The organism is Eikenella glucosivorans, from assembly GCF_016025525.2.
Classification (GTDB): domain Bacteria; phylum Pseudomonadota; class Gammaproteobacteria; order Burkholderiales; family Neisseriaceae; genus Eikenella; species Eikenella glucosivorans.
On the sequence record NZ_JACSGR010000007.1, the window covers coordinates 112679 to 170113 of the forward strand.

The 57435-nt window shown below is 57.8% G+C and carries 51 protein-coding genes and 5 tRNA genes (2 of these 56 only partly in view); 20 read left to right on the forward strand and 36 right to left on the reverse strand.

The genetic code is table 11. The features are described 5' to 3' along the window. The 15 genes from rpoC to rsmD all read right to left on the reverse strand — a co-directional run. Window positions 1–3488, reverse strand: the 5' portion of a protein-coding gene (gene rpoC, locus H9Q10_RS09805) for a DNA-directed RNA polymerase subunit beta' (RefSeq protein WP_197903803.1). 691 nt of this gene lie to the left of the window's left edge; the window shows 3488 of its 4179 coding nt (coding positions 1–3488); it begins with the start codon at window positions 3486–3488; the stop codon falls past the left edge of the window. A gap of 186 nt (window positions 3489–3674) precedes the next feature. Next, window positions 3675–7856: a DNA-directed RNA polymerase subunit beta gene (gene rpoB / locus H9Q10_RS09810; protein WP_197903804.1), complete on the reverse strand. Its 4182-nt coding sequence runs from the start codon at window positions 7854–7856 to the stop codon at window positions 3675–3677. A gap of 196 nt (window positions 7857–8052) precedes the next feature. Beyond that, window positions 8053–8424, reverse strand: coding sequence for a 50S ribosomal protein L7/L12 (rplL, locus tag H9Q10_RS09815; protein WP_197903805.1), 372 nt, complete (start codon window positions 8422–8424; stop codon window positions 8053–8055). Window positions 8425–8472: 48 nt separating this feature from the next. Then, window positions 8473–8976 carry a 50S ribosomal protein L10 gene (gene rplJ, locus H9Q10_RS09820; protein WP_197903806.1) on the reverse strand — a complete coding sequence of 168 codons (504 nt, stop codon included), beginning with the start codon at window positions 8974–8976 and terminating at the stop codon, window positions 8473–8475. Window positions 8977–9208: 232 nt separating this feature from the next. After that, complete coding sequence (rplA, locus tag H9Q10_RS09825) at window positions 9209–9904, reverse strand: 50S ribosomal protein L1 (protein WP_197903807.1); 696 nt, start codon at window positions 9902–9904, stop codon at window positions 9209–9211. Beyond that, window positions 9904–10335, reverse strand: a complete 432-nt coding sequence (gene rplK, locus H9Q10_RS09830; RefSeq protein WP_197903808.1) for a 50S ribosomal protein L11 — start codon at window positions 10333–10335, stop codon at window positions 9904–9906. The genes rplA and rplK overlap by 1 nt, the downstream gene beginning before the upstream one ends. A gap of 100 nt (window positions 10336–10435) precedes the next feature. After that, entirely contained in the window at window positions 10436–10978 is a 543-nt protein-coding gene (gene nusG / locus H9Q10_RS09835; protein ID WP_197903809.1) for a transcription termination/antitermination protein NusG, read from the reverse strand. Window positions 10979–10992: 14 nt separating this feature from the next. Then, window positions 10993–11448, reverse strand: a complete 456-nt coding sequence (gene secE / locus H9Q10_RS09840) for a preprotein translocase subunit SecE (protein WP_197903810.1) — start codon at window positions 11446–11448, stop codon at window positions 10993–10995. Between the two features lie 75 nt (window positions 11449–11523). Continuing rightward, window positions 11524–11599 (reverse strand) — tRNA-Trp (locus H9Q10_RS09845). A gap of 7 nt (window positions 11600–11606) precedes the next feature. Next, window positions 11607–12791: an elongation factor Tu gene (gene tuf, locus H9Q10_RS09850; RefSeq protein ID WP_197903811.1), complete on the reverse strand. Its 1185-nt coding sequence runs from the start codon at window positions 12789–12791 to the stop codon at window positions 11607–11609. 49 nt (window positions 12792–12840) lie between these two features. After that, a tRNA-Thr gene (locus H9Q10_RS09855) sits at window positions 12841–12915 on the reverse strand. Window positions 12916–12928: 13 nt separating this feature from the next. Beyond that, window positions 12929–13002: transfer RNA gene (locus H9Q10_RS09860), tRNA-Gly, on the reverse strand. Window positions 13003–13025: 23 nt separating this feature from the next. Next, window positions 13026–13109, reverse strand: a tRNA-Tyr gene (locus tag H9Q10_RS09865). Between the two features lie 105 nt (window positions 13110–13214). Further along, entirely contained in the window at window positions 13215–13472 is a 258-nt protein-coding gene (locus H9Q10_RS09870) for a YfhL family 4Fe-4S dicluster ferredoxin (RefSeq protein ID WP_067595242.1), read from the reverse strand. Window positions 13473–13673: 201 nt separating this feature from the next. Further along, window positions 13674–14243: a 16S rRNA (guanine(966)-N(2))-methyltransferase RsmD gene (gene rsmD / locus H9Q10_RS09875; RefSeq protein WP_197903812.1), complete on the reverse strand. Its 570-nt coding sequence runs from the start codon at window positions 14241–14243 to the stop codon at window positions 13674–13676. Window positions 14244–14361: 118 nt separating this feature from the next. Here rsmD and H9Q10_RS09880 point away from each other — a divergent pair, with 118 nt between their 5' ends. Next, window positions 14362–14598: a GlsB/YeaQ/YmgE family stress response membrane protein gene (locus H9Q10_RS09880; protein ID WP_197903813.1), complete on the forward strand. Its 237-nt coding sequence runs from the start codon at window positions 14362–14364 to the stop codon at window positions 14596–14598. Window positions 14599–14863: 265 nt separating this feature from the next. Here H9Q10_RS09880 and topA read toward each other — a convergent pair whose 3' ends face one another. From topA to dprA, 3 genes are all read right to left on the reverse strand, one after another. Next, window positions 14864–17164 carry a type I DNA topoisomerase gene (topA, locus tag H9Q10_RS09885; protein ID WP_197903814.1) on the reverse strand — a complete coding sequence of 767 codons (2301 nt, stop codon included), beginning with the start codon at window positions 17162–17164 and terminating at the stop codon, window positions 14864–14866. Window positions 17165–17343: 179 nt separating this feature from the next. After that, window positions 17344–17817 (reverse strand): Smg family protein, encoded by a 474-nt coding sequence (locus H9Q10_RS09890; RefSeq protein ID WP_338082319.1) that lies wholly within the window; start codon window positions 17815–17817, stop codon window positions 17344–17346. Then, window positions 17814–19121 (reverse strand): DNA-processing protein DprA, encoded by a 1308-nt coding sequence (gene dprA / locus H9Q10_RS09895; protein ID WP_197903815.1) that lies wholly within the window; start codon window positions 19119–19121, stop codon window positions 17814–17816. The genes H9Q10_RS09890 and dprA overlap by 4 nt, the downstream gene beginning before the upstream one ends. A gap of 217 nt (window positions 19122–19338) precedes the next feature. On the opposite strand from dprA, the gene H9Q10_RS09900 reads away from it, so the two are divergent. From H9Q10_RS09900 to H9Q10_RS09915, 4 genes are all read left to right on the forward strand, one after another. Next, complete coding sequence (locus tag H9Q10_RS09900; protein ID WP_197903816.1) at window positions 19339–19776, forward strand: type II toxin-antitoxin system RatA family toxin; 438 nt, start codon at window positions 19339–19341, stop codon at window positions 19774–19776. After that, window positions 19769–20074, forward strand: coding sequence for an RnfH family protein (locus H9Q10_RS09905; protein WP_197903817.1), 306 nt, complete (start codon window positions 19769–19771; stop codon window positions 20072–20074). Before H9Q10_RS09900 ends, H9Q10_RS09905 begins: the two co-directional genes overlap by 8 nt. Window positions 20075–20226: 152 nt before the next feature. Beyond that, entirely contained in the window at window positions 20227–22245 is a 2019-nt protein-coding gene (locus H9Q10_RS09910) for a UvrD-helicase domain-containing protein (RefSeq protein ID WP_197903818.1), read from the forward strand. Between the two features lie 414 nt (window positions 22246–22659). Next, a complete protein-coding gene (locus tag H9Q10_RS09915) occupies window positions 22660–24162 on the forward strand; it encodes a DASS family sodium-coupled anion symporter (protein ID WP_197903819.1) in 1503 nt (500 codons plus the stop codon). Window positions 24163–24642: 480 nt separating this feature from the next. On the opposite strand, the gene metE is transcribed toward H9Q10_RS09915, so the two are convergent. Continuing rightward, window positions 24643–26937, reverse strand: a complete 2295-nt coding sequence (gene metE, locus H9Q10_RS09920) for a 5-methyltetrahydropteroyltriglutamate--homocysteine S-methyltransferase (protein WP_197903820.1) — start codon at window positions 26935–26937, stop codon at window positions 24643–24645. A 487-nt stretch (window positions 26938–27424) separates the two neighbouring features. On the opposite strand from metE, the gene H9Q10_RS09925 reads away from it, so the two are divergent. Next, window positions 27425–27513, forward strand: a tRNA-Ser gene (locus tag H9Q10_RS09925). Window positions 27514–27607: 94 nt separating this feature from the next. Here the strand turns inward: H9Q10_RS09925 and trpE are convergent. After that, window positions 27608–29086 (reverse strand): anthranilate synthase component I, encoded by a 1479-nt coding sequence (gene trpE, locus H9Q10_RS09930; RefSeq protein ID WP_197903821.1) that lies wholly within the window; start codon window positions 29084–29086, stop codon window positions 27608–27610. Between the two features lie 208 nt (window positions 29087–29294). Beyond that, complete coding sequence (gene recA, locus H9Q10_RS09935; RefSeq protein ID WP_197903822.1) at window positions 29295–30341, reverse strand: recombinase RecA; 1047 nt, start codon at window positions 30339–30341, stop codon at window positions 29295–29297. Window positions 30342–30481: 140 nt separating this feature from the next. Here recA and trmB point away from each other — a divergent pair, with 140 nt between their 5' ends. Further along, window positions 30482–31177, forward strand: a complete 696-nt coding sequence (gene trmB / locus H9Q10_RS09940) for a tRNA (guanosine(46)-N7)-methyltransferase TrmB (protein WP_197903823.1) — start codon at window positions 30482–30484, stop codon at window positions 31175–31177. Between the two features lie 101 nt (window positions 31178–31278). Continuing rightward, entirely contained in the window at window positions 31279–31725 is a 447-nt protein-coding gene (locus H9Q10_RS09945; protein ID WP_197903824.1) for an META domain-containing protein, read from the forward strand. 249 nt (window positions 31726–31974) lie between these two features. Here H9Q10_RS09945 and H9Q10_RS09950 read toward each other — a convergent pair whose 3' ends face one another. The 4 genes from H9Q10_RS09950 to H9Q10_RS09965 form a co-directional block, all read right to left on the reverse strand. Next, on the reverse strand, window positions 31975–32745 hold the full coding sequence (locus H9Q10_RS09950; protein WP_197903825.1) for a 1-acyl-sn-glycerol-3-phosphate acyltransferase: 771 nt from the start codon (window positions 32743–32745) through the stop codon (window positions 31975–31977). 52 nt (window positions 32746–32797) lie between these two features. Then, entirely contained in the window at window positions 32798–33619 is an 822-nt protein-coding gene (gene mutM, locus H9Q10_RS09955) for a bifunctional DNA-formamidopyrimidine glycosylase/DNA-(apurinic or apyrimidinic site) lyase (protein WP_197903826.1), read from the reverse strand. A gap of 166 nt (window positions 33620–33785) precedes the next feature. Next, a complete protein-coding gene (locus H9Q10_RS09960; RefSeq protein ID WP_197903827.1) occupies window positions 33786–34460 on the reverse strand; it encodes a hypothetical protein in 675 nt (224 codons plus the stop codon). Window positions 34461–34567: 107 nt separating this feature from the next. After that, a complete protein-coding gene (locus tag H9Q10_RS09965) occupies window positions 34568–34936 on the reverse strand; it encodes a hypothetical protein (protein ID WP_197903828.1) in 369 nt (122 codons plus the stop codon). Here H9Q10_RS09965 and rarD point away from each other — a divergent pair. From rarD to H9Q10_RS10000, 7 genes are all read left to right on the forward strand, one after another. Next, entirely contained in the window at window positions 34929–35822 is an 894-nt protein-coding gene (rarD, locus tag H9Q10_RS09970; RefSeq protein ID WP_238480190.1) for an EamA family transporter RarD, read from the forward strand. The genes H9Q10_RS09965 and rarD overlap by 8 nt on opposite strands. Window positions 35823–36004: 182 nt before the next feature. Then, a complete protein-coding gene (locus H9Q10_RS09975) occupies window positions 36005–36367 on the forward strand; it encodes a hypothetical protein (protein ID WP_197903830.1) in 363 nt (120 codons plus the stop codon). Between the two features lie 81 nt (window positions 36368–36448). Next, window positions 36449–38848 carry a DNA topoisomerase (ATP-hydrolyzing) subunit B gene (gyrB, locus tag H9Q10_RS09980; RefSeq protein ID WP_197903831.1) on the forward strand — a complete coding sequence of 800 codons (2400 nt, stop codon included), beginning with the start codon at window positions 36449–36451 and terminating at the stop codon, window positions 38846–38848. A gap of 377 nt (window positions 38849–39225) precedes the next feature. Beyond that, entirely contained in the window at window positions 39226–40737 is a 1512-nt protein-coding gene (gene katA / locus H9Q10_RS09985) for a catalase KatA (RefSeq protein ID WP_197903832.1), read from the forward strand. Between the two features lie 153 nt (window positions 40738–40890). After that, window positions 40891–41406: a hypothetical protein gene (locus tag H9Q10_RS09990; protein ID WP_197903833.1), complete on the forward strand. Its 516-nt coding sequence runs from the start codon at window positions 40891–40893 to the stop codon at window positions 41404–41406. 206 nt (window positions 41407–41612) lie between these two features. Then, window positions 41613–42275, forward strand: coding sequence for a hypothetical protein (locus tag H9Q10_RS09995; RefSeq protein WP_197903834.1), 663 nt, complete (start codon window positions 41613–41615; stop codon window positions 42273–42275). 93 nt (window positions 42276–42368) lie between these two features. After that, entirely contained in the window at window positions 42369–42980 is a 612-nt protein-coding gene (locus H9Q10_RS10000; RefSeq protein WP_197903835.1) for a hypothetical protein, read from the forward strand. Between the two features lie 153 nt (window positions 42981–43133). Here the strand turns inward: H9Q10_RS10000 and H9Q10_RS10005 are convergent, their stop codons facing one another. From H9Q10_RS10005 to eno, 4 genes are all read right to left on the reverse strand, one after another. Further along, window positions 43134–44012: a YicC/YloC family endoribonuclease gene (locus tag H9Q10_RS10005; protein WP_238480191.1), complete on the reverse strand. Its 879-nt coding sequence runs from the start codon at window positions 44010–44012 to the stop codon at window positions 43134–43136. 138 nt (window positions 44013–44150) lie between these two features. Further along, window positions 44151–45023, reverse strand: coding sequence for a DMT family transporter (locus tag H9Q10_RS10010; RefSeq protein WP_197903836.1), 873 nt, complete (start codon window positions 45021–45023; stop codon window positions 44151–44153). Window positions 45024–45286: 263 nt separating this feature from the next. After that, window positions 45287–45598 (reverse strand): cell division protein FtsB, encoded by a 312-nt coding sequence (ftsB, locus tag H9Q10_RS10015; protein WP_197903837.1) that lies wholly within the window; start codon window positions 45596–45598, stop codon window positions 45287–45289. 14 nt (window positions 45599–45612) lie between these two features. Continuing rightward, window positions 45613–46899 (reverse strand): phosphopyruvate hydratase, encoded by a 1287-nt coding sequence (gene eno / locus H9Q10_RS10020; RefSeq protein WP_197903838.1) that lies wholly within the window; start codon window positions 46897–46899, stop codon window positions 45613–45615. Window positions 46900–47212: 313 nt separating this feature from the next. Between eno and H9Q10_RS10025 the strand changes: the two genes are divergently transcribed. The 4 genes from H9Q10_RS10025 to H9Q10_RS10040 all read left to right on the forward strand — a co-directional run bounded on the left by H9Q10_RS10025 (window position 47213) and on the right by H9Q10_RS10040 (window position 50238). Continuing rightward, window positions 47213–47950, forward strand: coding sequence for a methionine ABC transporter ATP-binding protein (locus H9Q10_RS10025; RefSeq protein ID WP_197903839.1), 738 nt, complete (start codon window positions 47213–47215; stop codon window positions 47948–47950). A gap of 1 nt (window position 47951) precedes the next feature. After that, a complete protein-coding gene (locus H9Q10_RS10030; protein WP_197903840.1) occupies window positions 47952–48632 on the forward strand; it encodes a methionine ABC transporter permease in 681 nt (226 codons plus the stop codon). Between the two features lie 50 nt (window positions 48633–48682). Then, on the forward strand, window positions 48683–49585 hold the full coding sequence (locus H9Q10_RS10035) for a MetQ/NlpA family ABC transporter substrate-binding protein (RefSeq protein ID WP_197903841.1): 903 nt from the start codon (window positions 48683–48685) through the stop codon (window positions 49583–49585). Window positions 49586–49857: 272 nt separating this feature from the next. Next, window positions 49858–50238: a YidB family protein gene (locus H9Q10_RS10040; protein ID WP_197903842.1), complete on the forward strand. Its 381-nt coding sequence runs from the start codon at window positions 49858–49860 to the stop codon at window positions 50236–50238. A gap of 251 nt (window positions 50239–50489) precedes the next feature. On the opposite strand, the gene H9Q10_RS10045 is transcribed toward H9Q10_RS10040, so the two are convergent. Beyond that, complete coding sequence (locus H9Q10_RS10045) at window positions 50490–50846, reverse strand: dihydroneopterin aldolase (protein WP_197903843.1); 357 nt, start codon at window positions 50844–50846, stop codon at window positions 50490–50492. A gap of 57 nt (window positions 50847–50903) precedes the next feature. On the opposite strand from H9Q10_RS10045, the gene plsY reads away from it, so the two are divergent. Then, complete coding sequence (gene plsY, locus H9Q10_RS10050) at window positions 50904–51524, forward strand: glycerol-3-phosphate 1-O-acyltransferase PlsY (protein ID WP_197903844.1); 621 nt, start codon at window positions 50904–50906, stop codon at window positions 51522–51524. 223 nt (window positions 51525–51747) lie between these two features. Here the strand turns inward: plsY and hpnE are convergent, their stop codons facing one another. From hpnE to H9Q10_RS10080, 6 genes are all read right to left on the reverse strand, one after another. After that, a complete protein-coding gene (gene hpnE / locus H9Q10_RS10055; RefSeq protein WP_197903845.1) occupies window positions 51748–53052 on the reverse strand; it encodes a hydroxysqualene dehydroxylase HpnE in 1305 nt (434 codons plus the stop codon). Next, the gene (gene hpnD, locus H9Q10_RS10060) at window positions 53049–53900 is read right to left on the reverse strand and encodes a presqualene diphosphate synthase HpnD (RefSeq protein ID WP_197903846.1); all 852 of its coding nucleotides are present in this window, start codon (window positions 53898–53900) and stop codon (window positions 53049–53051) included. Before hpnD ends, hpnE begins: the two co-directional genes overlap by 4 nt. Then, window positions 53897–54394, reverse strand: coding sequence for a hypothetical protein (locus tag H9Q10_RS10065; RefSeq protein ID WP_197903847.1), 498 nt, complete (start codon window positions 54392–54394; stop codon window positions 53897–53899). The genes hpnD and H9Q10_RS10065 overlap by 4 nt, the downstream gene beginning before the upstream one ends. A 200-nt stretch (window positions 54395–54594) precedes the next feature. Beyond that, window positions 54595–56121 carry an amidophosphoribosyltransferase gene (purF, locus tag H9Q10_RS10070; RefSeq protein WP_197903936.1) on the reverse strand — a complete coding sequence of 509 codons (1527 nt, stop codon included), beginning with the start codon at window positions 56119–56121 and terminating at the stop codon, window positions 54595–54597. A gap of 4 nt (window positions 56122–56125) precedes the next feature. Further along, window positions 56126–56632 carry a CvpA family protein gene (locus H9Q10_RS10075; protein ID WP_197903848.1) on the reverse strand — a complete coding sequence of 169 codons (507 nt, stop codon included), beginning with the start codon at window positions 56630–56632 and terminating at the stop codon, window positions 56126–56128. Beyond that, on the reverse strand, window positions 56632–57435 hold the 3' portion of the coding sequence (locus H9Q10_RS10080; RefSeq protein ID WP_197903849.1) for an SPOR domain-containing protein. Its footprint extends 276 nt past the window's final position; only the last 804 of its 1080 coding nucleotides appear in the window; the start codon falls outside the window, past its right edge; its stop codon occupies window positions 56632–56634. The genes H9Q10_RS10075 and H9Q10_RS10080 overlap by 1 nt, the downstream gene beginning before the upstream one ends.

Genomic DNA, 57435 nt, shown 5'->3' on the forward strand with positions numbered 1-57435 from the left:
GTAACCTCGGCCAGCATGCCGGCGTCTTTGGGCACGCGGGCTTCAAACAGCTCGGCCACGCGCGGCAGACCACCGGTGATGTCGCGGGTTTTGGAAGAAGCCTGCGGGATACGCGCCAGCACGTCGCCCTTGCCCACTTCCTGATCTTCGCGCACAGTAATTACCGCACCCACAGGGAAGGCCATGGACACCGGGGTTTCGCTGCCGGGCACGGTCACTTCTTCGCCGTTTTCATCCAACAGTTTCACGGTCGGACGCAGCAGTTTGCTGCTGCTGGAGCGGCGTTTGCCATCGATCACCACCAAAGTGGAAAGGCCGGTGATTTCGTCGGTTTGGCGGGTAACGGTTACGCCTTCTTCCACGTTTTCAAAGCGCACGCGGCCGGCGTATTCGGTAATCATCGGGCGGGTATGCGGATCCCAGGTGGCTATGGTTTGGCCGGCCTTCACCGCAGAGCCGTCCTGCACCAGCAGGGTGGCGCCATAGGGCACTTTGTGGCGCTCGCGCTCGCGGCCCACTTCGTCGTGGATCACCAATTCGCAGGAGCGGCCGATCACCACCAATTCGCCTTTATTGTTGGCCACATAGCGCATCTGGCTGCTGAAACGGGCGGTACCGTTGGATTTGGCTTCCACTTGGCTGGCAGCGGCGGCACGCGAAGCAGCACCACCGATGTGGAAGGTACGCATGGTCAGCTGGGTACCCGGTTCGCCGATGGATTGCGCGGCAATCACGCCCACGGCTTCGCCGGTGTTCACCAGTTTGCCGCGTGCCAAATCGCGGCCGTAGCACTTGGCACACAGGCCATAGCGGGTTTTGCAGGTAATCGGGGTGCGGACTTTCACTTCGTCCACGCCGGAGCGGTCGATCAAATCCACCAGCTGCTCGTTGAGCAGGGTACCGGCTTCCACCAGGGTGGCGCCACTGGAGGGATCCACCACGTCTTGCGCGGTCACACGTCCCAAAATTCGGTCACGCAGGGCTTCGATCACGTCGCCGCCCTGTACCACGGCCTTCATCACGAAGCCGTCGTGGGTGCCGCAATCGTCTTCCACCACCACCAAATCTTGGGTTACGTCCACCAAGCGGCGGGTCAGATAGCCTGAGTTGGCGGTTTTCAGCGCGGTATCGGCCAAACCTTTGCGCGCACCGTGGGTGGCGATAAAGTATTGCAATACGGTGAGGCCTTCGCGGAAGTTGGAAGTAATCGGCGTTTCGATAATCGAACCGTCCGGCTTGGCCATCAGGCCGCGCATACCGGAAAGCTGCTTGATCTGGGCGGCGGAACCGCGGGCGCCGGAGTCGGCCATCATATAGATGGAGTTGAAGGACTCCTGATCCACTTCCTTGCCTTCGCGGTCGATTACCTTCTGTTTGGAAAGGTTGTCCATCATCGCTTTGGCAATCTTATCGCCGGCACGGCCCCAAATGTCCACTACCTTGTTGTAGCGCTCGCCGTTGGTGACCAAACCTTGGCGGTATTGGTCTTCGATTTCCTTCACTTCTTTCTGTGCTTCAGACAACAGTTTGGCTTTCTCTTTCGGCACTTCCATGTCATCCACACAAATGGAGATGCCGCCTTTGGCCGCGAAGCTGAAGCCGGTGTACATCAGATGGTCGGCAAAAATCACCGTATCGCGCAGGCCGCACAGGCGGAACGAGGCGTTAATCAAGCGGGAGATTTCTTTTTTCTTCAGCGCTTTGTTGATGTATTCAAACGGCAGGCCTTTGGGCAGGATTTCAGAAAGCAGCGCACGGCCAACAGTGGTTTCGTAGCGCTTGGTTACCGGCTCGAACTCGTCTTGGTCGTTTTTCAGCCATTCCTGCAGACGGACGGTAATCTTGGTACCCAGTTCCACCTGTTTGGTGTAATAAGCGCGATGCACTTCTTTCACGTCGGAGAATAGGCTGCCTTCGCCTTTACCGTTGATTTTATCGCGGGTCATGTAGTACAGACCCAACACGATGTCCTGCGAGGGCACGATAATCGGCTCGCCATTAGCAGGCGAGAGCACGTTGTTGGAGGCCAGCATCAGGGTACGGGCTTCCATCTGCGCTTCCAAACTCAAGGGCACATGCACGGCCATTTGGTCGCCGTCGAAGTCGGCGTTGAACGCGGCACACACCAAGGGATGCAGCTGGATGGCCTTGCCTTCGATCAAAATCGGCTCGAAGGCCTGGATGCCCAAACGGTGCAGCGTCGGCGCACGGTTCAGCATAATCGGGTGTTCGCGGATTACTTCTTCCAAAATGTCCCACACTTCCGGCACTTCCTGCTCCACCAGTTTTTTGGCAGCTTTAATGGTGGCGGCCAAACCGCGCACTTCCAGTTTGTGGAAAATAAACGGCTTGAACAACTCCAACGCCATTTTCTTCGGTAAACCACACTGGTGCAGGCGCAAATAGGGGCCGACGGTGATCACGGAGCGGCCGGAGTAGTCCACGCGTTTGCCCAACAGGTTTTGGCGGAAGCGGCCACCTTTACCTTTAATCATGTCGGCCAGGGATTTGAGCGGGCGTTTGTTGGCACCGGTCATGGCTTTGCCGCGGCGGCCGTTGTCCAGCAGGCTGTCCACAGCTTCTTGCAGCATGCGTTTTTCGTTGCGTACGATGATGTCGGGCGCATGCAGCTCCAGCAGGCGTTTCAGGCGGTTATTGCGGTTGATGACGCGGCGGTACAGGTCGTTCAAATCGGAAGTGGCGAAGCGGCCACCATCCAGCGGCACCAACGGGCGCAAATCTGGTGGCAACACGGGCAACACGTCCATAATCATCCATTCCAGCTTCATGCCGCTTCTGTGGAAGGCTTCCAACACTTTCAGGCGTTTGGCCAGTTTTTTGATTTTGGTTTCAGAGTTGGTGCTGTCCAATTCCTGGCGCAAGATTTCGATTTCGGCGGTGATGTCCAGTGAACGCAGCAGCTCGCGGATGCCTTCGGCACCCATTTTAGCGTCGAAGTCTTCGCCGTATTCGTCCAGCTTGGCGTAGTAGTCTTCTTCGGTGAGCAGCTGGCGGCGTTGCAGCGGGGTCATGCCGGGATCGGTCACCACGAAGGCTTCGAAATACAGCACGCGCTCGATATCGCGCAGGGTCATGTCCAGCACCATGCCGAGGCGGGAGGGCAGCGATTTCAAGAACCAGATGTGGGCCACGGGCGCAGCCAGCTCGATGTGGCCCATGCGCTCGCGGCGCACTTTGGACAGGGTCACTTCCACACCGCACTTCTCGCAGGTTACACCCTTAAATTTCAAACGCTTATATTTTCCGCACAAGCATTCGTAGTCTTTCACCGGGCCGAAAATTTTGGCGCAGAAAAGGCCGTCGCGCTCGGGTTTGAAGGTGCGGTAGTTGATGGTTTCCGGCTTTTTCACTTCGCCGTAAGACCAAGAGCGGATGGTGTCCGGCGAGGCGATGCCGATCTTGATGGCATCGAATTCTTCTTCCATGCCTGCGGCTTGCAGGGGGTTAAACAAGTTCGACAAATTCATTTTTGCTCCTAATCAGGATTTTATATTTTGCTCACTCTGTTTCAGGTAGCCTCAGGCTACCTGAAAAATATGGAACGGCGGTTTGGCGGGAATATTTACGGGCTGATTCGGCAGAGGGAATGCCGCCTGTCAAAACAAGCCGCTGCCATTTTCAGGTAGCCTCTGAGGCTACCTGAAAATTTCCGCCTAATAGCGCTCCATATCGATATCCAAGCCCAGCGAACGGATTTCTTTCACCAGCACGTTGAAGGACTCCGGCATGCCGGCTTCGATTTTGTGTTCGCCCTTCACGATGTTTTCATACATTTTGGTGCGGCCGGTCACGTCGTCCGATTTCACGGTCAGCATTTCCTGCAGCGTGTAGGCGGCGCCGTAAGCCTCCAGCGCCCACACCTCCATCTCACCGAAACGCTGGCCGCCGAACTGCGCCTTACCGCCCAGCGGCTGCTGGGTAACGAGCGAATACGGGCCGGTGGAGCGGGCGTGCATTTTTTCGTCCACCAAGTGGTGCAGCTTCAGATAGTGCATCACGCCCACGGTCACCTTGCGGTCGAACGGTTCGCCGGAGCGGCCATCATACAGGGTGATCTGGGTTTTGGTGTCGTTGAAGCCGAGCTTCTGCACTTCGGGGTCGTCGCTGGGGTAGGCCAGCTCGAGCATGTCGTAGATTTCCTGTTCTTTGGCACCGTCGAACACAGGCGAGGCAAAGGTGGCGCCGCTCTTCAAGTTTTCGGCCAATTCGAGGATCTCCGCATCGCTGAGCGACTTGAGGTCTTCCTTCTTGCCGCTGCCGTTGTACAGTTTTTCCAAGAAGGCGCGGATGTCTTTCACCTTGCGCTCTTCGGCCAGCATCTTCTCGATGCGCTGACCGATGCCTTTGGCAGCCCAGCCCAAGTGTACTTCCAGAATCTGGCCGATATTCATACGGCTCGGTACGCCCAGCGGGTTGAGCACGATGTCCACGGTGCGGCCATCTGCCATATAGGGCATGTCTTCCACCGGCAGGATGCGCGATACCACGCCTTTGTTACCGTGGCGGCCGGCCATTTTGTCGCCTGCCTGCAAACGGCGTTTGATAGCAATGAACACTTTGACCATTTTCTGCACGCCAGGAGGCAGTTCGTCGCCCTGAGTCATTTTCTTTTTCTTGATTTCGTACTGTTCATCGGCCTCTTCACGCTTCTGTTGCAGCGAAAGCTTAATCAGCTCCATCTGCTTGGCGATGTCTTCATCGGCCACGCGGATATCAAACCAGTCGTGCTTGGTGGGCAGGGAAGCCAGGTATTCGGCAGTAATTTCCTTGCCTTTGCCCAACTTCAGCGGGCCGCCGTTGGCTTTCTGGCCGACGATCATGCGCTCTACGCGGTCGAAAGCGTCGTTGTCGAAAATACGCAGCTGGTCGCCCAAGTCTTGGCGGTAGCGTTTCAGTTCGCCGTCGATAATCGACTGGGCGCGTTTGTCGCGCTGGATGCCTTCACGGGTGAACACCTGCACGTCGATAACCGTGCCACTCATACCGGTGGGCATACGCAGCGAAGTGTCTTTCACGTCGGAGGCTTTTTCGCCAAAGATGGCACGCAGCAGTTTTTCTTCCGGTGTGAGTTGGGTTTCACCCTTGGGCGTTACCTTGCCCACCAATACGTCGCCGGCTTCCACTTCGGCACCGATGTATACGATGCCACTTTCATCCAGGCGGTTTTGCATACGCTCGGAAAGGTTGGGGATGTCGCGGGTGATTTCTTCCGCGCCCAGCTTGGTATCGCGTGCCACTACGTTCAGCTCTTCGATGTGGATGGAGGTGTAGCGGTCGGCGGCGGCCACTTTTTCGGAAATCAGAATCGAGTCTTCGTAGTTGTAGCCGTTCCAAGGCATGAAGGCAATGGTCATATTCTGACCGAGCGCCAGTTCGCCCAAATCGGTGGAGGCGCCGTCGGCAATCAGGTCGCCGCGCTGCAACACGTCGCCGGCTTTCACGGCCGGACGCTGGTTGATGTTGGTGGACTGGTTAGAGCGTGTGAATTTCACCAAGTTGTAGATATCCACGCCCACTTCGCCGGCCACAGTTTCTTCGTCGTGTACGCGCACCACGATACGGTTGGCATCCACATATTCCACCACGCCGCCGCGGCGGGCCACGATGGCAGTAGCCGAATCTACGGCCACGGAACGTTCGATACCGGTGCCGACCAGCGGTTTTTCGGCACGCAGGCAGGGCACGGCCTGGCGCTGCATGTTGGCACCCATCAAGGCACGGTTGGCGTCGTCGTGCTCCAGGAAGGGAATCAGCGAGGCGGCCACAGATACCACTTGGCCGGTGGCCACGTCCATGTATTGCACGCGGTCTGAGGTGGCCATAATGGTTTCGCCTTTTTCGCGGCAAGTGATTAAATCGCCTTTCAGGTAGCCTTTCTTATCCAATTCGGCATTGGCCTGGGCAATCACATAGCGGCCTTCTTCGATGGCAGACAAGTAGTCGATTTGATCGGTTACTTGGCCGTCCACCACGCGTCGGTACGGCGTTTCCAAGAAACCGTAATCATTGGTGCGTGCATACACCGACAACGAGTTGATCAAACCGATGTTCGGACCTTCCGGCGTTTCGATCGGGCACACGCGGCCATAGTGGGTCGGGTGTACGTCGCGCACCTCGAAGCCGGCGCGTTCGCGGGTCAAGCCGCCCGGGCCGAGCGCGGATACACGGCGCTTATGGGTCACCTCCGACAGCGGGTTAGTCTGATCCATAAATTGCGACAGCTGGCTGGAACCAAAAAATTCTTTGATGGCGGCGGATACCGGCTTAGCATTGATCAAATCAGTTGGCATCAGATTGTCGGCTTCGGCCTGATTCAGGCGTTCTTTAACGGCGCGTTCGACACGAGCCAAACCCGAGCGGAATTGGTTTTCGGTCAACTCGCCCACAGAACGCACACGGCGGTTGCCCAAGTGGTCGATATCGTCCACTTCGCCATGGCCGTTGCGCAGCTCAACCAAAGTGGCAATAGAAGCCACAATATCTTCAGTGCTGAGGATGAATCCGCCTTTTTCGGCTCCGCCGGCTAGCGTTTCGCTCAATAAACGGCCAAACCAAGAATGCTTCTGGTCTTCGCTCAGTTTTTGCTCGTATGTGCGGGTGTTAAACTTCATACGGCCAACACGAGACAAGTCGTAGCTGGCTTCGTTGAAGAACAGTCGGTCAAACAGCATCTCCACCGCTTCTTCAGTCGGCGGCTCGCCGGGACGCATCATGCGGTAGATGGCAATACGGGCAGCAGTTTGATCAGCGGTTTCGTCCACTCGTAAAGTGGAAGAAATATAACCGCCATGACCCAGCTCATTGATATACAGGGTCTGAATTTCCGTTACACCCTGAATTTCCAACTGAGCGAGCAATTCTTCGGTAATTTCGCTATTAGCTTCCGCCAGCACTTCGCCGGTATCGGGAACAATCACATCCTTACCCAGCACCTTGCCGACCAAGGCTTCTGTTTCCACGTGCAACCGTTTCAAGCCGGCTTTCTCAATATCGCGCAATGCTTTAGCTGTAACACGCTTGCCAGCGGCAACCAATACTTTGCCATCCTGATCGCAAATATCGGCTTTAACTGTCTCACCTTTCAAGCGAGACAATACCAAATCAGTCTCTATGCCTTCTTTGGTCAGATAAAATGTTTCTTTATCATAGAAAATGTCGAGAATCTGTTCTGCCGTATAGCCGAGTGCTTTCAACAAAATAGTCACTGGCATTTTACGGCGGCGGTCAATACGGAAATACAATAAATCTTTCGGATCAAACTCCAAATCTAACCAAGAACCACGATACGGAATAATGCGGGCAGAGAATAAAAGTTTACCGGAAGAATGGGTCTTACCTCGATCATGTTCAAAGAATACACCGGGAGAGCGGTGCAATTGAGACACGATAACGCGTTCTGTACCGTTGATGATAAAAGAGCCATACGGCGTCATCAGCGGAATTTCTCCCATATATACTTCATTTTCACGAACCTCTTTCACCACATTGGGCTTGGATGATTCTTTATCCAAAATCACCAGCCGAATGCGGGCGCGCAATGGGGCGGCATAAGTAATGCCACGCAGCTGGCATTCTGCAATATCAAATAACGGCTCACCCAAGGTGTAATGAGTAAACTCCAAACGAGCATAGCCATTGTGGCTTACAATCGGGAAAATAGAATTAAACGCCGCCTGCAAGCCCTCGTCTTGGCGTTTGTCAAAAGCACAATCCTGCTGAAGGAATTTGTGATAAGACTCCAACTGCGTTGCCAGCAGGTAAGGCACTTCCAGTACACTGTCCCTTTTAGCAAAGCTCTTTCTAATACGCTTCTTTTCAGTGAACGAATAACTCATTGCAAAACACTCCAAATAATAAGAGATATGGATTTCATCTTTTAATGCAGGACAACATCTCGCACAGCATTCAAATTTACATATATTTGCGATTATCACAAACCTAATAGCAAATATATGTAAAATATTAGGAATCTATACTTTTTAAGCGAAAGAAGGCTGGCAGATTTCTGCCAGCCTGTTCACATTAGACTGCTTATTTGATTTCGACTTTGGCGCCAGCCTCTTCCAACTGTTTCTTAATTTCTTCAGCTTCAGCCGGCGTAACACCTTCTTTAATGGTTTTCGGAGCACCGTCAACCATATCTTTGGCTTCTTTCAAGCCTAAGCCGGTAATGGTACGAACCACTTTGATCACGCCAACTTTCTGATCGCCGGCGGCAGCCAAAATTACATCCACTTCAGATTTCGCTTCAGCTTCACCAGCAGCACCAGCGGGACCAGCTGCAACAGCAACTGCGGCAGCGGAAACACCAAACTTGGTTTCAAATTCTTTAACCAAGTCATTCAGTTCCATTACTGTCAGGTTACCAATTGCTTCCAAAATGTCTTCTTTAGAAATAGCCATGCTATAAACTCCTAATTAAATAAATAACAAATAACAAATAAATTTCGATTAAGCAGCTGTTTCTTCACCAGCTTTTTTCTCAGCCAAAGCAGCCATGCCGCGGGCCATGCCAGACAAAGGAGCCTGCATGAGGAATAGCAATTTAGACAGCAATTCTTCACGGCTCGGAATAGCGGCTAGGGCACCCACCTGAGCGGCATCCAAAACTTTGCCGTCATATGAGCCTGCCTTAACAATCAGCTTCTCATCTTTCTTAGAGAACTGGTGCAATACTTTTGCCGCCGCAACCGCATCTTCAGATGCGGCATAAATCAACGGGCCGACCATGTGCTCAGCCAGTTCGGCAAAAGAAGTACCTTCCACCGCACGACGTGCCAAAGTGTTTTTTAACACTCTCAAATACACACCTTCTTTACGTGCATTAGCACGCAATTCAGTCATGCTGGCAACACTGATACCGCGGTATTCGGCAAGCACCATGGTCTGAGCATTGCCGATACCGGCAACAATCTCTTCCACCACTGCTTTTTTAGTTTCGATACTAAGACTCAAGGTCTACCTCCTACTGTTTATCAAAGGATATCTATCGATATCCCACCAGTTCGGCAACCTGAAAAGACATTTTGCAAACAACTAGTTGCATATACCTCAGGACTACCGTCTGCGTAGGGTAATTATTAAATCTTAACGATCCCTACGGTCTTGGACTCTACTTATAGCAAGTACAAGCAGTCCGTTTTCAGGTAGCCTCTTAGCACAGCCAAAGGCTACCTGAAAATTTCACTTAACTATTAACGCTACCAACATCCACGCGTACGCCCGGCCCCATAGTGCTGGATAGAGCAATCTTCTTCAAATACTGCCCTTTACTTGCCGCCGGCTTAGCTTTAACCACGGCATCCAACAATGCATCAAAGTTTTCACGCAATGCGGCGGCCTCAAATGAAGCACGTCCAATAGTGGCATGAACCACACCGGCCTTATCAGTACGGTATTGAACCTGACCGGCCTTGGCATTACGCACGGCTTCCGCCACGTTAGGTGTAACCGTGCCCACCTTCGGGTTAGGCATCAAACCACGCGGACCCAAAATAGTACCCAGCTGACCCACAACACGCATGGCATCTGGGGAGGCAATTACAACATCAAAGTCCAAATTGCCTTTTTTTACTTCAGCAGCCAAATCGTCAAAACCAACGATATCAGCCCCAGCTTCTTTAGCTGCTTCAACGTTTGCGCCTTGGGTAAATACAGCAACGCGTACTGTCTTACCAGTACCCTTGGGCAACACTACAGAACCGCGAATGACTTGATCAGACTTACGTGAATCAACACCCAAGTTGATGGCCACATCAACAGACTCATCAAACTTAGCAGTAGCTGTTTTTTTAATCAACTCAATTGCTTCATCAATCGGATAATGCACGTTCGAATCAACAGAAGAACGAAGCTCTTGGAAGCGTTTAGATGATTTAGTCATTACACACCCTCCACATCCAAGCCCATTGAACGGGCAGAACCAGCAATCGTACGGACAGCAGCATCCAAATCAGCTGCAGTCAGGTCCGGCTCCTTAGTCTTAGCAATTTCTTCCAATTGCGCGCGACTAACCTTACCCACTTTATTAGTTAGCGGATTTGAACTACCTTTTTGCAATCCTGCTGCTTTTTTCAGCAGAATACTTGCCGGCGGAGTCTTCATTACAAATGTAAAAGACTTATCCGCAAACGCAGTAATTACCACTGGAATTGGCAATCCCGGCTCCACATTCTGTGTTGCCGCATTAAATGCCTTACAAAACTCCATGATATTCAAACCACGCTGCCCCAAAGCCGGACCAACTGGTGGAGAAGGGTTTGCCTTCCCTGCAGGAATCTGCAGTTTAATATATCCTACAACTTTCTTTGCCACAATTAGCTCCTAAACGGGTAAATACGCAGAACTTTCTGCTCCCCAAAAATCGAACTGCTTATTATAAAGGAATATTTAGCTTCTTGCCAAGCGGTCAGCATTAGATTTTTTCAACTTGGCTAAAATCCAACTCAACAGGAGTCTCTCTTCCAAAAATTTGCACTAAGACTCGCAGCTTATTCCTCTCATAATCCACATCATCCACAAGACCATTGAAATCAGAAAATGGCCCTTCACTCACCCTAACCTGCTGCCCAACCTCAAACTCAACTCTAGGCTTAGGCTTTTTCTCGCCACCAGAAGCATCAGCAACTTGAGACATAATAGCATCAACCTCTCTCTGCGTAATAGGCAAAGGCTTATTAGCCGTACCTCCAATAAACCCATTCACCCGAGGTGTACTTTTAACCAAATGCCATGATTCATCCGTCATTTCCATTTCAATCAGCACGTAACCTGGAAAAAACTTTCGCTCGCTAACTGTTTTCCGCCCATTTTTTACACCTACAACCTCTTCAACGGGTACTAAAATTTGGCCAAAAAAACTCTCCATCCCTTCCCTAGCAATGCGTTCTTTAAGGGTTTTTTGGACATTTTTTTCAAACCCAGAATAAGCTTGGATGACATACCAATTCTTAGCCATTACCTCCCCTCCTATCACTTACCGCTACTTAGCGCAACTAATAGCCACACCAAAAATGTATCTACCAGCCACAAAAATACCGTCATTACAGCTGTAAAAACTAATACAAAAAAAGTATTGCGCCATGCCTCATTTCCAGCTGGCCACACTACTTTTTTTATTTCCGTAATAGAATCTTTAATATACCGAATTAATTTTGGCCCTGTATCACACCATACAAAAATGATCAGCACTGCCAATAATATGGAAGCACCTAATAATATCCAACGAATATATAGTGATTGCTGAGTTAAAAGAGAAAAAGCTGTAGCCCCACCCAAAACCAGCATTGCCGCTAACAACAACTTAATTGTATTTCCCAGTCGGCTTTTCTTTTGAATACTTTGCACCCGATCACGTGACTCATGTCGTGACGATTTCGCAGATAGGGTAACAGCCATCTCTTTTGCTTTTTGCTTACGATCACTCATTTAGCAATCATCCTAAATTCACACTTAAATAAAATACAAAATTAAAGACTAACCGGCGAGCCGGTTAGTCTTTTTTGGCAGGCCAGGAGGGTCTCGAACCCCCAACCCTCGGTTTTGGAGACCGATACTCTACCAATTGAGCTACTGGCCTCTAAACCTTAAGCGATTACAGAAGCAACCACACCGGCACCTACCGTACGGCCACCTTCGCGAATCGCAAAGCGCAAGCCTTCTTCCATCGCAATCGGGGCAATCAGTTCTACGGTAATGGTTACGTTCTCGCCGGGCATCACCATCTCTACGCCGGGTTCCAGTTCTACAGCACCGGTTACGTCTGTGGTGCGGAAGTAGAATTGCGGACGGTAGTTGGCGAAGAACGGGGTGTGACGGCCGCCTTCTTCTTTGCTCAATACGTACACTTCGGCTTTGAACTTGGTGTGCGGGGTGATGCTGCCGGGTTTGGCCAGCACTTGGCCGCGTTCCACTTCTTCGCGCTTGGTACCGCGCAGCAGTACGCCTACGTTGTCGCCTGCCTGGCCTTCGTCGAGCAGTTTGCGGAACATTTCGACGCCGGTGCAGGTGGTTTTCTGGGTGGGTTTCAGGCCGACGATTTCGATTTCGTCGCCAACGTGGATAACGCCACGTTCTACACGGCCGGTTACCACGGTACCGCGGCCGGAGATGGAGAATACGTCTTCAATCGGCAGCAGGAAGGGTTTGTCGATGGCGCGCTCAGGAGTGGGAATGTAGCTGTCGAGAGCGGCGGCCAGTTCGAAGATTTTTTCTTTGTAGCCAGCATCGCCTTCGAGGGCTTTGAGGGCGGAACCTTGTACGATGGGGCAGTCGTCGCCGGGGAAGTCGTAGCTGGAGAGCAGGTCGCGGATTTCCATTTCTACGAGTTCGAGCAGCTCGGCGTCATCTACCATGTCGCATTTGTTCATGAATACGAGGATGTAGGGTACGCCTACCTGACGGGCGAGTAGGATGTGTTCGCGGGTCTGGGGCATGGGGCCGTCGGCGGCGGATACGACGAGGATGGCGCCGTCCATCTGGGCAGCACCGGTAATCATGTTTTTCACGTAGTCGGCGTGGCCGGGGCAGTCTACGTGGGCGTAGTGGCGGTGCTCGGTTTCGTATTCTACGTGGGCGGTGTTGATGGTGATGCCGCGGGCTTTTTCTTCCGGGGCGTTGTCAATCTGGTCGTAGGCTTTGGCCTGTCCGCCAAATTTCTCAGCCAAAATGGTGGTCAGCGCTGCGGTCAGCGTGGTCTTACCATGGTCAACGTGACCAATGGTGCCAACGTTTACGTGCGGCTTGCTACGTTCGAATTTTTCCTTAGCCATGGCAATTTCCTTAGCTTAAATAAAAGTTAACAGAAGGGATAAAATCAGATGGTGCCCATGGGCAGATTTGAACTGCCGACCTCTCCCTTACCAAGGGAGTGCTCTACCCCTGAGCTACATGGGCCTTAAAAGTTTATTGGAGCGGGTGAAGGGAATCGAACCCTCACCGTAAGCTTGGAAGGCTTCTGCTCTACCATTGAGCTACACCCGCACTTATTGCCCCAAACATCAATGTGGTGGTGGGAGAAGGATTCGAACCTTCGAAGCTCTCGCAACAGATTTACAGTCTGCCCCCTTTGACCGCTCGGGAATCCCACCAAAAGAGAGCGCGAATATAGCCTTTTTCACAAATACTCGTCAAGCAATTTTTTAAGCTATTTTCTCAGCTCTTGCCAACGCAATATTTTTACAACAAATTCTGCATCACGCTTTTTTCAGCAAAATGATTTTTTCGTATTTTGCGCGCAACTGCTCTTCGCTTTCCGGGTTTTCCTCGTCGATCAAAATGCAGTCCACCGGGCATACCTGCTGGCATTGCGGCTCATCGTAGTGGCCGACACACTGCGTGCACAGGTTCGGATCGATCTCATAGATTTCCTCCCCCTGCGAAATGGCGTCGTTGGGGCACTCCGGCTCGCATACGTCGCAGTTGATGCATTCGTCAGTAATAAAAAGAGACATTTTTTTCCTCTTCAGTGCTTTTCTATAGCGGATTAGCTTTAAACCAGCACAGGGGCGGCAGGCCGCCCCTGTTTAAAGCTGATCCGCTGTAATTATCCAAAACCGAAGGCGCGGGATTATAGCACAAGCCGGTTTTCAGGTAGCCTGTTCTCGGCTGGAAAATATAAAATTTCTCCTTTGAGAACAGTTATTAAATGCAACTCACCCCAGCCCGCATACCAGCAGCGCATACCGGCTCAAGCCCGAACGGCCTTCTTTCAACACAGCCAAATACTCAGGCAGCGGCGGAAACTCACCCGCCTCTACATATACCCGCGTTCCGGCCTGCAAACGCGGTTGCAAAAGTTCAAACAACCGCACCCATTCCTGCCAAACAAACGGCGGATCGAGGAACACCACATCAAACCCTTCCTGCGCCGCAGCCAAATAATCCAACGCCTCTCCCGTGTGCACGCTCACTTTTTCAGGTAGCCCAAACTCGCGCACCTGTTGTTGCAAAGCGGCTGCAGTCCGCCGGTTGCTTTCCACCAATACCACTTTGGCCGCATGGCGCGAGGCCGCTTCCAGCCCGAGCGCGCCGCTGCCGGCAAACAAATCCAGCACGCTTTTCCCGGCCAAATCCTGCCCCAGCCAGTTAAACAGGCGCTCGCGCACGCTGTCTGCCGTAGGGCGCAGGCCTTCTGCCGAGGCGAATTTGATTTTGCGCCCGCGGTGCTCGCCGCCGATGATGCGGACTTGGTTGCTGTGTTTGCTGTTGTTTTTTGTTTTCATGCTGTTAGACGATCGTTTTATTTTTCAGGTAGCCTCTTTGTGGCAGCCTTTCGCTTGAAAAGCCGCCCGCTTCCCTAATATGGTTACCACCTATCCACACCACAAAGGAAACCCCAACATGATCAGCACCATCATTATCGGCTTCATCATCGGCGTATTGGCCAAATTCCTGTATCCCGGCGCGCAACGGCTGGGCATCATCATGACCACGCTGCTGGGCATCGGCGGCTCGGTGGTGGCCAGCTGGGTCGGGCAGACGATGGGCTGGTATGCCATCGGCCAACCGGCGGGCTGGATTGCTTCCACGCTGGGCGCCATAGCCATTTTAGCTATTGTTTCGGGCTTGCGGAAATAAGGCCGCATGCCGCCGCGAACCAAAAGCAGCCTCAACCGATAGCGGTTTGCAGGCTGCTTTTTTGCGTGCAGTTGCCCTCCTGTCTGGTGAGGCTACCTGAAAATGATACCTTGGCACAGCCCAAGCTAAGTTTCTGCGAAGTTAAAACCGCAAACCCTCTTCAGGTTTTCAGGTAGCCTGCCGACCGAATGCAAATACCTGACGGAAGGCTACCTGAAAATCTTTGGCGGAATTTTCAGGTAGCCTTTTGTTGAACTCAGACGGCTCAAGCCTTCGGTGCGGGCGGCTCGATTTGCTCTTTCCAGCCGCACTCTTTCTGCGGGCAGACTTTTTCCACGCCCCAGCGTTTGGTGGTTTTGATGGTGAGCACCGGCCAGTGGCATTTCGGGCATTCTTCGGCGATGGGCGGGTTCCAGGTGGCGTAGTCGCAATCGGGGTAGGTGTTGCAGCTGTAAAACAGCTTGCCGTAGCGCGACTTGCGCTCTATCAGATGGCCTTTGCCGCATTTGGGGCAGGCCACGCCGGTGTCTTTCGGTTTTTCCAAGGGCTCGATGTGTTTGCACTTGGGATAGTTGGCGCAACCGATGAATTTGCCGAAACGGCCTTTTTTATACACCAGCTGACCGCCGCATTTGGGGCATTCGCGCCCTTCCACAATGGTGGGCTCTTCGGCGGCTTTGGCGGCTTCTTCGGCGGTTTCGTTGAGGTTGCGCGTGTAGTCGCAATCGGGGTAGCCGGAGCAGGCGATGAAGCGGCCGCGTTTGCCGAATTTGATTTGCAGCTTGTGCTGGCCGCATTTGGGGCAGGTTTCATCCAGCTCTTCGGTGGTGATTTTGGCGCGCTCGATGCCGGCTTTTTCTTCAATCTGCTTGTGGAAGCCTTTCCAGAATTTGTCCATCACCGGAATCCACTGCCGCTTGCCGCTGGCGATGTCGTCGAGCTGGTCTTCCAGCTTGGCGGTGAAATCGTAATCCACGTATTGGGTGAAGTGTTCGGTGAGGAATTTGTTGACGATTTCGCCGGTGTCGGTGGGCAGGAAGCGGCGCTGATCCACGGTGACGTATTCACGGTCTTTCAGCGTTTTGATGATGCTGGCGTAGGTGGAGGGGCGGCCGATGCCGAATTCTTCCAGCGCTTTCACCAGTGTGGCTTCATTGAAGCGGGGCGGTGGCTGGGTGAAGTGTTGCTCGCCGTAGAGCTTGTCCACCGGCAGGGTTTCGCCGGATTCCAATTCGGGCAGCTTTTTGTTGTCTTCATCTTCGTCGTCTTCGTCGTGCCCTTCCTGATACACGCTCAAAAAGCCGGCAAACACCAACACTTGGCCGGTGGCGCGGAACACGCCTTCGCCCACGCTGATGTCCACCGTAGTGGCGTCGAACTTGGCTTCGGCCATCTGACAGGCCATGGTGCGCTGCCAAATCATCTGGTAGAGCTTGAATTGGTCGGCGCTCAGGAAAGGCTTCACGCTTTCGGGCGTGCGGTATACCGAAGTGGGGCGGATGGCTTCGTGCGCCTCCTGCGCGTTTTTCGATTTGGTGCGGTACATGCGCGGCGACTTGGGCAGGAAATCGGCGCCGATTTTGTTGTCGATATAGTGGCGGATTTCGGCCAGCGCGTCTTGCGACAGGGTTACGCTGTCGGTACGCATATAGGTAATCAGGCCCACCGAGCCTTGGCCCACGTCCACTCCTTCAAACAGCTGCTGCGCGGTGCGCATGGTGCGGTCGGTGGTGAAGCCGAGCTTCCGCACGGCATCTTGCTGCATGGTGGAGGTGGTGTAGGGCGCGGCGGGCTTGCGGGTGGCCTTTTTCTTGGCCACTTCCAGCACCTGCGCCGGCTTGCCCTGCATGGCGGCCAACACTTCCGCTTGCGCGGCTTCGTTGCCTAAGGAGAATTGCTCCAGCTTATTGCCCTGCCAATGCGTGAGCTTGGCGCCGAATTTCTGGCGGCCTTTGTGGCTGTCAAGATGCACGCTCCAGTATTCCTGTGTTTCAAAGGCACGGATTTCGTTTTCGCGCTCGCAAATCAGGCGCAGGGCGGGGCTTTGCACGCGGCCGGCGCTCAGGCCGCGGCGGATTTTCTTCCACAGCAGCGGAGAAAGGTTGAAGCCCACCAGATAATCCAACGCGCGCCTGGCCTGCTGCGCGTCCACCAAGCCCATATCCAGCTTGCGCGGCTGCTTCAGCGCTTCCTGCACGCCTTTTTTGGTCACTTCGTGGAACACCACGCGCTGAGTGCGCTCTTCCAGGTTTTTGATGCCGCGTTTGGATTTGAGGATTTCGTAGATATGCCAGGAGATGGCTTCGCCTTCGCGGTCCGGGTCGGTGGCCAGGTAGAGGGTGTCGGCTTCTTTGGCGGCGGCCACGATGGCGTCGATGTGTTTCTTGCTCTTGGCCGGCACTTCGTATTTCATGGCGAAATCGTGCTCGGGATCAACCGCGCCGTTTTTCGGCACCAAATCGCGCACGTGGCCGAAGGAAGCCAACACTTCAAAATCGCTGCCCAAATATTTTTTAATCGATTTAATCTTGTTGGGAGACTCAACAATCAGCAGGTTCTTCGACATTATTTCCTCGCAAAATAAGTTGTGGCTGCCGGCTTCCAACGGCGCCGAAGCCAAGTTTTCAGGTAGCCTTATCGTTTGTTTGGTTTGCTTGCGGCAAAGCCGCCGCACTCAGTCAAAGGCTACCTGAAAAAGCCTTGAAGTTTTCAGGTAGCCTTTAGATGGTGGCGGCACGGCGTTTCTCAATTCATCACCGCCTGGCCGCGCAACACGGCATTGGCCAAATCATCGCCGATGAGCATGGGCAGCTCGGATTTGTCTGCCCACAGCACCAACAGCGCCAGCACTTTCACGTGCGCCTCGGTGAGCGGCTCTTCCGACTTGGCCGAGAGGTGCATCAGCGCCAGCAGCACAAACTCGCGCTGCTCGGCGGAAAGCGCGCCGTTCTGCATCAAAAAGTGCAGCAAGCCCAAAGCCTGCGGCGGCACGGCTTCCAATTCCTCGGGCAGATACACGCGCATGGATTGCTCGCCCGCGCCGTGATGGCGCACTGTGCGGCTGCGCTCTTGCAGCACGTTCATAAATAATAGCGTATCACGAATTTCCTCATCCTGGAAACCCACCTCTTCGAGCAGGCTGCCGAGCACGTCGTTGGCGGGGCAGGCGTCGAAATCCTGGAAGTTTTCCAATAAGAAGGCGATTACGTCGATCATCATTTTCTTGTCCTGTTCGGGGAGATGCGCTGGTAGCGGCCGCCGGCCAGTGGCGCCACTTCGCCGTGGATTTCCAGCAGGGTGAGTTCGGCATACACGTCGGCGGCGGGGATGCCGAGGGTTTGCGCCAAAGTGTCGGGGTGGATGGCGTCGTAGCCCATGGCGCGCAGCAGCGGGGCTTCGGTGTGCGGCCCGTTGGCCGGCAACCCGCTGCGTTCGTTCGGGCTACCTGAAAATCCGTTTTGCCCGTTTGGGCTGGGTGGAAACTCGTGTTGCTCGTTTTTGCTTCGCAGAAACTCGCTTCGTTCGTTTTGGCGAAACTCGCTGCGCTCGTTTTTACTTCGTAGAAACTCACTTCGTTCGTTTTCAGGTAGCCTTTGGGCGGCGGGTTTGGCTGCCGTTTTTGGTTTTGCGGGCACGGCTTCTTGCAGCAGCGGGCATTCTTCCAAAATGTCGACCAGCGTTTCGGTGAGCTTGGCGCCCTGCTTGATGAGCGCATGGCAGCCTTTGCTGTGTGGGTTGTCGATAGAGCCGGGTACGGCGAACACGTCGCGCCCCATCTCCACCGCCAGCCGCGCGGTAATCAGCGAGCCGGATTCCAGCGCGGCCTCCACCACCAGCACGGCGGAGGAAAGCGCGGCAATCAGCCGGTTGCGGCGCGGGAAGTTGCCGGCCAGCGGGCGCGTGCCCAAGGGGAATTCCGACAAGATGCAGCCCGCTTCGGCAATGCGGTGCGCCAAGCTTTTGTTGGCCACGGGATACACGCGGTCGATGCCCGTGCCCCACACCGCCACCGTGCCGCCGCTTTTGCGCAGCGCGCCTTCGTGAGCGGCGCTGTCGATGCCGGCGGCCATGCCGGATACGGTAACGATGCCGGCTTCGGCCAGCGCTTCGCCGAATTCGCCGGCAATCCGCATGGCCTGCGGGGTAGCATGTCGGCTGCCCACGATGGCCACGGCCGGCCGGTGCAGCCATTCGGTGCTGCCGCGCGCAAACAGCACGGGCGGCGGGGTGATGCCTTCGCCCAGCTGCACGGGAAAATCTTTGTCGCAAGCGAACAATAACCGGCAGTTTTCCTGCTCCGCCCATTCCAGCGCGGCTTCGGCGGCGGCTTCGGCTTCGTGTTGGCGGCTGCGCCAGGCTTCCTGCGCCGGGCGGGTGGGCAGGACGGCGGCCACTTCCTCTTCGGCGGCCCACACGGCGCTTGCTGAGCCGTAGTGGCGGCAGAGCTCGTAAAACGTTTCCGCGCCGATGTGCGGCATCAGGGCGAGGCGGAGCCAGGCGGAACGTTCTGCGGTGTTTTCCATGGGCGTTTTGCGTGTGTTTGAATGATTTTGGAGAGGTCGGATTGGCGGCTACCGACGGGTATCAAGCATTTTCCAAGCCAAGAATTGGGAAAGACACGCAATCTATTGTAATCAATAAATAATCTTCTGTTTTCCATCTTTGCATACATGCTGTGCGCTGGGGCGGTTTAGCGTTTCGCTATATAATGCGGGCTTTGCATGATTGAGGCTGCGTGCTATGTCGCTCAAAACCGTGAAGAAATCCCTGCTGGTGCCGCATTCGGCCGAGCAGATGTTCGAGCTGGTGGATAAGGCGGAGGATTATCCGCAGTTTCTGCCGTGGTACAGCCGCACCGAAATCATCGAGCGCAGCGGCAACGAACTGAAAGCGCGGCTGTTTATGGACTACATGGGCGTGCGCCAATCCTTCGCCACGCACAACCGCAACACCCCCGGCCGCGAAATCCGCATGACGCTCCTGGAAGGCCCCTTCAAAAGCCTGAACGGAACTTGGCACTTCCTGCCGCTGGGCGACGATGCCTGCAAGGTGGAATTCGAGCTGCATTACGAATTTTCCAGCCGCGTGCTCTCCGCGCTGATTAGCCCCGTGTTCGGCCACATCAGCGGCACGCTGGTGGACGCTTTCGTGAAGGAGGCGGGCCGCCGCTATGCCTGACGATACCCTGCTGAATGTTGAAGCAGCCTACGCCGAGCAGGGCAAACAATGCCTGCTGGCTTTTCAGGTAGCCTTGGGCACCACTGCGCGCCAGGCCGTGCTGCAATCCGCTTTGGCGGCCGAGTTTCCGCATGTCGATTTCGCCGCCGCGCCCCTCGGCATTTTCGGCAAAAAAGTGAAAGACGACACCGAGCTGCGCGAAGGCGACCGCGTGGAAGTGTACCGCCCCCTGCTCATCGACCCGAAAGAAAACCGCCGCCGCAAAGCCGCCGCAAAGCAGAAGAAAGAGGCTACCTGAGAATAGGCAAACCAGATTTTCAGGTAGCCTTTAACCGTATCCCAGCCAACAAAAGGCTACCTGAAAACGAGCGTAGCGAGTTTCTGCACAGTAAAATTTCAAAACATATTTAAATAAGGCTACCTGAAATTTCAGGTAGCCACCTCCCCGCCATGCCCACACCCCAACTCAACCCCCAACAGCTCGAAGCCGTCCGCTACCTCGGCGGCCCCCTCTTCGTGCTCGCCGGCGCCGGCAGCGGCAAAACCCGCGTCATTACCGAAAAAATCGCCCACCTCATCCGCGAAGTCGGCTACGCCCCGCACAACATCGCCGCCATCACCTTCACCAACAAAGCCGCCACCGAGATGCAGGAGCGCATTGCCGGCCTGCTCGGCAGCCGCCAAAGCCGCGGCCTGACCGTGTGCACCTTCCACTCCCTCGGCATGCGCATCCTGCGCAGTGAAGCCCCCCGCATCGGCTACAAAAAAAACTTCTCCGTGTTCGACGCCTCCGACAGCGGCAAAATCCTCGCCGAGCTGCTCGGTAGCAGCGGCCGCGACGCCCTCTTCCGCGCCCAGCATAAAATCTCCCTGTGGAAAAACGACCTCCTCTCCCCCGAGCAGGCTTTTCAGGTAGCCGCCAACGAATGGGAACGCCAAACCGCCCAGCTCTACGCTGGCTATCAGGAAACCCTCCAAAGCTACCAAGCCGTCGATTTCGACGACCTCATCCTCCTCCCCGCCCGCCTGCTGCAAAACGAAGCCGACCTGCGCCACCAATGGCAAATCCGCCTGCTGCACCTTTTAGTAGACGAATGCCAAGACACCAACACCTGCCAATACACCCTCATGAAGCTGCTCACCGGCGCCGAAGGCCGCTTCACCGCCGTGGGCGACGACGACCAAAGCATCTACGCCTGGCGCGGCGCCAACATGGAAAACCTGCGTCTGCTCCAGCAAGACTACCCCCAGCTCAAAATCATCAAGCTCGAGCAAAACTACCGCTCCAGCGCCCGCATCCTGCGCGTGGCCAACCAAGTGATCGCCCACAATCCCAAACTCTTCGCCAAAACCCTGTGGAGCCAATACGGCGAAGGCGAGCCCGTCCGCGTGGTAGCCTGTCAAAACGAACAGCATGAAGCCGAATTCGTGGCCGGCAGCATCATCCGCAAGCGCAACCAAAGCGGCGGCAGCCTCAACTACGCCGATTTCGCCATTCTCTACCGCAGCAACCACCAAGCCCGCGTATTCGAAGAAGCCCTGCGCAGCGCCCACATCCCCTACCGCCTCTCCGGCGGCCAAAGCTTCTTCGAAAAAGCCGAAATCAAAGACATCCTCGCCTACCTGCGCCTCCTGGCCAACCCCGACGACGACCCCGCCTTCCTGCGCGCCGCCACCACCCCCAAACGCGGCATCGGCGACACCACTCTCAGCAGCCTCAACCAATACGCCAATGCCGCCGCCTGCAGCCTCTATGCCGCCGCCTGCACCGCCCAAGCCCTGGCCGGGCTGCCCGCCGCCGGCCGCGAACACCTGCGCCAGTTCACCGCCCTCATGCAGGACTACCAAGCCCGCGCCCCGCACGAAGCCGCCGGCGAGCTCATCCAATCCCTGCTCGCCGACATCGGCTACGAAGCCTACCTGCTCAACCGCGAAGAAGGCCGCAGCGGCGAAATCAAATGGCGCAACGTGCAAGACCTTTGCGCCTGGCTCGCCAAAAAAGGCGAACAAGACGGCAAGAACCTCATCGAACTCTCGCAAACCATCGCCCTCATCACCCTGCTCGAAGGCCGCAGCGACGAAGACGCCGATGCCGTGAAAATGTCCACCCTGCACGCCTCCAAAGGCCTCGAATACCCCCACGTCTTCCTCGCCGGCTGCGAAGAAGGCCTCTTCCCCCACGCCGACAGCGTGGAAGAAGGCAACCTCGACGAAGAGCGCCGCCTCATGTATGTGGGCATCACCCGCGCCCAATACAGCCTCACCCTCACCCACTGCGTCAAACGCAAGCGCCAAGGCGGCTGGCAATTCCCCGAACCCAGCCGCTTCATTGGCGAAATGCCCCAATCCGACCTCAAAATCCTCGGCCGAAAAGGCGGCGAACCCATTGTCAGCCACGAAGAAGGCAAAGCCAACCTGCGCAGCATGCTCGACATGCTCAACGCCAAAATCGACCAGGGCAAAAGCTGAAAAACCGCCTGTCTGCATCGGCGCAAGCATACGGTATGATTTTTATCGGCATAATTTTTTCAGGTAGCCACCAAAGCCTCCAAACCACCCGCCGGCTACCTGAAAAAGAATTGTCCGGCAGCCCGCTGTTTTTCAGGTAGCCTGCCCGCATCATTCCTCAGCAAACCAGCCCGCTATCCGGCCAGTAAACATCCCCATCCTCCCCGCCCACCCGCCCGCCCGCCGTGCCGCTTCCGCCGCGCCAAGCGGCCGCCAAGCTGCCCCCCTTATCATTTAAATCCAACAAATCCTTATTTCCACTTGAAATTCTCCTTAGGTAAAATCCGTATGCGCGCGTAAAAAACTGCTAGAATGCGCAAGCAACATCAATGGATATGCCATGCTTTCATTAACCTAGATTTGAAGGAGTAGCAAATGGAAAACAAACTCGGCTTCAAACCAATACCGATGGCGGTGGCCGTGGTGCTTACGCTGTTGATTTGGTTTGTCATCCCCGTGCCGCAGGGCGTTACCCCCAACGCCTGGCACCTGCTGGCGCTGTTTGTGGGTGTAATCGCCGCCATCATCGGCAAAGCCATGCCCATCGGCGCGCTGTCGATTATCGCCATCATGCTGGTGGCCATCACCAAAGTCACCGTGCCCGAACTGGATCCCGAAGGCAACCCGGTGAAAAACCCGGCCACCGTGGCCATCAAAGACGCCCTGAGCTCCTTCGGCGACCCGCTGATTTGGCTCATCGGTATCGCCATCATGATTTCGCGCGGCATCCTGAAAACCGGGCTGGGCGCGCGCATCGGCTACTACTTCATTTCCGTATTCGGCAAGAAAACGCTGGGCATCGGCTACAGCCTGGCCATTTCCGAGCTGATTCTGGCACCGGTTACGCCCAGCAACACCGCGCGCGGCGGCGGCATCATCCACCCGATTATGAAATCCATCGCCGCCAGCTTCGATTCCGACCCGGAAAAAGGCACGCAAAACCGCATCGGCAAATACCTGGCGCTGGTGAACTACCACAGCAACCCCATCACCTCCGCCATGTTCATCACCGCCACCGCGCCCAACCCGCTGGTGGTGGACCTGATCGCCAAAGCCACCAACTCCGACATCCACTTGAGCTGGGGCACTTGGGCGATTGCCATGCTCGTGCCCGGCTTGGTGGCCATGTTCCTGATGCCATTGGTGCTGTATTTCTTCTTCCCGCCTGAAATCAAGGAAACCCCGAACGCCTCCCAGTTTGCCAAAGACAAGCTGAAAGAACTGGGCCCGATGAACCGCGGCGAAAAAATCATGCTCGCCATTTTTGCCGTGCTGCTCTTGCTGTGGGCAGGCATTCCGGCCATGATTTTCGGCAAAGCCTACGCCGTAAACCCCACCACCACTGCCTTCCTCGGCCTCTCCCTGCTGCTGCTCACCGGCGTGCTCACCTGGCAGGACATCCTGACTGAAAAAGGCGCGTGGGACACCGTTACCTGGTTCTCCGCCCTGGTGATGATGGCCACCTTCCTCAACAAGCTCGGCCTGATCGCCTGGCTTTCCAAACTGTTGGAAACCGGCATCGGCGGCATGGGCATGGGCTGGGTAGGCGCAGTAACCTTGCTGCTGTTGGCCTATACGTATGCGCACTACATCTTCGCCAGCACCACCGCGCACATCACCGCCATGCTCGCCGCCTTCTACGCCGCCGGCCTGGCCCTGGGCGCACCGCCCATGCTGTATGCCCTGCTCCTGGCCTGCTCTTCCAGCATCATGATGACCCTCACCCACTACGCCACCGGTACCTCGCCCGTGATCTTCGGCTCCGGCTACACCACTTTGGGCGAATGGTGGAAAGCCGGCTTCATCATGAGCGTGGTAAACCTTGCCGTGTTTGTGGTGATCGGCGGCATTTGGTGGAAAGTCATGGGCTATTGGTAAACCCAAGGCTTAATGCCATTGCTGTTTAGGCAGATAAAAGGCTACCTGAAAACGCAACGCAGTGAAGTTTCTGCGAAGCTAAAATTTCAGGTAGCCTTTCTGTATCCCGCATCTGGCTTTGCAGCACGAAATCCATCGCTAAGCACCGCTGCGACCTGCCGCCCTCTCCCACAGGAGAAGAACGCCGTTTCAGGTAGCACGAAACCTTGGCACCATGCTTCCTTTCGCAGCAGCGGATTGCCTATCCGCCGTTTGTTTGGTTTAACGAATGGATAGGCATTAACGACTCAAATATTGCCCGCGCTTGAAGGTGCAATCAAGGCTACCTGAAAACCGATTAGCCCAACCCGTTCTCATCAGCACATCACTTTTCAGGTAGCCTCATCTCCCATCCATACTGTTTGCACACGCCGCATAACAAAAAGGCTACCTGAATTTCAGGTAGCCTTTCGCTTGCTTACAGCCAAACTGCTTTAACGCTTAACGGGCAACATGCTTCGCCGCCAGCTCGGCACGCAGTTTTTTGGTCACCGCCATCATCACTTCCAGCTGCTCCAGCGTTTCTTTCCAGCCGCGCGTTTTCAGGCCGCAGTCGGGGTTCACCCACAGGCGTTCCACCGGCACCACTTCCATCGCTTTGCGCAGCAGGCGTTCCACTTCGGCTTCGGTGGGCACGCGCGGGCTGTGGATGTCGTACACGCCCGGGCCGATGTCGTTCGGGTATTTGAAATCGCCAAACGCAGTCAGCAATTCCATATCGGAACGCGAAGTTTCGATGGTGATCACGTCGGCATCCATGCTGGCGATCGCGGGCAGGATGTCGTTGAACTCGGAGTAGCACATATGGGTGTGAATCTGCGTGCTGTCGGCCGCGCCGGTGCTGGCAAGGCGGAAGGCTTCGCAGGCCCAGGCCAGATATTCGTCCCATTGCGCGCGTTTCAGCGGCATGGCTTCGCGGATGGCGGGCTCGTCGATCTGAATCACTTTGATGCCGGCTTTTTCCAAATCCAGCACTTCGTCGTTCAGCGCCAGCGCAATCTGCTTGGCCACCACGCTCAGCGGCACATCGTCGCGCACGAAAGACCATTTGAACATGGTTACCGGGCCGGTGAGCATGCCTTTCATCGGGCGCTTGGTGAGGCTTTGCGCGTAGGTAGACCAATACACGGTCATCGGGTTGGGACGGGACACGTCGCCGAAAATAATCGGCGGTTTCACGCAGCGGCTGCCGTAGCTCTGCACCCAGCCGAACTGGCTGAAGCAGTAACCGGCAAGCTGTTCGCCGAAGTATTCCACCATGTCGTTGCGCTCGGCCTCGCCGTGCACGGGCACGTCCAGCTCCAGTTTCTCTTGGATTTCCACGCAGTAGGCGATTTCTTTCTTCATCGCGGCATCGTAATCGGCAGCGCTCAATTCACCTTTCTTAAACGCGGCGCGCGCCTGGCGGATTTCGGTGGTTTGCGGGAAAGAACCGATGGTGGTGGTGGGCAGCACGGGCAGTTTCATCCATTCCTGCTGCGCCTTGATGCGCACGGCAAACGGCGATTTGCGCTGATCGGCGCCTTTGGGCAGCTCGGCCACGCGCTTTTGCACGGCGGCGTTGTGGATTTTCTTGTTGGTGGCACGATCGGCGGCAGCGGCGTCAGACTCATCCAAGGCTGCCTGCACGGCGGCTTTGCCGTGTTGCAGGGCTTGCTTGATGTGGCCCAGTTCTACCAGTTTCTGCGCGGCAAAAGCCATCCAAGATTTGATTTCGGCATCCAGTTTTTCTTCCACGGCCAAATCCTGCGGGCTATGCAGCAGCGAGCAGCTCGGGGCAATCCACAGATTGTTGCCGAACTTGGTCTTCACCGATTCGAGCGTGTCGATGACCTGGTTCAGGTTGGCACGCCACACGTTGCGCCCGTCGATCAGGCCCACAGACAGCACACGGTTGTCCGGCCAGCCTTCGGCGAATACGGAGAGCTGCTCCGGCGCACGTACGCAGTCGATATGCACACCGTGCACGGGCAGGGATTTGAGCAGGTTCAGATGTTCGGCCACAGAGGCGAAATAGGTGCCGATCACAATGCGCACACCGGTGTTGGCCAGCTCTTTATACACAGGCTCGAACGCGCCCAGCCAGTGCTGGTCGGCTTCGGCGGCCAAAATCGGCTCGTCGATCTGAATCCAGTCCACGCCTTCGGCGGCCAGCTCGCGCAGAAGCTGGGCATAGGAGGGCAGCAGCTTGGGCAGCAGCAGGTCTTTCACGCGGCAGGAAATGCCGTCTTTTTTCTTGCCCAGCCAGGCCAGGGTAACCGGGCCCACCAGCGTGGGTTTGATGTCGTAGCCCTGCGCTTTGGCTTCTTTGATTTGCGCGATCAGGTTTTTGGCATTCACTTTAAATTCGGTGTCGGCCGACCATTCGGGCACGATGAAGTGGTAGTTGGTGTCGAACCACTTGGTCATCTCCATGGCAAACTGGGTGGCGTTGCCGCGCGCCAGCTGGAAGTATTCGGGCAGGGTCAGGTTGGCTGCGTCGAATCCGAAGCGTTTGGGAATGCCGCCCAAGGTGCAGAGCAAATCCAGCACGTGGTCATAGAAAGAAAAATCGCCCACGGGCAGCAAATCGGCGCCGGCGGCTTTCTGCGCGGCCCAGTTGGCTCGGCGGATGTCAGCAGCCACCTGTTGCAGCTCGGCTTCGGATTTCGCGCCTTTCCAAAAGGCTTCAACGGCAAACTTCAGCTCGCGCTTGGCGCCGATGCGCGGGTAGCCGGAAAGATGTACGGTGTTCATCACAACTCCTTTAAATGGTTTGCAAAACGGAAAATGTTTAGGAAACGAGTAAAATTTCTCAGGGGGCGAGTTTGCGGCAGGGCGCGGCAAGATGCAAGCGATAAATTTGCGGCTTTGTATGAATAAAATTAATGCGAGGTGCCGCCAAACCTGACTATGCCTTACTGAGAAACTAAATATATTATTGTTATTTCAAACCGATATATACAGCAAATCCATTCTGATTTGGCGTTGGTTTGTGCGAGCCAACCGGTTTTATAAATATTTTTTTAATAGATAGAAGGAAAAAATATAAGGCTGCGGGCGGCTTGCTTATTTTTCAGGTAGCCTCTTCGCCTGCTTGAGGCTACCTGAAAATTTAAACGGGCCTGGTTGATCGGTTCCCACTCCGTTTCAAACTAGGGAAACGCCGCAACAGCCTGCCCACGCCGGCAAAATAATGCTGGCAAAAACGGCGGGAATCCGGTATAGTTCGCACTCTTGAACCGGAAGCGTGGCAGAGCGGTTTAATGCAGCGGTCTTGAAAACCGTCGTGGGTTAGGCCCACCGTGAGTTCGAATCTCACCGCTTCCGCCAAATTGAAAAACCCTTCGTTGCAAAACGAAGGGTTTTGTTTGCCCGCCCTATCTTGAGGCTACCTGAAAACTATTTTTCAGGTGGCCTTTTGCCGCTATCCGTCCAGCCCCTGCTGCACCATCTCTGCGGCGCGCAATACGGCGCGGGCTTTGTTTTGCGTTTCCTGCCACTCGGCCTCTTCTTCGGAATCGGCCACGATGCCGCCGCCGCTTTGCACATAGAGCGTGCCGTTTTTGATGACGGCAGTGCGGATGGCGATGGCCAAATCCATGTCTTGATTGAAGCTCCAGTTGCCCACGGCGCCGCCGTAGATGCAGCGTTTGGCGGGCTCGAGCTCTTCGATGATTTCCAGCGCGCGCACCTTGGGGGCGCCGGAAAGCGTGCCGGCGGGGAAGGTGGCGGCGAGGATTTCCATGTTGCCCACGCCGGGCTTGAGCTCGCCTTCCACGTTGGACACGATGTGCATCACGTGCGAATAGCGCTCAATCACCATTTTGTCGGTTACCTTCACGCTGCCGGTTTGGCTGATGCGGCCCACGTCGTTGCGGCCGAGGTCGATGAGCATGACGTGTTCGGCGGTTTCTTTTTCGTCGGCCAAAAGCTCGGCGGCGTGGGCGGCATCTTCGGCGGGGGTGGCGCCGCGCAGGCGGGTGCCGGCGATGGGGCGCACGGTAACACTGTTTTGCTCGCGCCGCACGAGGATTTCGGGCGAGGAGCCGACCACGTGGAAATCGCCGAAATCGTAGTAAAACAGATAGGGCGAGGGATTAAGCGTGCGCAGGGCGCGGTAGAGGCTGAGGGGCGGGTCGGCGAAGGGCAGGCTCATGCGCTGGCTGGGCACGACCTGCATGCAATCGCCTTCCAAAATATATTGGCGGATGCGGCGCACGTATTCTTTGTAGCGCGCTTCGCCGGTTTCGTGCTGCGGCCGGGTGGGCGCGCTGCCGAGGGAGAGCGGCAGGGCGACGCTTTGCCGCAGTTGTTCGCGCAATTCTTCGAGGCGGGCGCGGGCTTTCAGGTAGCCTGCTTCGTCTTCGGCGGGGTCGGCATACACAATGAGGTGGATTTTGCCGCTGAGGTTGTCCACCACGGCGAGCTCTTCGGAGAGCATGAGCAGGATGTCGGGCGTGCCGACGGGGTCGGCTTTCGCGGGCTGTTTGAGGCGGTGGGCGATGTGCTCGAAGTGGTAGATGGTTTCGTAGCCGAAGTAGCCCACCAGGCCGCCGATGAAGCGGGGTAGGCCGGGGATTTCGGGCACTTGGTAGCGGGCGTGGAACTGCTCGATAAATTGCAGCGGGTTGCCGTCGTGTTGTTCGACAATCCGTCCGTTTTCATACACATCCACATGGCGGCCGCTGGCTTTCAGATAGGTGCGGCAGGGCAGCCCGATAAAGGAATAGCGGCCGAAACGCTCGCCGCCCACCACGGATTCGAGCAGGTAGCTGAAGGGGCGGTTGGCGAGCTTGAGGTAGAGCGAGAGCGGGGTATCCAAATCGGCCAGCAGCTCTTGCACCAGCGGGATGCGGTTATAGCCGGCGGCGGCTTGTTCGCGGAATTGTTGTAGGGTGATCATGGTGTAATTGGGGAGGGGACGATTAAAGGCTACCTGAAAACGATGTCTTGCGAAGCAAGATGGAGTTTCTGCGAAGCTAAAACGATGTCTCGCAACGCAAGGCTGAGTTTCTGCAAAGCTAAAAATCACTTGGCAGGCTGCCTGAACGTTAGAAAAGGCTACCTGAAAACCTTTTGCCAAGTATTTTCAGGTAGCCTGGATGGCGCGTTTACTCTTCGGGCTGTTCGCCGTCGGTTTCGTCGTGCCGGCCTTCGGTGATCTCGATATTGATGCCGACTTCCTGGCGGATTTTCGCTTCAATCTCGGCGGCCACTTCGGGGTTTTCCTTCAGCCACACGCGCACGTTGTCTTTGCCTTGGCCGATTTTGTCGCCGTTGTAGCTGTACCATGCGCCGGATTTTTTGATGATGCCGATTTTGTCGCCCCAGTCGATCAGCTCGCCTTCGCGGCTCACGCCTTCGCCGTAAAGGATGTCGAACTCGGCCTGGCGGAAAGGCGGGGCAACCTTGTTTTTAATCACTTTCACGCGGGTTTCGTTGCCCAGGATGTCATCGCCCTTTTTAATCTGGCCGATGCGGCGGATATCGAGGCGCACGGAGGCGTAAAACTTGAGCGCGTTGCCGCCGGTGGTGGTTTCCGGGCTGCCGAACATCACGCCGATCTTCATGCGGATTTGATTAATGAACACCACCAAAGTGTTGGTTTTCTTAATGTGGCCGGTGAGCTTGCGCAAGGCCTGGCTCATCAGGCGGGCTTGCAGGCCCACGTGGCTGTCGCCCATTTCGCCTTCGATTTCCGCCTTGGGCACCAGCGCCGCCACGGAATCGATCACCACCATGTCCACGCCGCCGGAGCGCACCAGCATATCGCAGATTTCCAGCGCCTGTTCGCCCGTGTCCGGCTGCGACACCATCAGCTCTTCCACCTTCACGCCCAGCTTGCGCGCGTAAATCGGGTCGAAGGCGTTTTCCGCATCGATAAAGGCGCACACGCCGCCGTTTTTCTGGCACTGCGCGATGGTTTCCAAGCACAGCGTGGTTTTGCCGGAAGACTCCGGCCCGAAGATTTCCACAATGCGCCCGCGCGGCAAACCGCCCACGCCCAGCGCCAAATCCACGCCCAGCGAGCCGGTGGAAATCACTTCCAAGTTTTCATCCTGATGGCTGCCGTCCATCTTCATGATGGCGCCTTTGCCGAAATTCTTTTCAATTTGAGCCAGCGCGGCGGCCAGCGCCTTTGCTTTATCGTTTGACATAGCTAATCCCGTCGAAGTGTGAATAAATCGGGCGGATTATCGCATAAAGCACCGCCGCTGTGTTCGCCTTGCCGCCGCCGAAACTTGAGTGCCCCGCCCGATGCTGGCAATATAGCGCTATTTTATCGGCACCCCACACCATGAACCCTTCCGACTCCCCCAAGCAGCAACACCCGCGCAGCATCAAATCATTCGTGCTGCGCCAAGGCCACATGACCCCCGCCCAGCAGCGCGCCATCGACGAAAACTGGCCGCGCTTCGGCCTCGACTTCCAAACCGCGCCCCTCGATTTAAACACTGCCTTCGGCCGCGCAGCCCCCAAAATCCTCGAAATCGGCTTCGGTATGGGCGCCGCCACCGCCGAAATCGCCCGAAGGCTACCTGAAAAAGACTTCCTCGCCATCGACGTGCACGGCCCCGGCGTGGGCAATTTATGCAAACTCATCGCCGAGCAGGGCATCGCCAACATCCGCGTGATGCGGCACGACGCCGTGGAAGTGGTGGAAACCATGCTGGCCGAAGGCAGCCTGGCCGGCATCCACATCTTCTTCCCCGACCCCTGGCACAAAAAGCGCCACCACAAACGCCGCCTCATCCAGCCCCCCTTCGTGGCCAAACTGCTGCCCAAGCTCCAAAGCGGCGGCTACATCCACCTGGCAACCGATTGGGAAGAATACGCCGCCCAAATGCTCGACGTGTTAAACAGCTTCCCCGAGCTGCAAAACACCGCCGAAAACTACGCCCCCACCCCCGCCTACCGCCCCGAAACCAAATTCGAAGCCCGCGGCAAACGCCTCGGTCACGGCGTGTGGGACTTGGTGTTCACCAAACGCTGACAGCAGACACGCACACATCCGCCGATTGAGTTTCCGGCCAATCCAAACCTGGCCGGGCTTCAAACCGTGTTTTTGTTTGCTCACCCGAAAGGAGATACACCATGAAACCGATCTACCTCGCCGCCCTCCTGCTCGCCGCCTGCGCCGCGCACCCCGCCGATTCCGCAGCCAACGCGCCCGCGCCCTCTGCCCCGCCCGCCGCACAGGCCGAGCAGCCGCCGCTCGCCGGCCAATGGCAAATCACCCGCATCGGTAACACCCGCCCCGCCCCCCGCAGCATGCTGAGCTTCCACCCCGAAGCCAAACGCTTCAACGCCGGCGTCGGCTGCAACACCCTCGGCGGCAGCTACCGCCAACAAGGCCATGCCCTGAGCTTCGGCGAAACCGTTACCACCCTGATGGGCTGCCCGCAGGCCATCCACCGGCAAGAGCGCCGGCTCGCCGAAAACGTGCTGCCCAACGTGGCCGCCTACCGTCTCGCCAACGGCCGGCTGGAGCTGCTCGACAGCGCCAACCGCGTCTTGCTGCAAGCCGTGCCCACACGTTAGCCTGCCAAGTGTAATCGGCCGATAAAAAGGCTACCTGAAAGCGTTAGCTTCAACGAAGTTAAAATACGCAACGCGTATTTCCGCGCAGCCAAAATTTTCAGGTAGCCTTTATACTGTGCCGCATGCACGACGTTTGCTCTTCCTTTCAAATCGCTTGCAGGCCGTGCATCCATACCCGGCCTGTCGAAACTTTTTCAGGTAGCCCCAAAGGCTACCTGAAAACTTGAACGTGAGCGAAACCCAAACGCCTCAATCTCCCCCGTTCACCACCCCGCCCACAAAAGCCTCGGCCTTATCCTTGAGCAGGAAGCGGGCGGAGGGGTCGGCGGCTTCTTCGGCGGTGAGCACGAGCGGCGCGGAGCAGTCGGCGCGCACAATGATTTCGGGCATGGAAACGATCCGCCACAGCGAGGTGAAGAGGCTGGTGTTGCCCGCATAAGCGGGGCCAGTGCTGCGTTTGCCCGACGCATCGCCATAGCGTAGCGCCACGGCCACGGCGGGCAGGCCGCTATCCAGCGCCGATTGGAACAGCGCGGCCTTAAACGGCAGGGTGGCCAGCCCGTCGGAGGCTTTGGCTTCGGGAAAGAACGACACGCTGTGCCCCGCCGTGAGCGAGCGCACGATGGCTTCGTTTACCGGTGCCACGTCGTTGCGGCTGTTGCGGTTGATGAACACCGCGCCGGTGCGCGCCACCACAGCGCCGATGAGCGGCCAGGAACGGATTTCGCGCTTGGCGATAAACACGGTGGGATACATGGCCATCAGTATCATCGGGTCGAGCCAGGAAACGTGGTTGGCCGCGCCGAGGAACACGGGTGGAAATGGTGGATTAGCCGGGTTGGCTTCAATGCGGATGTGCAGCACTTTCAACATACTGCGCGCGAGCCGTTGCATCACGTCTTTGCTGTGCTGGTTGTATTCGCGCAGGCGGAACAGGCTCACGGCGGTGATGAAAAACCAGAGCAGCAGGTGCAGCAGGCGGAAAAGACGGGTAAAGATTGAAGTGGGTTGTGTGTTCATATTATTGGGTTATGGGGTGTTGGTAGCGGCAAAAGGCTACCTGAAAAACATTTCAGCGCTGGCATTGCGGGCAATAAAAACTGCCGCGCTGGCCGACCACCTGCCGCACAATCGGCGTGCCGCACGCCCGGCAGGGCTCGCCTTCGCGGCCGTACACATTGTATTGCTGCTGGAAATAGCCGCTTTGGCCGTCGCTGTGCAGGAAATCGCGCAGGCTGCTGCCGCCGGCTTCCAGCGCCCGTTGCAGCACGCTGCGGATTTCGGCCACCAGGCGGCGGCATTCTTCGGCCGATACGCGGTCGGCGCGGCGCGCGGGCAGGATACCGGCGGCAAACAGCGCTTCGTTGGCATAAATATTGCCCACGCCCACCACGATTTTGTTGTCCATTAGCGCGGTTTTGATGGCACTTTTGCGGTGAGCGAGCGCATTTTTCAGGTAGCCTGCGGTGAATTCGTCTTGCAGCGGCTCGGGGCCCAGGTGCTGCAGCAGCGGATGCTGCTCGGCAGGGCCGGCAAACCACAGCACGGCGCCGAAGCGGCGCGGGTCGCGCAGGCGCAGCACGGTGCGGTCGGCGGTGACGATGTCGAGGTGGTCGTGTTTTTCCGGCGGCGGCGCGCTGCCGTCCGGGTACACGCGCAGGCTGCCCGACATGCCTAAATGCAGCAGCATCACGCCGTGGGCAAACTCAAACAGCAGATATTTGGCGCGGCGGCGGATGTGCACAATGCGGCTGCCGGCGAGCTGCTGCGCCAAATCGGGCGGCACCGGCCAGCGCAGCTTGGGCTGGCGCACCACCACTTCGGCCACAGTTTTGCCCTGCATATAGGGCTGGATGCCGCGGCGAGTGGTTTCAACTTCAGGCAGTTCTGGCATAACGGATTCGGGGAAAGTGGGCGGGGTGGGCAGTGTAGACCGTTTACGCGGTTTAGGCTACCTGAAAACCGGCAAAACAAATTTCAGGTAGCCTCACCGCAAGATAAAAGCCTGCCTGCAAACGGATCCAGCGGGTTTCTGCGCAGCCCAAACCAATCGGACATGATTACTGCCGCTGCGCCGCCTGCAGCCGCTCCCACTTGGCACGGTGTTCCGGCTCATAAGCCAGGTTGATAACAAACAGCCCGGCCGTACCACCGTTCGCTTCGGCAGGAATCAAAAAGGCCAGCAGGCTGCCGCGTTTGAATTGGCGGATGCCCAGCCTATCCATATTTTTCTGCCGTTCCGCCGCCGTGGGGAAAGTGCCGTCGTTTAGTATTTGGAACTCCTGTTCGGTCAGGTTCGGATACGGCGCGAAACCCGCCTCCTCCGCTTCCCGCAGCAGGGGCGCGGTATCCCTGTCCACCCGCAGCAACACCAAGGATTGCAACAGCCCGCTTTCTTTATCGAAGGCCATGATCCGCTGCGAAATGCGGCCTCGGATGTCGCCCAGATACACATCAATCGTACCGGATTCCACAGTCAGCTCCCGGTTGGCAAAAGCCATCCTGCCCGTATCCGCCGGGACGGAATCGGGATACAGCGCCTTAACCTGCTCCCGCGTGGTTTTGCCCACTTCCACTCTTTGCAAGACAGACGCGGGAGCCGCCACGCTTTGGCCGGCAGAAGCCGCCCCGTCACCGGAATGGTTGGTTTCCGCCCCGCAGGCGCACAACAGCGCCAGCAACGGCAACAGCAGGGCGATTTTGATTTTGGCGGAAATTCGGGCAGAAACGGTCATGGCATTCCTCGCAAAACGTGATTAACGAAGCCGCCACGATACAAGATACGGCCGAACAGAGCAACGCCGCCCGCGCCAAGGCTACCTGAAAACATCAAATCCATTTTTCAGGTAGCCCTTTCCCTGTTCAAATCCCCTGTCCAACCAAATTTCTTAAAACGATACCCCGCCAGCCAAGGCCGCATTTCCGCGAAACAAAAGCGCAGCTTCAAGGCAATGGAAACCTTCTTTGCCCATCGCCCAAACCGCCCATTTTGCATTAACCCAATTTCACACAACCCGCCTGCCGCATTTTTCAAACCGCTTCCCGCACACCGGGCCGGCACACAAGCTTTCCCCTGTTTCGCTTTCCCCACGGCCATCTGCGCCCGCTGCCGCCCAAACGTGCCAAACGGCACGCTTGGGGCTATAATGTTAATTATCTTTAATTCCGAAAGGCTGTGTGTGTCGAAAATGGGCATGTCGAGAATGGCCAAGGGGATTATTGCGGCCGTGGTCTCCAATATCTTGTTCGGCTCGCTGTTTATGTTCGGCCCGTGGATGCGGCCGATGACGGGCACGGATGTATTTGCCTGGCGTATTGTCGGCACGTTTGCCTGCGCGCTCTCCATCATGCTGCTCACTTCTGCCAAACACGATGCGGCCCGCTTCCTGCGCGAAATCGGCGGCGATGTGCGCCGCTGGGTTTTGGTGCTGCTGCCCGCACCGATTATGATCGGCCAGATTTGGCTGTATATGTGGGCGCCGGTGAACGGCAAGGGCGTGGACGTGTCGATGGGCTATTTCCTGTTTCCGCTCTCGATGATGGTGGGCGGTGTGATGGTGTTCCGCGAACGGCTGGACAGGTTGCAAATGGTGGCCGTGCTGCTGGCTTCGGCGGCGGTGGCGCTGGAAATCTGGCACAGCGGCACGTTCTCCTGGGTAACCATCGCGGTGTTCGCCACTTTCCCGATTTATTACATCATGCGCCGCCAGCAGGGCGTGCCGCCGCTCTTGGGGCTGCTGATGGATTTGATTTTGGCGCTGCCTTTTGTGATTTGGTATTTGGCGATGTATTCGCCCAGCCCGGCCATGATTGAAGCCAAGCCGATCTTGCTGCTGTTTGTTGTGCTGCTGGGGCTCAACGGGGCGGTGTCGATGCAGATCAACCTCACGGCCAACGAGCTTTTGCCGGTGGTGCTGTTCGGTATGCTGAGCTATCTGGAGCCGGCGCTGCTGTTTTTGCTTTCGGTGTTTGTGTTGGGCGAGCATTTGGATTGGGTAACGATGGTGAGCCACAGCCTGATTTGGGCGAGCATTATCGTGATGCTGTATCACGGCATTCAGGCCATGCGCCGCGAAAAGGCGGAACAGGCTACCTGAAAATACTTGCCCCGCTGCAATGCAATAAAAACAAGGCTTCCCGTGCGGAAGCCTTTGCCTTATCGGGCAAAACGGCATGTGCGTAATGTGTTATAATCGCGCGTTAGTTTTCAGGTAGCCTGAAACTGTATTTTGCACACGCCATTTCCCGATACAACAATACGTTTCACCACAAAATCCTTATGCCAAACGAAATCGCCGACATCAGCTACGAAATTCTGGAAGATCTGGAAGACGAAAACGGCCGGGAAACGCCCGCCCTGTTTGTTGCCTGCAATATCCATAACGCAGCAGAAGCAGAAGAGTTCGTAGCCGAAGTGCAGCAGGCCGTTTCTAGCCAGCTTCTGATGGCCTGCCAAGAGGCCGAATTCCTGATGATTACCATCATCGGCAGCATCGAGGCCGAAGCCTTCCGCCAGCTTTGGCTGCCGCGCATTGAAGCAGACAAATTATTCGCCGCCCTGATGGGCAGGCTAGGCAGTGCCGTGGTGGTGCACGGTACGCCTGCCGGCGAAATTGTCGGCCAAGCTTCGCTGCTGGCCTAACCAGCTGCCGGTTAAACATCCTAATTTGCGCTGCCATTTTTCAGGTAGCCTCAACTCATTCCAAATTACAGAAAAGCAACCATGACAGAACAACCCCAGCAAGAATACGGCGCCGACAGCATCCAAGTCCTCGAAGGTTTGGAAGCCGTGCGCAAACGCCCCGGCATGTACATCGGCGACACCCAAGACGGCTCCGGCCTGCACCACATGGTGTTCGAAGTGCTGGACAACGCGATTGACGAAGCCTTGGCCGGCTATTGCGACAACATCACCGTGGCCATCAACGCCGACGAATCCATCACGATTGAAGACAACGGGCGCGGCATCCCCACCGGCATCCACCCGAAAGAAGGCCGCTCCGCCGCCGAAGTCATCATGACTATCCTGCACGCCGGCGGCAAGTTCGACAACAACAGCTACAAGGTCTCCGGCGGCCTGCACGGCGTGGGAGTGAGCGTGGTGAACGCGCTGTCCGACTGGCTGAAACTCACCATCTGGCGCGAAGGCAAAGAGCATTTCGTGGAATTCAAGCGCGGTGAAACCGTCGCCCCGCTCAAAGCCGTGGCCGACGCCCCTGCCGGCAAACACGGCACGCGCGTGCAGTTCCTCGCCAGCGAGGACACCTTCGGCCTCGTGCAATACAAATTTGAAACGCTGGCCAAGCGCATCCGCGAATTGTCGTTCCTGAACAACGGCGTGAAAATCGAACTGTTCGACAAGCGCGACGGCAAGCACGAAAACTTCGCCGAAAGCGGCGGGGTGGCGGGCTTCGTGCGCTACACCACCGGCAGCAAAAAACCGCTGCACGACAAAATCTTCTACACCATCGGCGAAAAAGACGGCATGACGGTGGAATGCGCCATGCAGTGGAACGACAGCTATCAGGAATCCGTGCAGTGCTTCACCAACAACATCCCGCAGCGCGACGGCGGCACACACCTCACCGCCCTGCGCGCCGCGATGACGCGCACGATTAACCAATACATCGAAGCCAACGAAATCGCCAAAAAAGCCAAGGTGGATACCAGTGGCGACGACATGCGCGAGGGCTTGGTGTGCGTGCTCTCCGTGAAGCTGCCCGACCCGAAATTCTCCTCCCAAACCAAAGACAAGCTGGTGTCCAGCGAAATCGCGCCGGTGGTGAACGAAGTGTTGAGTCAGGCACTGCACGAGTTTTTGGAAGAAAATCCGACCGATGCCAAAATCATCTGCGGCAAAATTGTGGAAGCCGCCCGCGCCCGCGAAGCCGCCCGCAAAGCCCGCGAAATCACCCGCCGCAAAGGCGTGATGGACGGCTTGGGCCTACCCGGCAAACTGGCCGACTGCCAAGAAAAAGACCCGGCCTTGTCCGAGCTTTATCTGGTGGAGGGCGATTCTGCCGGCGGCTCAGCCAAGCAAGGTCGCGACCGTAAATTCCAAGCCATCCTGCCGCTGAAAGGCAAAATCCTCAACGTGGAGAAAGCCCGCTTCGAGAAAATGCTCGCCAGCCAGGAAGTCGCCACGCTGATTACCGCGCTGGGCACGTCCATCGGCAAGGAAGAGTTCAACCTGGAAAAACTGCGCTACCACCGCATCATCATCATGACCGATGCCGACGTGGACGGCGCGCATATCCGCACCCTGCTGCTCACCTTCTTCTACCGCCAAATGCCCGAACTGGTAGAACGCGGCTACATCTACATCGCCCAACCCCCGCTGTATAAAGCCAAATACGGCAAGCAGGAACGCTACCTGAAAGACGACACGGAAAAAGACGAATTCCTACTCGGGCTGGCGGTGGACAAAGCCAAAATCGTGTCCGGCAGCCGCACGCTCGAAGGTGCCGACCTAGAGCGCGCCGCCAAACAATTCCTGCGCGCCCGCAGCACCATCGAGCAGGAAAGCCGCATCATTGACGGCCTTGTGCTGCGCGCCCTGCTCGACACCAGCCCCATCGACCTCACCAGCACAGAAAACACCGATGCCGCCATCGCCGCGCTCAACCCCCTGCTGCACAAAGAACAGGTGGTGCTCGAACGCCTCGACGGCCACGAAGGCGGCCATTTCATCAAAATCACCCGCCAGCTGCACGGCAACGTGATGGTTTCCTACCTTGATCAGAAGTTTATCGACAGCAAGGCCTACCAAACCATCAGCCGCGCCGCCGAGCAACTCAAAGGCCTGGTGCAGCCCGGTGCCCTGCTCTACAAAGGCGAAGCCGAGCCGCAGCCGGTAAACAGCTTCGAGCAGGCCATCGACATCCTGCTCGCCGGCGCGCAAAAAGGCATGGCCATCCAACGCTACAAAGGGCTGGGCGAAATGAACGCCGAGCAGCTGTGGGAAACCACCATGGATCCGGAAGTGCGCCGCCTCCTGAAAGTGCGCATCGAAGACGCCATCGCCGCTGATGAAGTATTCGTTACCCTCATGGGCGACGAAGTCGAGCCGCGCCGCGAGTTTATCGAAACCAACGCCCTGATTGCGCAGAATATCGACGCGTAAACAGCCGCATATTTTTCAGGTAGCCCCTGCAGCGTTTGAGGCTACCTGAAAAATATGGCACCTTCATTTTTAACCGGAATCACATTGCCCCGCCTTACCCCCGATTTAAAATTAGTCCACTATCCAAGCACCACCGCCCGACAAACAATCGGGCGTTTTTTATTGGGCAAGCAAAGGCTACCTGAAAATTCAGCTTCAACGCAATGAAAGATAAATTTTCAGGTAGCCTAATATTTCCATTAATTCATGATATTGCCACTTATATTTATATAACAAATCGTAAACATAGTTCCGATAGCTAAAATTTTTGGATATAGTGCAGCCCATAGCAAGACATGAGGAATTTCCTCCCAACCATCGCAAAAGGAACACAAACCATGACCCAAAAATGCCCTGTTACCCACCTCACCATGAACAACGGCGCGCCCGTCGCCGACAACCAAAACAGCCTGACCGCCGGCCCGCGCGGCCCTCTGTTGGCACAGGATTTGTGGCTGAATGAAAAACTCGCCGACTTCGTGCGCGAAGTCATCCCCGAACGCCGTATGCACGCCAAAGGTTCGGGCGCGTTCGGCACGTTCACCGTCACGCACGACATCACGAAATACACCCGCGCCAAAATCTTCAGCGAAGTGGGAAAGAAAACCGAAATGTTCGCCCGCTTCACCACTGTGGCCGGCGAACGCGGCGCGGCAGATGCGGAACGCGACATCCGCGGTTTCGCGCTGAAGTTTTACACCGAAGAAGGCAACTGGGACATGGTCGGCAACAACACGCCCGTGTTCTTCCTGCGCGACCCGCGCAAATTTCCCGACCTGAACAAAGCCGTCAAACGTGACCCGCGCACCAATATGCGCTCCGCCACCAACAACTGGGACTTCTGGACGCTGCTGCCCGAAGCCCTGCACCAGGTAACCATCGTCATGAGCGACCGCGGTATCCCCGCCAGCTACCGCCACATGCACGGCTTCGGCTCGCACACTTACAGCTTCTGGAACGAAGCGGGCGAGCGTTTCTGGGTGAAATTCCACTTCCGCAGCCAGCAGGGCATTAAAAATCTGACCGACAAAGAAGCCGCAGCCATCATCGCCAACGACCGCGAAAGCCACCAGCGTGATTTGTACGAAGCCATCGAACGCGGCGAGTTTCCGAAATGGACGATGTATGTCCAAATCATGCCCGAAGCCGATGCGGAAAAAGTGCCGTACCATCCGTTCGACCTGACCAAAGTTTGGCCGAAAAAAGACTATCCGCTGATTGAAGTGGGCGAGTTCGAGCTGAACCGCAATCCGGAAAACTTCTTCGCCGATGTGGAACAATCCGCCTTCGCCCCGAGCAACCTCGTTCCCGGCATCGGCGCCAGCCCCGACAAAATGTTGCAGGCGCGCCTGTTCAACTACGTCGACGCGCAACGCTACCGCTTGGGCGTGAACTTCCGCCAAATCCCCGTCAACCGCCCGCGCTGCCCCGTCCACAGCAACCAGCGCGACGGACAAGGTCGCGCCGACGGCAACTACGGCAGCCTGCCGCACTACGAACCGAACAGCTTCGGCCAATGGCAGCAGCAGCCCGACTTCGCCGAACCGCACTTGAAAATCAACGGCGACGCGGCGCATTGGGACTACCGCCAAGACGATGACGATTACTTCAGCCAACCGCGCGCCCTATTCAATTTGATGAACGCAGAACAGAAACAGGCCCTGTTCAGCAACACCGCCGCCGCTATGGGCGACGCGCCGGACTTCATCAAATACCGCCACATCCGCAACTGCCACCGTTGCGACAAAGCTTACGGCGAAGGCGTGGCCAAAGCCTTGGGGCTGACGGTGGCAGACGCAATCAAAGCCCGCGAAAGCGACCCCGCGCTCGGCCAAGGCGGCTTGCTGTAAGCGCTCGGCAAACCATCATCCAGCCATCATCAAAGGCTACCTGAAATTTCAGGTAGCCTTTTTTTGCCCGCGCCCATTCCAAACCCTCCACCCAAACGTTAAAATCCACCCGTTTTATTTCCCCTATTCCACAAAAATTCAGAAAGGACAACCATGCTCCGCCGCCTCACCGCCCTCCTCGCCCTCGCCTTTGCCGGCCAAGCCTACGCCGCCACCTTCATCGCCGACAGCATCCCCTACGCCCCCGACGCCAAAGTGGCCGACCGCATCAGCACCGAATGCACCGAGCTGGGCAAAACCTTCACCCAAGAAATCATCAGCCAGGCCAAAGAGCAAGGCATCGAGCTGCAAACCGCCCCCGCCGACAGCCTCGCCGCACAGCCCGACCGCATCGACATCCAAATCACCGACATCCGCAGCTACGGCAGCGCCTTCACCGGCCACTACAAATCCATCAACCTCCAGCTCACCCGCTACCAAAACGGCCAGCCCACCGCCAGCACCAAGCTCAGCCGGCGCTCCCTCGGCGGCATGGGCGGCATGTTCAAAAGCTCCTGCTCCGTACTCGACCGCGTAACCGGCACCCTCTCCAAAGACATCGCCGCCTGGATCAAAGCCCCCGCCAACGCCGTTCCGGCCGAAACCGAAGCCGCCAGCCAAGCCAAATAAGCCACACCCGTTCCAAAGGTTACCTGAAATCCGCCCTGCCGTTTTTAGCTCCGCAGAAACTCCACCTTGCTTTGCAAGACATCGTTTTAGCTTCGCAGAAACTCCTCCTTGCTTCGCAAGACATCGTTTTAGCTCCGCAGAAACTCCACCTTGCTTCGCAAGACATCGTTTTCAGGTAGCCTTCCACACATCCAAAGAGGCCCAGCATGAAATACATCCACACCACCGCCGACACCCTCGAGCACCTCCGCAGCCAAGCCAAAAAACGCCAAAGCAAACAAGGCGGCAAAATGGCCGACCTGCTCAACCGCGCCGCCCAAGAAGCCAAATACCAAAACTGGCGCCACGCCGAAGCCTGCTACCACACCGGCGAACGCTTCGGCCGCACCCCGCTCACCGAAGCATGCCACACCGCCGTCGAACACACCCGCGCCGGGCAGGATTACGTCACCGCCACCGGCTTCGAAACCGCCCTGCCCAGCGCCTACCTCCTCTTCAACACCGACCGCGGCGACGCCTGGCTCTACGACGTATTCAGCCAGCAAGCCCTCTGCCTCATGCACCAGCGCCAAGACATCCCGCCCGCCCCCATCACCTTCGCCGACAAACGCTTCAGCATCCCCTGGGACGGCCAAATCGACCGCAGCACCCCCATCCCCAGCCTCGACCCCGCCAACGAAGCCGCCCGTGCCAAACTCGGCGGCCGCTACATCTTCCCCGAATACGTCGCCCTCATGCTGGAAGACCTCGGCAGCCAGGCCGCCCGCCAGGCGCACCAATTCTTCCACAACGAACACGGCGAAACCGCCCCGCCCGAACACGGGCACCACCATCACGACCACGGGCACAACTGCGGCTGCCAACACTAGCCCCAACATTTCAGGTAGCCACAAAGGCTACCTGAAAACCAGAAACCTTCCCAACCGGCCAACCAAGCACGCAGGCACTTAGCCGAAGCAAACATGAAACACCTGCTACTCATCACCGCCCTATCCTCCGCGCCCGTATTCGCCGCAGACATCTGCGCCAAGCTCCCAACCGGCGAAAGCAACCGCGCGGTATACCAAACCCTGCGCGAAACCATACGCCAATCCGCCACGCATGAGCAGCCGTCCGAACCCAAACGCACGGCTGCCGACCCCGAAACGGTTCGTGCCGCGCAAGTGGCATTGTGCCGTGCCAGCCATATCGATGCCGGCGTCGGCGGATACGGCTACCTGGTACAGAGCCAATCCATTGCCTATGCGGTTTTGCGCCAGCAACCCGATGCAGACCAGCAATTTGCCGACCTGTTCCGCAGCAGCCGGCACACGGCAACAAAAATTTATGCGCTGGCCGGGTTGGCGGCTTCCAAAAACCCCGCTGCGGCGGCGCAATACCGCCGCCTGCGCGCGCAAATCAACCCGGAAGAAAATGTGGGGTTTGCCTGGACCGATGTGGTGGACGGCAGATCGGTCGGCGACATGCTGCAATGGATTGACAGCGGCAAATTTGACGAAGCCGTGTTGAGCAGCGAATTCTGCCGCCGTTCGGGGCTGTGCGGGGAAAAACCGCGGCAAAGCGGCGCGCATTGAAGCCTTGCAAAGCAGCCTTGCCGTTTTATCCGTGAGTTAAACATGCCGGGATAGGCGGTACGGATTCGGCTTGCTGCCTGATGCCGCTCCATTGCCACAACAAAAGGCTACCTGAAAATCATTTTTCAGGTAGCCTTTCCCGTCCCGCAAGCCTCATTCGATATTCTGCACCTGCTCGCGCATCTGCTCGATCAGCACCTTCAACTCAACCGAAGCCTGCGTGCACTCTGCCGCAATGGATTTGCTGCCCAGCGTGTTTGCCTCGCGGTTGAGCTCCTGCATCAGGAAATCCAGCCGCTTGCCCACGCTGCCTTTAGGCTTCGTGTTCACAATGCGGCGCACTTCGGCGATGTGCGTGCGCAGGCGGCTGAATTCTTCGTCCACATCCGCCTTCTGCATAAACAACGCAAATTCCTGCTGCAGGCGGTCGTTGTCCACATTGCCCACCGCCTCGCGCAGCCGCTGGCTCACTTTATCCATATGCTGTTGCAGCAGCTGCGGGAACTGGCCGGAAAGCGCATCCAGAATCTGCTCCATCTGCTGCAGGCGCTGCAACAGGTGCTGCTGCAGCTGGCTGCCTTCGCGGCTGCGCGCCTGGTTGAAACCATCCAGCACCTCGTTGATCAGGCGCAGCACGCTCTCGTCCAAATCACCCGCCTCTTCCGCCGGCGCGGCCAGCACGCCGGGGAAGGCCAGGATGTCGGCCACGCCCAGGCGGGCGATATCCGGATGTTTGCGGCAAATCTTGCGGTTGAGCTTGGCCAGCTGCGACACCAGCTTTTTGTTCACTTTCAGCTCGCGGCCCGCCGCAGCTTGCGCGCCGTGCTGGAGCTGGATACGGCATTCGATCTTGCCGCGCGCGGCGCGGGCGGACACGGCTTCGCGCAACGCGCCTTCGAGGTGGCGCAGGTCTTCGGGCATTTTGAACTGGATATCGAGATAGCGGTGGTTGACCGCGCGCAGTTCAATATAGAGGCGTTTGCTGCCGTGTTCGGCACTGCCGTTGGCAAAGCCAGTCATGCTGTTGATCATGTTGTTTCCTTCCGTTTCAATTAGCAAGTTTTTTAGCTTCGTTTAGCGGAATTCGCTCCGCTCAGTTTGGCGAAACCCGCTCCGTTCGTTTTCACTCCGTGGAAGCCCGCATTTTTTCAGGTAGCCTCAAGCCATTATCTACCTGCCCTTGGCAAAGCTGCCGAGCACGCCGGCGCCCACAATCACCAGCATGCCGGCGATTTCATGCCAGCTGGTGCTGTCGCCGAGCCAGAAAATGCCCAGCAGGGTGGAAAACACCACGGTGAGGTAGGAAAGCGAGGCCACGGTGAGCTTGTGCCCCACCTGGTAGGCGCGGGTCATCGCCAGCTGCGCCAGCGTGCCGCACACGCCCAGCCCGAACAGATAGGGCAGTGATTCGGCCGCGAGCCGGTGCCAGCCTTGGATGCTGGCCAGCACACCGGACATCGCGGTGGCCACGCAGCAGAAATAAAACACCACGCGCCAGCTCGGCTCGCCCAGCAGCGAAAGTTCCCGCACCTGCAAATAAGCCCAGCCCGCACCCAAGCCCGAGGCCAGGCCGATGAGTCCGGCCAGCTGCTGGTCGGCTGCGATGGTGGGTCGCAGCAAGAGGACGATGCCGCCGAAGCCCATCAGCAGCGCCGCCCACATCCTCGGCGTGATTTGCTCTTTGAGGAACAGGAAGGAGAGCAGCGCCAGAAACAGCGAGGAGGTGTAGTTGAGGGTAACGGCGGTGGCCAGCGGCAGGTGGACGATGGCGTGAAACGAGAGCAGCAGCGCCACCGAGCCGGTGATGCTACGGTTGAGGTGCGACACCAGATAGGGCGTTCGGAAGGCATGCCCGCGCCACCATGCCGGCAGACCGATGGCCAAAAGGCCGAACAGCATGCGCCAAAACACCAGCTCGTTGAAGCCGAAGCCGAAACGGCTGCCGGCAGCCTTGGCAAAGGCGCTGGTGAGTGCAAACAGGGCGGCGGAAATCACCATCCAGCCGGAGCCCAGGCGGTCGGTGGCAATGGCGGGGGTATGCATGACGGCTTCAATCGGGTTGCGGAAAATTTTCAGGTAGCCTCTTAATTAAAAAGGCTACCTGAAAAACAAACTGGGCTATCTCACCGGATAAAAATGGCAGGCATTCGGCAGCAAAACAGCGGCAGAAACCAACAGCCGAGACATCCAGGTTTTCAATGATGCTTTCATCACTACTCTTTCATAACGGGTGGCCGATAAAGATCCGGCGCAATTTTCAGGCAGCCTATCCGGCGATGAGGGCTACCTGAAAAGGATACAGGCCATTATTCGCCAGCCGTTCCACCCTCGGCCGCCGCGGCTTCGGAAGCGGGCAGGATGCGGTAATACACTTCGCCGGGGCCGACATAGCCCAGCTCGGTGCGGGCGATTTCGGCAATCGCGTCCTGGCCGCTGCGCAGATTTTCCACTTCTGCCTTCAGCGACTGGTTGCGCCACACTAAAGCCTGGTTGGCTTCGCGCTGGCGCTCGGCTTGGGCTTCCAGCCGCCACATATCGCGCCAGCCGCCTTTGGCCAGCCACAAATCATGTTGCAGCCACACCAGCGCCAAGGCCAACACCACGGTTACCCATTTCATTTTTCAGGTAGCCTTTAGCGCGCCAGGTGGTAGAAAGCGGCTTGGCCGGGATAATAGGCGGCGCTGCCCAGTTCTTCTTCGATGCGCAAAAGCTGGTTGTATTTGGCCATGCGGTCGGAGCGGGAGAGCGAGCCGGTTTTGATCTGCATGCAGTTGGTGGCCACGGCCAAATCGGCGATGGTGCTGTCTTCGGTTTCGCCGGAGCGGTGGCTCATCACGCTGGCATAGCGGTTGCGCTTGGCCAAATCCACGGCTTTCAAGGTTTCGCTCAGGGTGCCGATTTGGTTCACTTTCACCAACAACGCATTGGCGATACCGTCTTTAATGCCTTCGGCCAGAATCTGCGGATTGGTCACAAACAAATCGTCGCCCACCAGCTGCACTTTGCCGCCCAACTTTTGAGTGAGCAGCTTCCAGCCTTCGCGGTCGTTTTCGTCCATGCCGTCTTCAATGGAGATAATCGGATAGCGGGAAACCAGGTCGGCCAAGTAATCGACAAATTCGGCATTGGTGAGCGCTTTGCCTTCGGCGGAGAGGTGGTATTTGCCTTCGCGGTAAAACTCGCTGGAGGCGCAATCGAGCGCCAATAGCACATCTTTGCCGGCTTCGTAGCCCGCCGCCTGCACGGCTTCCAAAATCAAATCCAGCGCTTCGGCATGGCTGCCCAAATTGGGAGCGAAACCGCCTTCATCGCCCACGGTGGTGGGGAAGCCTTTGTCGTGGCAGATTTTCTTCAGGTGGTGGAACACTTCCGCGCCACAGCGTAACGCATCCCGGAAGCTCGCCGCGCCCACCGGCATAATCATGAATTCTTGAATATCCAGACTGTTGTTGGCGTGTTCGCCGCCGTTGATCACATTCATCATCGGCACCGGCATCGCCATCGGCCCAGCGCCGCCCAAATAGCGGTAGAGCGGCAGGCCGGCATCTTCGGCAGCCGCACGCGCCACGGCCATGGATACAGCCAAGGTGGCATTGGCGCCGAGGCGCCCTTTGTTGTCCGTACCGTCCAATTCCACCAGCACGCTGTCGATATAGCTCTGTTCGGAAGCATCGATGCCGATTACGGCCTGGGCGATTTCGTTGTTCACATTTTCCACCGCCTTGAGCACGCCTTTGCCCAAATAGCGCTCGGCATCGTCGTCGCGCAGCTCCAAGGCTTCTTTCTGACCGGTGGAGGCGCCGCTGGGCACGGCCGCGCGCCCCATTACGCCGCTTTCCAGCAACACATCGCATTCTACGGTGGGATTACCGCGCGAATCGAGAATCTCGCGGGCGAAAACATCAATAATGGCGCTCATGCAGTCTGCTCCAAATAAATTAATCGGCTGAAGAAACGGCGGCTCACCCGCCAAAACAGCGCGATTATACCCTGAAACGAATAGCCTTGAAACGATACCGCCCTGCCGTAACAATCCAACGGCAAGCTCCCCGCAATGTATTTGCCCGCACTTGACAAAACCCGCGTTTGGGCATTAAATACGCCACCATTCCTTACGCCGATTTGATACAGCTTGCGGGCGTTAAAACAGCTAAAGCGTACCCATAGCGACACGCACCATCTGTTTTAAGCCCATTGCCAATTCAATGGGCTTTTATGTTTTTCAATAAATTATGATTATTCTGGATTCCGTTTGCAAAAGCTACCACCACGGCAAAAGCAACCAATTCATGGCCGTGCACCCCTTGAGCCTGAGCATCGAACAAGGCGAGGTGTTCGGGCTGATGGGCTATTCCGGCGCAGGCAAATCCACCCTGTTGCGCCTGATTAACCTGTTGGAACGCCCCGATAGCGGCAAAGTGCTGGTGGACGGCCAAGACCTCACCGCCATGAACCCCGCCCAGCTGCGCGCCGCGCGGCAGAGCATCGGCATGGTGTTCCAGCAATTCAACCTGCTGGCCAACCGCACCGTGGCCGGCAACGTGGCCTTCCCGCTGGAAATCGCCGGCTGGAGCAAAGACAAAATCAATGAGCGCGTGGGCGAATGCTTGCAGATTGTCGGCTTATCCGACCGTGCGCAACACTACCCCGCCCAGCTTTCCGGCGGGCAGAAGCAGCGGGTGGGCATTGCCCGCGCGCTGGCACCGAACCCGAGCGTAATTCTGGCCGACGAGCCCACTTCCGCACTCGACCCGGCCACCACCCGCAGCGTGCTCGACTGCCTGCAAGACATCAACCGCCGCTTCAACGTAACCATCGTGATCGTTACCCACGAAATGAGCGTGATCCGCCGCCTGTGCAGCCGCACCGCCCTGCTGCATCAGGGGCACTTGCTGGAAGTGGCCGATGTGCGCGACAGACAGATCCTGGCGCACACCAACATCGGGCGCGAACTGGTACAGGAGGATTAAAATGGGGCAGCAATACGATATTTGGGAAAACCTGATGCGCCTGCGGCCGGAGTTTTACAAATCCTTCTGGCAAACGGCGGTGATGCTCGGCATTTCCGTGCCCGTGAGCGTGCTGATTGGCGGGCTGCTGGGCGTGTGGCTGTTCACCACCAACCGCAATCAGATTTTTGCCAACCGCCGCGTGAACCATTTCCTCGGCTTTACCATCGATTTCATCCGCGCATTCCCCTTCGTTATCCTGATGATTGTGATGATGAAGCCCACCCGCATGATTATGGGCACCACCTTCGGCCCGGTGGCCGCTTCCATCTCGCTCAGCGTGGCCGCCATGTTTTATTTTGCGCGGCTGGTGGAGCAAAATTTGGCCGAAGTGCCCAAAGGCGTGGTGGAAGCCGCGCTGGCGATGGGTGCCAAGCCTTCCACGATTATCACCAAAGTGCTGCTGAACGAAGCGCGTGCCGGCCTGGTGCGCAGCATCGCCATCCTGATTATCGCCACGCTGGGCACCAGCGCGGCAGCCGGCTTAATCGGCGGCGGCGGCGTGGGCGACCTCGGCATTCGCTACGGCCACCAGCGCTACATGGCCGATGTATTGTGGACCGTGGTTGCCCTGCTCTCGGCTTTGGTTATCTGCATTCAGGCGGTCGGCAACTATCTGGCCGCCCGTTTGGACAAACGTTAGTTTATGATTCCTTTCCCAACCTGTTTATCCATTTGTTAAGGAGACACACAATGAAAGCTTTATGGAAACTCACCCTCGCCGCCGTGCTGGGCATGACCCTGGCCGCCTGCGGCGGACAAGACAGCGGCGCCGGCCAGGCATCGGCCGCTTCTGCCGGCAGCCAGCCCGCCGCCGAAGCCAAACGCGAAATCCGCTTCGGCACCACCCCGGGCGACTTTGCCGACATGATCAAAGACCAAATCCAGCCGATTCTGGAAAAACAGGGCTACACCGTAACCCTCACCGAATTCCCCGACTATGTTACCCCCAACCAGGCTCTGGCCGAAGGCGCCATCGACATCAACATCTTCCAGCACAAGCCCTATCTGGATTCCTTCAAAGCCGAGCACAACCTCGATCTGACCGAAGTATTCCAAGTGCCCACCGCCCCGCTGGGCATCTACCCGGGCAAACTCACCGCGCTGGATCAGGTGAAAAACGGCAGCACCGTTTCCATTCCCAATGATCCCTCCAACCTGGCCCGTGCCCTGGTGATGCTCGACAACCTCGGCTGGATTAAGCTGAAAGAAGGTGTTGACCCGCTGCGCGCCGCCCGCACCGACATTGCCGAAAACACCAAAAACATCGAATTCGTGGAAATGGAAGCCGCCAACCTGCCGCGCAGCCGCCAAGACGTAGACTTCGCCATCGTAAACGGCAACTACGCCATGTCTTCCGGCATGAAACTGGCCGAAGCCCTGTTCCAAGAGCCCAGCTTCGCCTACATCAACTGGTCTGCCGTACGCACCGCCGATAAAGACAGCCAATGGGTGAAAGACGTAACCGCCGCCTACAACTCCCAAGAGTTTAAAGACTATGCCCACAAACGCTTCGTCGGCTACAAATACCCCGCCGTTTGGGGCGAAGGCGCCGCCGCAGCTTCAGCCGCCTCTGCCGCTTCCGCCGCCAAATAATCCGCGCGGATAAAGCAAACAGCAGCCGTTTCAGCCAGCCTGAAGCGGCTGTTTTGCTGCGGATTGCGGATTAAGGAAGCCCGGATATTTTTCAGGTAGCCTGTTACACATAGAGGCTACCTGAAAAATACGCAGGCATCCCGCAAACCGTTTAAACGCAATGGCAATAAAGGCTACCTGAAACACACACCGCCACAGCCAAAAACATTTGGCAGCCCCGCCAAACTCCGCTACACTGCGCTCCCTTTTTTCACACCACACAAGGAAACATCATGGCACTCATGGACAACCTGATGAACGCTGCCGCCCAAATGCTCGGCGGCAAAGACAGCAACGGCACCGGCCCGCTGAGCGACATGGCGATGGATTTGGTCAAACAGCAAGGCGGCCTAAGCAATCTCATCAGCCAATTGCAGCAAGGCGGCCTGGGCGACACATTGAACAGCTGGGTATCCAACCAAGCCGGCAACCTGCCCGTATCCGGCAGCCAGCTGCAACAAGCCCTCGGCAGCGACACCGTAAACCAGCTCGCCCAAAAGTTCGGCGTGGACGCCAGCCAAGCCAGCGACATGCTGGCCAAAATCCTGCCCGACCTAGTGGACAAAGCCACCCCCAACGGCAGCGCGCAAGACGCCGACGGCTTCGGCTTATAGCTGACTCAATTTTAAATTGATACAAGGCAGCGAGCCGCAGATAGTACAAGTAGTACAGCAAGGCGAGCTAACGCTGTATCGATTTAAAAGGGAGTTAGCTATAGACGACATCGCCTCCCCGCTGCTGCGAAACTTCATGAAATAAACCAAAGGCCGTTTGCCCCCGCAAACGGCCTTTCCCAAAACAGCTTTCCAAGCAGAGGCTGCCTGAAACCTCATCCTCGGCATAGCGCCAATATTTTCAGGTAGCCCTATCCCCTGCCCCGCTCCACCACCACGCCCACCTGAGCCACGCCCGGCAGAATCCCCGGCTTCACCGCCTTCACCCGCACGCTCTCGCAAGCCGCAAAACGGTCCAGCAGCAACTGCGCGGTGTATCCCGCCAGCGCCTCCAGCAGGAAAAACTGCTGCCCGGCCAGCGAAGACACCACCAGCTCTGCCGCCTCGGCATAGCTCACAGTATCCGCCACATCATCGCTCGCTTCGGCAGCGCGCAGGTCGGTGCGGATGTCGATGTCCAGCAGCACGGTTTGAGGGCGGCGGCGCTCCCAGTCGAAAACGCCGATCAGGGTTTGGGCTTTGAGCCCGTGCAGAAAAACAGTATCCATGTTGCGATTGTCCTCGTGATAAAATCCGACTCGTTTGTTTGAATGTGAATTAAGCTTATGGCTGACTTACTGTCTGTTTGGGGCGTGGCCGCGGTGGCCGCGTCTTATCTGATCGGCTCGCTCTCGTTTGCCGTGATCGTGTCCAAATTTTACGGGCTCGACGACCCACGCAGCTACGGCTCGGGCAACCCGGGCGCCACCAACGTGCTGCGCAGCGGCCGCAAAAAAGCCGCCGCGCTCACGCTCTTGGGCGACGCGCTCAAAGGCCTGATTGCCGTGCTGCTCGCCCGCTGGCTGCAAGCGCGTTTCGGCCTGGCCGACGAAGTGGTGGCGGCAGTGGCCGTGGCGGTGCTCGCGGGGCACATGTGGCCGCTGTTTTTCGGCTTCAAGGGCGGCAAGGGCGTGGCCACCGCGCTGGGCGTGCTGCTGGCGCTGTCGTGGCCGGTGGCGCTGATTTGCGCGGCGGTGTGGCTGGTGATGGCCTTCGGGCTGAAGATTTCTTCGTTGGCGGCGCTCGCGGCCACAGTAGTCAGCCCGCTGGCGGCGGCGTTTCTGGTGCCGCAGCCTTCCTGGCAAGCGGCCATCGCGGTGATTGCCGCGCTGGTGCTGCTGCGCCACCGCAGCAATATCCAAAACCTGCTCAGCGGCAAAGAAAGCAAAATCGGCTCGGGCAAATAGCGTCTTGCCAAGTGGCCGGATAGAGGCTACCTGAAATTTTTAGCTTCGCAGAAACTTCGCTGCGCTGCGTTTTCAGGTAGCCTTTGTTGTTTGCACCCGCATTCAACCCGCCTCAAGCAGCAATTCCGTCGGGCATCCATGCCCGGCCTACGGCTCACAAACATTTTTCAGGCAGCCTTTTGGCATTCTTCCCAAGGCTACCTGAAATCCAACCCGGCCTTTTTCAGGTAGCCTCTTGCCGCCCCGCATCTTTCAGCAGCAATGCCGCTGCCTGCCGCCCGCTTTGCACGGCGGCTTCCAGCGTGGCTGGGTAGCGCGGGTGCAGGTAATCGCCGGCGAGATAAATGCGCTGGCGGCGCAGCCAGGCGGTAGGGATGGCGGGGCGGCCGACATGGCTGGCGGCGGTGGCGCGTTTTTCGGTAATCACCTGTGCGGCGGCCGGGCGCGGCAGGTGCGGATTGATGCGCAACAAATCCTGGTGCACGCGCGCCGCCCACTCTTCGCGGCTCAATTTGCCCAGCTGGTCGGACAGCGAAATCACGGCTGACACTTCGCCGCGCCCCAAGCCCAGCGCGTCGCGGTCGACAAACCATTGCGCGGTGCCCTCGGCGAGGCCGGTGATCGGCACGGGCAGCGCGGGCGGATCGGCATAGCGCAGATACACAGTGGTGATGGCATGGTATTCCAGCGCAGCCAGCGCGGCGGCAATCTCGGGCGGCGCGGCCTCGGGCAGCAGTGCGGGCACATGATAGGGCGCCACGGCCAGCACGGCGGCGTCGAAAGCTTCGCCGTTAATCAGCAGGCTGCCCGAAAGCGCCTGCGCCATCTGCGGCACACGCGTTTCCAAGCAGATTGCCGCGCCATGCTTTTGCAAACGGCGGCACACCGGCCCGGCAAACAGCCGCCCCAAATCCTGCTTGGGCAGCAGGAAATCGCTGGCCGCGCGCTCTGCCCACACGCCGTCGCGCAGCACGTTTTGCAGGCGTTGCAGCGAGGCCTGCTCCAAATCCGTGTTCATCGCGCCCCACACCAAGGGCTGCCAAAACTGCTGCTGCAAACGGTGCGACACCTGCCGCTGCCGCAGCCAGCCCGCCACGGGCACGTCTGCTTCCAACCGCAAGCCCTGCAAGGCGCGCATTTGGCGCAACAGCGCGGTTTTTTCGCCCCAGCCGATGCCGCGCGCGGCCAGCACGCCGGCGAGCAGGTGCAGCGGCGCGGGCAGGCGGCGGGCGGCAAATTGCAGGCCGTCGGCCATGTGCCACTGCAAAGGCAGGCGCAGAAACGCCTCTTCCTCGCGCACGCCGCAGCGCGCCAGCACGTCGAGCACCTGCCGATACGCGCCCACCAAAATATGCTGGCCGTTATCCGCGTGGGCAAAACCGCCGCTGCCGCCGAAAGCGCGCGCCCGGCCGCCGCACTGCCGACCGGCCTCAAACAGGGTAATCTGCGCCCGGCCGCACAGTGCTTCCGCCGCCGAGAGCCCGGCCCAGCCGCCGCCGATCACCGCCACACGCGGCGCGGCACTCATGGCTTAAACCCCAAGAGCCAGGTTTTCAGGGCGATGCGCGCCTTGCGCGGCTTCGGAATCGCCAGCTTGTAGCGCAGCACGTTGGCGGAGCCGTCGCGCTCGATTTCGTTGAGCAGCGCATAATAAATGGCAGCCATCACCAGCCCGGCCTTCTGGCCGCGCCGCTCGGCAGCCGGCAGCAGGGCCACGGCTTCGCGGTAGGTTTGGCGGGCGCGGGCTACCTGAAAAGCCATCAGCTCGGCAAATTCCGGGCTACCTTTGCGTTGCAAAACATCGGCGGCGGACACGCCGAAACGCTGCAAATCTTCCACCGGCAGGTAAATCCGCCCCAGCCCGGCATCTTCGCCCACGTCGCGGATGATGTTGGTGAGCTGCAGGGCGAGGCCCATTTTGTCGGCATAATCAAGCACGGCGGGGTCTTGGAAACCGAGGATGCGGGCAATCAGCCGCCCCACCGCACCGGCCACGCGCCGGCAGTATTGCTGCAAGGCGGCGAAATCGGCATAGCGGGCGGGGCTCAAATCCATTTCCACGCCGTCAATCACGGCGGCCAGTTCGTTTTCAGGTAGCCCGAAGGCGGGGGCGACTTCGCGCAGGGCTTGGTTTACCGGATGCTCGGGCAGGGCAGCGCCGTGGAAGATTTTGCCCGCGTCCTGCCGCCACCAGGCCAGCGTTTGCGCGGCCACGGCGGGGTCGGAGCAATCGTCGGCCGCGTCGTCGAGCTCGCGGCAGTAGGCGTAGAGCACGGTCATGGCGCAGCGTTTGTCGGGCGGCAGGAAGCGGAAGCCGGCGAGGAAGCTGGAGCCGCTCTCTTCGGCTTTTTGGCGGCAATAGTCGAATGGGGTCATGATTTGCTGATGGGGATAACGGCGGTCGGTGAGGCTTCGCGGAAATAGGTTTTCGGCACACGCAGGTAAAGATAGAGAATGGCGGTGGTGAAGACGATCAGGCCGAGCCATGGGAAGGAAAAAGGGCTGTTGCCGCCTATAGAGGGATACCCCATCGCTTTGGCAAAAAGCTGGCTGCTGATCAGCCAAATAAGATGCAGCCCACCAACACACAGAAACATCATGCGCGCCCACTTATGACGCCGCCACAACCCTAGCGCGCACGCCACCATCGCGACTGCCACCGCAAATGGTTCAATCGTTATCCCAACCACCCCGACTATCATAGCCAAAATCGCTTCATAATCATCAAGCTGATTCACGAAGACATCCCAAGTGCCGATGACAAACTTAGCTATCGTTACCGCCCACAGCAATCCCGCCACGGCCATCAGCGGGCAAAAGATTGTCAAGCCCAAAGGGCGCGATGGGAGAGTTGGGGAAGCAGTATCCATCTATCGGGTTCCAAAGTTATCTGGGGAAGAAATCAGGCTACCTGAAAGCATGAGCTCCAACGGAGTTCAAATGAGCGGGGCAGATTTGGCTGAAACGATGTTCCGGCATTTTTCAGGTAGCCTCAAATACGGGGAAAGGCTACCTGAAAAATCGGCAAACCTCTTTCAGGCAGCCTCCCAACCGTGTGCGCATTCAAGGCCTATTCGCGCCTTCCACCCACGCGGATGCCGTGCTCCATCTGGCCGGCGGGGGCGCCGCCCTTGCCGCCTTTTTGGCGTTCGGAGAGGCGTTGCAGGTAGCCTTCATCGATGTCGCCGGTGGCGTAGCAGCCGTTGAAGCAGGAACTGTCGAAGCCTTCGATGGCGGGGTTGAGCGCGCGCACCACGTCTTCCAAATCGGCCAAATCCTGAAACACCACGCCGTCGGCGGAAATTTCGGCGGCGATTTGGGCGGCATCGCGGCCGTTGGCAATCAGCTCTTCGCGGGTGGGCATGTCGATGCCGTACACGTTGGGATAGCGCACTTCGGGCGCGGCGGAAGCGAAATACACTTTGCGTGCGCCGGCGGCGCGCACCATTTCCACAATCTCGCGGCTGGTGGTGCCGCGCACGATAGAGTCATCCACCAGCAGCACGGATTTGCCGGCAAATTCGCTGTCGATGGGGTTGAGCTTCTGGCGCACGGATTTTTTGCGTGTGGCCTGGCCGGGCATGATGAAAGTGCGGCCGATGTAGCGGTTTTTGATTAGGCCTTCGCGGTAGGGCTTGCCCAGATGCATGGCCAGCTGCAAGGCGCTGGGGCGGCTGGTGTCGGGGATGGGCATCACCACGTCGATTTCATCCGCCGGCAGGCAGCGTTTCACTTTTTCGGCCAGGGTCACGCCCATATCCAGCCGTGCCTGATACACGGACACGCCGTTCATCACCGAATCCGGCCGCGCGAAATACACGTATTCGAACAGGCAGGGCAGAAGGCGCGGCGCCTCGGCGCACCGGCGGCTGTGAAACTCGCCGTCAAAGCCGATAAACACGGCTTCGCCCGGCTCAATATCGCGCACCAATTCGTAGCCCAGGCTGGGAAACACGATGGATTCGGAAGCCACCATATAGGCGGTGCGCCCTGAGCCGTCGGTGTGTTTGCCCAACACCAGCGGGCGGATGCCGTGCGGGTCGCGGAAGGCAAGCATGCCGTAGCCGGCAATCAGCGCCACCACGCCGTAGGCGCCGCGCACTTGGCGGTTGAGTGCGGAGACGGCATCGAAAATATCGTTTACCGCCAAATCGCTGCGGCTGCCGATGATGTGCTGCAACTCGCTGGCCAGCACGTTGAGCAGCACTTCGGAATCGGAACCGGTGTTGATGTGGCGCAGGTGGCGACGGCACAGGGCGGCATACAGCTCTTCGGCGTTGGTGAGGTTGCCGTTGTGCGCCAACACGATGCCGAAGGGCGAATTCACATAGAAAGGCTGCGCCTCGGCGCTGCTGCCGGCATTGCCCGCCGTGGGATAGCGCACATGGGCGATGCCGGCGTTGCCCACCAGGTTGCGCATGTCGCGCGTGCGGAACACGTCGCGCACCATGCCGATGTCTTTGTGCATATGAAACATTTGGCCCTCGGCCGTTACGATGCCCGCCGCATCCTGCCCGCGGTGCTGCAATACCTGCAAGCCGTCATACAGCAACTGGTTTACCGGCTCATACGCCACCATGCCCAACACGCCACACATAAATTCACTCCTCCGGCTCTTGCCGGTAATCAACATGATCCGCCATAAACGGCGGCAGATAGGGCACAGCCAGTTTGGCCAGCCCCTCGAAAACGAAAGCGGTTTGAGAATGCCGCCACTCCTCGCTGGCCGGCAGGTCGGTAAACGCGCAGGCCAGCACCACCAGCGTTACCGCCAACACGCCCTTCACCGCGCCAAACAGCCCGCCCAGCAGGCGGTTTGCCCCGCCCAGCCCCACCGCGCCGGCAGAGGAAGTGAGCACGGTTTGCAGCAGGCGGAACAATAATCTCGCCAGCAAAAACACGCCGATAAACGCCACCACCACAGCCAACGCCGGCGGGCGCAGGCTACCTGAAAGCCAATCGCCCACCGGCGGGGAAAGCAGTTTGGCCGCCAACAGCGAGCCCAGCCACGAAACCAGTCCCACCAATTCGGCCACCACGCCGCGAAACAGCGAAATCAGCGTGAAGGCCACGATCACAAACAGGGCGGCATAATCGAATAAAGTCATCAGCGCTCCAGCAGCATGCCGTCCAAGCCCTGCGCCTTAATCTTGCCCAGCGCCTGACCGGCGGCCTGCCGGTTGGGATAAGAGCCGGTGCGCACGCGGTAGAGCGCGTTGCCGCCTTTATTGGGCGGCGCAGCCACATAGGCGCTCACGCCCGCATCGGCCAGCCGTTTCTGCACCGCGCGCGCCTGCTCCTCGCTGGTGTAGGCACCCACTTGGATCACCATGCGTTTTTCCGGCTGCGCGGCTTGGCTGTCTGCTGCTTTGCCGCCGGAGGAAACTTGGTTGGCGGCGCGGTTGTTCAGTATCTCTTCCGGCGAGAGGCGGTTGTTGCGCTGCTCGGGCCTATGCTGCTCCTCGCGGCGCTGCGGGCGTTCGGCAGGTTTCTGCCCGGCAGGCTTGCCCTCTGCCTGGCGGTGGCGAGACGCCTGGGCGGCAGCCTGCTGCGGCTTCTCCGCTTCGGTGCGGCGGGTGTTGGCGGCCTCGGGCTTGGCCGGCTGCGCAGTTTGCGGCACAGTCGGCTTAGCGGTCGGCACGGTCGGTTTGACCTCGGCCTGCTGCGTGCGCGGCTCGGGGCGGGTTTCTGCCGACGGGCGGCGTTCCGGCGCGTGTTTGCTTTCCACGCGCTGCTCCTGCGCCGGGCGGCGCAGCTGGGCGGGTGGGTTGGCGGCACTGCCGGAATTGGCCAGCGGGTTGGGCAGCACGGCAGTTTGCGTGTCCACCGGTTTGGCAGGCTGCACGGGCGGCGGCGCGGGCTGCACCGGTTCGGCCACCACCACTTCCTGCGGAGCAGACACCGGCTCTGC

Bases quoted from the DNA above. Each gene is read 5' to 3' on its own strand.
- rpoB (WP_197903804.1), bottom strand. From the start codon at position 7,856: ATGAGTTATTCGTTCACTGAAAAGAAGCGTATTAGAAAGAGCTTTGCT.
- rplL (WP_197903805.1), bottom strand. From the start codon at position 8,424: ATGGCTATTTCTAAAGAAGACATTTTGGAAGCAATTGGTAACCTGACA.
- rplA (WP_197903807.1), bottom strand. From the start codon at position 9,904: ATGACTAAATCATCTAAACGCTTCCAAGAGCTTCGTTCTTCTGTTGAT.
- nusG (WP_197903809.1), bottom strand. From the start codon at position 10,978: ATGGCTAAGAATTGGTATGTCATCCAAGCTTATTCTGGGTTTGAAAAA.
- secE (WP_197903810.1), bottom strand. From the start codon at position 11,448: ATGAGTGATCGTAAGCAAAAAGCAAAAGAGATGGCTGTTACCCTATCT.
- tuf (WP_197903811.1), bottom strand. From the start codon at position 12,791: ATGGCTAAGGAAAAATTCGAACGTAGCAAGCCGCACGTAAACGTTGGC.
- H9Q10_RS09870 (WP_067595242.1), bottom strand. From the start codon at position 13,472: ATGTCTCTTTTTATTACTGACGAATGCATCAACTGCGACGTATGCGAG.
- rsmD (WP_197903812.1), bottom strand. From the start codon at position 14,243: ATGAAAACAAAAAACAACAGCAAACACAGCAACCAAGTCCGCATCATC.
- H9Q10_RS09880 (WP_197903813.1), top strand. From the start codon at position 14,362: ATGATCAGCACCATCATTATCGGCTTCATCATCGGCGTATTGGCCAAA.
- topA (WP_197903814.1), bottom strand. From the start codon at position 17,164: ATGTCGAAGAACCTGCTGATTGTTGAGTCTCCCAACAAGATTAAATCG.
- H9Q10_RS09890 (WP_338082319.1), bottom strand. From the start codon at position 17,817: ATGATGATCGACGTAATCGCCTTCTTATTGGAAAACTTCCAGGATTTC.
- dprA (WP_197903815.1), bottom strand. From the start codon at position 19,121: ATGGAAAACACCGCAGAACGTTCCGCCTGGCTCCGCCTCGCCCTGATG.
- H9Q10_RS09900 (WP_197903816.1), top strand. From the start codon at position 19,339: ATGTCGCTCAAAACCGTGAAGAAATCCCTGCTGGTGCCGCATTCGGCC.
- H9Q10_RS09905 (WP_197903817.1), top strand. From the start codon at position 19,769: ATGCCTGACGATACCCTGCTGAATGTTGAAGCAGCCTACGCCGAGCAG.
- H9Q10_RS09910 (WP_197903818.1), top strand. From the start codon at position 20,227: ATGCCCACACCCCAACTCAACCCCCAACAGCTCGAAGCCGTCCGCTAC.
- H9Q10_RS09915 (WP_197903819.1), top strand. From the start codon at position 22,660: ATGGAAAACAAACTCGGCTTCAAACCAATACCGATGGCGGTGGCCGTG.
- metE (WP_197903820.1), bottom strand. From the start codon at position 26,937: ATGAACACCGTACATCTTTCCGGCTACCCGCGCATCGGCGCCAAGCGC.
- trpE (WP_197903821.1), bottom strand. From the start codon at position 29,086: ATGATCACCCTACAACAATTCCGCGAACAAGCCGCCGCCGGCTATAAC.
- recA (WP_197903822.1), bottom strand. From the start codon at position 30,341: ATGTCAAACGATAAAGCAAAGGCGCTGGCCGCCGCGCTGGCTCAAATT.
- trmB (WP_197903823.1), top strand. From the start codon at position 30,482: ATGAACCCTTCCGACTCCCCCAAGCAGCAACACCCGCGCAGCATCAAA.
- H9Q10_RS09945 (WP_197903824.1), top strand. From the start codon at position 31,279: ATGAAACCGATCTACCTCGCCGCCCTCCTGCTCGCCGCCTGCGCCGCG.
- H9Q10_RS09950 (WP_197903825.1), bottom strand. From the start codon at position 32,745: ATGAACACACAACCCACTTCAATCTTTACCCGTCTTTTCCGCCTGCTG.
- mutM (WP_197903826.1), bottom strand. From the start codon at position 33,619: ATGCCAGAACTGCCTGAAGTTGAAACCACTCGCCGCGGCATCCAGCCC.
- H9Q10_RS09960 (WP_197903827.1), bottom strand. From the start codon at position 34,460: ATGACCGTTTCTGCCCGAATTTCCGCCAAAATCAAAATCGCCCTGCTG.
- rarD (WP_238480190.1), top strand. From the start codon at position 34,929: ATGGCCAAGGGGATTATTGCGGCCGTGGTCTCCAATATCTTGTTCGGC.
- H9Q10_RS09975 (WP_197903830.1), top strand. From the start codon at position 36,005: ATGCCAAACGAAATCGCCGACATCAGCTACGAAATTCTGGAAGATCTG.
- gyrB (WP_197903831.1), top strand. From the start codon at position 36,449: ATGACAGAACAACCCCAGCAAGAATACGGCGCCGACAGCATCCAAGTC.
- katA (WP_197903832.1), top strand. From the start codon at position 39,226: ATGACCCAAAAATGCCCTGTTACCCACCTCACCATGAACAACGGCGCG.
- H9Q10_RS09990 (WP_197903833.1), top strand. From the start codon at position 40,891: ATGCTCCGCCGCCTCACCGCCCTCCTCGCCCTCGCCTTTGCCGGCCAA.
- H9Q10_RS09995 (WP_197903834.1), top strand. From the start codon at position 41,613: ATGAAATACATCCACACCACCGCCGACACCCTCGAGCACCTCCGCAGC.
- H9Q10_RS10000 (WP_197903835.1), top strand. From the start codon at position 42,369: ATGAAACACCTGCTACTCATCACCGCCCTATCCTCCGCGCCCGTATTC.
- H9Q10_RS10005 (WP_238480191.1), bottom strand. From the start codon at position 44,012: ATGATCAACAGCATGACTGGCTTTGCCAACGGCAGTGCCGAACACGGC.
- H9Q10_RS10010 (WP_197903836.1), bottom strand. From the start codon at position 45,023: ATGCATACCCCCGCCATTGCCACCGACCGCCTGGGCTCCGGCTGGATG.
- ftsB (WP_197903837.1), bottom strand. From the start codon at position 45,598: ATGAAATGGGTAACCGTGGTGTTGGCCTTGGCGCTGGTGTGGCTGCAA.
- eno (WP_197903838.1), bottom strand. From the start codon at position 46,899: ATGAGCGCCATTATTGATGTTTTCGCCCGCGAGATTCTCGATTCGCGC.
- H9Q10_RS10025 (WP_197903839.1), top strand. From the start codon at position 47,213: ATGATTATTCTGGATTCCGTTTGCAAAAGCTACCACCACGGCAAAAGC.
- H9Q10_RS10030 (WP_197903840.1), top strand. From the start codon at position 47,952: ATGGGGCAGCAATACGATATTTGGGAAAACCTGATGCGCCTGCGGCCG.
- H9Q10_RS10035 (WP_197903841.1), top strand. From the start codon at position 48,683: ATGAAAGCTTTATGGAAACTCACCCTCGCCGCCGTGCTGGGCATGACC.
- H9Q10_RS10040 (WP_197903842.1), top strand. From the start codon at position 49,858: ATGGCACTCATGGACAACCTGATGAACGCTGCCGCCCAAATGCTCGGC.
- H9Q10_RS10045 (WP_197903843.1), bottom strand. From the start codon at position 50,846: ATGGATACTGTTTTTCTGCACGGGCTCAAAGCCCAAACCCTGATCGGC.
- plsY (WP_197903844.1), top strand. From the start codon at position 50,904: ATGGCTGACTTACTGTCTGTTTGGGGCGTGGCCGCGGTGGCCGCGTCT.
- hpnE (WP_197903845.1), bottom strand. From the start codon at position 53,052: ATGAGTGCCGCGCCGCGTGTGGCGGTGATCGGCGGCGGCTGGGCCGGG.
- hpnD (WP_197903846.1), bottom strand. From the start codon at position 53,900: ATGACCCCATTCGACTATTGCCGCCAAAAAGCCGAAGAGAGCGGCTCC.
- H9Q10_RS10065 (WP_197903847.1), bottom strand. From the start codon at position 54,394: ATGGATACTGCTTCCCCAACTCTCCCATCGCGCCCTTTGGGCTTGACA.
- purF (WP_197903936.1), bottom strand. From the start codon at position 56,121: ATGTGTGGCGTGTTGGGCATGGTGGCGTATGAGCCGGTAAACCAGTTG.
- H9Q10_RS10075 (WP_197903848.1), bottom strand. From the start codon at position 56,632: ATGACTTTATTCGATTATGCCGCCCTGTTTGTGATCGTGGCCTTCACG.